55 protein-coding genes (2 of these 55 cut by a window edge) are annotated in these 55,045 nt (G+C 71.0%); 27 read left to right on the forward strand and 28 right to left on the reverse strand.

Annotation, left to right across the window (positions count from 1 at the left end):
- A protein-coding gene (locus CJZ98_RS00590; protein WP_094587669.1) for a L,D-transpeptidase crosses the window boundary here: on the reverse strand, positions 1 to 6 show its beginning. Its footprint begins 522 nt before the window's first position; the window shows 6 of its 528 coding nt (coding positions 1-6); its start codon is at positions 4 to 6; its stop codon lies beyond the left edge, outside the window.
- A gap of 410 nt (positions 7 to 416) precedes the next feature.
- Here CJZ98_RS00590 and CJZ98_RS00595 point away from each other — a divergent pair, with 410 nt between their 5' ends.
- Positions 417 to 743, forward strand: coding sequence for a hypothetical protein (locus CJZ98_RS00595; RefSeq protein ID WP_094587567.1), 327 nt, complete (start codon positions 417 to 419; stop codon positions 741 to 743).
- 176 nt (positions 744 to 919) lie between these two features.
- Here CJZ98_RS00595 and CJZ98_RS00600 read toward each other — a convergent pair whose 3' ends face one another.
- The 6 genes from CJZ98_RS00600 to menD form a co-directional block, all read right to left on the reverse strand.
- Positions 920 to 2,317: a UDP-N-acetylmuramoyl-tripeptide--D-alanyl-D-alanine ligase gene (locus CJZ98_RS00600; RefSeq protein WP_094587568.1), complete on the reverse strand. Its 1,398-nt coding sequence runs from the start codon at positions 2,315 to 2,317 to the stop codon at positions 920 to 922.
- A 4-nt stretch (positions 2,318 to 2,321) separates the two neighbouring features.
- Complete coding sequence (locus CJZ98_RS00605; RefSeq protein WP_094587569.1) at positions 2,322 to 3,095, reverse strand: hypothetical protein; 774 nt, start codon at positions 3,093 to 3,095, stop codon at positions 2,322 to 2,324.
- Between the two features lie 43 nt (positions 3,096 to 3,138).
- Positions 3,139 to 4,791, reverse strand: a complete 1,653-nt coding sequence (gene glgA, locus CJZ98_RS00610; RefSeq protein WP_094587670.1) for a glycogen synthase GlgA — start codon at positions 4,789 to 4,791, stop codon at positions 3,139 to 3,141.
- A 141-nt stretch (positions 4,792 to 4,932) separates the two neighbouring features.
- Positions 4,933 to 5,571, reverse strand: coding sequence for a L,D-transpeptidase (locus CJZ98_RS00615; protein WP_390625473.1), 639 nt, complete (start codon positions 5,569 to 5,571; stop codon positions 4,933 to 4,935).
- Between the two features lie 51 nt (positions 5,572 to 5,622).
- Positions 5,623 to 6,477 carry a 1,4-dihydroxy-2-naphthoyl-CoA synthase gene (gene menB, locus CJZ98_RS00620; RefSeq protein ID WP_094587571.1) on the reverse strand — a complete coding sequence of 285 codons (855 nt, stop codon included), beginning with the start codon at positions 6,475 to 6,477 and terminating at the stop codon, positions 5,623 to 5,625.
- 84 nt (positions 6,478 to 6,561) lie between these two features.
- Positions 6,562 to 8,496 carry a 2-succinyl-5-enolpyruvyl-6-hydroxy-3-cyclohexene-1-carboxylic-acid synthase gene (gene menD, locus CJZ98_RS00625; RefSeq protein WP_232756070.1) on the reverse strand — a complete coding sequence of 645 codons (1,935 nt, stop codon included), beginning with the start codon at positions 8,494 to 8,496 and terminating at the stop codon, positions 6,562 to 6,564.
- A 53-nt stretch (positions 8,497 to 8,549) separates the two neighbouring features.
- On the opposite strand from menD, the gene lepB reads away from it, so the two are divergent.
- The gene (lepB, locus tag CJZ98_RS00630; RefSeq protein WP_094587572.1) at positions 8,550 to 9,188 is read left to right on the forward strand and encodes a signal peptidase I; all 639 of its coding nucleotides are present in this window, start codon (positions 8,550 to 8,552) and stop codon (positions 9,186 to 9,188) included.
- Between the two features lie 30 nt (positions 9,189 to 9,218).
- Positions 9,219 to 9,566, forward strand: coding sequence for a DUF760 domain-containing protein (locus CJZ98_RS00635; protein ID WP_094587573.1), 348 nt, complete (start codon positions 9,219 to 9,221; stop codon positions 9,564 to 9,566).
- A 22-nt stretch (positions 9,567 to 9,588) separates the two neighbouring features.
- On the opposite strand, the gene CJZ98_RS00640 is transcribed toward CJZ98_RS00635, so the two are convergent.
- The 6 genes from CJZ98_RS00640 to CJZ98_RS00665 form a co-directional block, all read right to left on the reverse strand.
- Complete coding sequence (locus CJZ98_RS00640) at positions 9,589 to 10,755, reverse strand: DUF4336 domain-containing protein (protein WP_094587574.1); 1,167 nt, start codon at positions 10,753 to 10,755, stop codon at positions 9,589 to 9,591.
- Positions 10,756 to 10,799: 44 nt separating this feature from the next.
- Positions 10,800 to 11,639, reverse strand: a complete 840-nt coding sequence (locus tag CJZ98_RS00645) for a metal ABC transporter permease (RefSeq protein ID WP_094587575.1) — start codon at positions 11,637 to 11,639, stop codon at positions 10,800 to 10,802.
- Positions 11,639 to 12,478: a metal ABC transporter ATP-binding protein gene (locus CJZ98_RS00650; RefSeq protein ID WP_094587672.1), complete on the reverse strand. Its 840-nt coding sequence runs from the start codon at positions 12,476 to 12,478 to the stop codon at positions 11,639 to 11,641. The genes CJZ98_RS00645 and CJZ98_RS00650 overlap by 1 nt, the downstream gene beginning before the upstream one ends.
- A gap of 4 nt (positions 12,479 to 12,482) precedes the next feature.
- Positions 12,483 to 13,466: a metal ABC transporter substrate-binding protein gene (locus CJZ98_RS00655; protein WP_094587576.1), complete on the reverse strand. Its 984-nt coding sequence runs from the start codon at positions 13,464 to 13,466 to the stop codon at positions 12,483 to 12,485.
- Positions 13,467 to 13,557: 91 nt separating this feature from the next.
- The gene (psbA, locus tag CJZ98_RS00660; protein WP_094587577.1) at positions 13,558 to 14,634 is read right to left on the reverse strand and encodes a photosystem II q(b) protein; all 1,077 of its coding nucleotides are present in this window, start codon (positions 14,632 to 14,634) and stop codon (positions 13,558 to 13,560) included.
- A gap of 173 nt (positions 14,635 to 14,807) precedes the next feature.
- Positions 14,808 to 16,244, reverse strand: a complete 1,437-nt coding sequence (locus tag CJZ98_RS00665; protein WP_232756071.1) for a YcjF family protein — start codon at positions 16,242 to 16,244, stop codon at positions 14,808 to 14,810.
- Positions 16,245 to 16,495: 251 nt separating this feature from the next.
- Here CJZ98_RS00665 and CJZ98_RS00670 point away from each other — a divergent pair, with 251 nt between their 5' ends.
- From CJZ98_RS00670 to CJZ98_RS00690, 5 genes are all read left to right on the forward strand, one after another.
- Positions 16,496 to 17,401, forward strand: coding sequence for a cation diffusion facilitator family transporter (locus tag CJZ98_RS00670; RefSeq protein WP_094587674.1), 906 nt, complete (start codon positions 16,496 to 16,498; stop codon positions 17,399 to 17,401).
- A 5-nt stretch (positions 17,402 to 17,406) separates the two neighbouring features.
- Positions 17,407 to 17,931 (forward strand): hypothetical protein, encoded by a 525-nt coding sequence (locus CJZ98_RS00675; protein ID WP_094587578.1) that lies wholly within the window; start codon positions 17,407 to 17,409, stop codon positions 17,929 to 17,931.
- Positions 17,932 to 17,948: 17 nt separating this feature from the next.
- Positions 17,949 to 18,560 (forward strand): hypothetical protein, encoded by a 612-nt coding sequence (locus CJZ98_RS00680; RefSeq protein ID WP_232756072.1) that lies wholly within the window; start codon positions 17,949 to 17,951, stop codon positions 18,558 to 18,560.
- Positions 18,561 to 18,640: 80 nt separating this feature from the next.
- The gene (trpS, locus tag CJZ98_RS00685; protein WP_094587579.1) at positions 18,641 to 19,669 is read left to right on the forward strand and encodes a tryptophan--tRNA ligase; all 1,029 of its coding nucleotides are present in this window, start codon (positions 18,641 to 18,643) and stop codon (positions 19,667 to 19,669) included.
- Between the two features lie 272 nt (positions 19,670 to 19,941).
- A complete protein-coding gene (locus CJZ98_RS00690; RefSeq protein WP_232756073.1) occupies positions 19,942 to 20,625 on the forward strand; it encodes a glycoside hydrolase family 24 protein in 684 nt (227 codons plus the stop codon).
- Between the two features lie 3 nt (positions 20,626 to 20,628).
- On the opposite strand, the gene CJZ98_RS00695 is transcribed toward CJZ98_RS00690, so the two are convergent.
- Both CJZ98_RS00695 and CJZ98_RS00700 read right to left on the reverse strand, forming a co-directional pair.
- Complete coding sequence (locus tag CJZ98_RS00695; RefSeq protein WP_094587580.1) at positions 20,629 to 21,081, reverse strand: NINE protein; 453 nt, start codon at positions 21,079 to 21,081, stop codon at positions 20,629 to 20,631.
- On the reverse strand, positions 21,078 to 21,422 hold the full coding sequence (locus CJZ98_RS00700) for a DUF2605 family protein (RefSeq protein WP_094587581.1): 345 nt from the start codon (positions 21,420 to 21,422) through the stop codon (positions 21,078 to 21,080). The genes CJZ98_RS00695 and CJZ98_RS00700 overlap by 4 nt, the downstream gene beginning before the upstream one ends.
- A 211-nt stretch (positions 21,423 to 21,633) precedes the next feature.
- Here CJZ98_RS00700 and thrS point away from each other — a divergent pair, with 211 nt between their 5' ends.
- From thrS to CJZ98_RS00725, 5 genes are all read left to right on the forward strand, one after another.
- On the forward strand, positions 21,634 to 23,367 hold the full coding sequence (gene thrS, locus CJZ98_RS00705) for a threonine--tRNA ligase (protein WP_232756091.1): 1,734 nt from the start codon (positions 21,634 to 21,636) through the stop codon (positions 23,365 to 23,367).
- A gap of 10 nt (positions 23,368 to 23,377) precedes the next feature.
- Entirely contained in the window at positions 23,378 to 24,460 is a 1,083-nt protein-coding gene (locus tag CJZ98_RS00710) for a glucokinase (protein ID WP_094587582.1), read from the forward strand.
- 50 nt (positions 24,461 to 24,510) lie between these two features.
- A complete protein-coding gene (gene thrB, locus CJZ98_RS00715) occupies positions 24,511 to 25,449 on the forward strand; it encodes a homoserine kinase (RefSeq protein ID WP_094587583.1) in 939 nt (312 codons plus the stop codon).
- A 211-nt stretch (positions 25,450 to 25,660) separates the two neighbouring features.
- Positions 25,661 to 27,289 carry an NAD(P)H-quinone oxidoreductase subunit 4 gene (locus CJZ98_RS00720; RefSeq protein ID WP_094587584.1) on the forward strand — a complete coding sequence of 543 codons (1,629 nt, stop codon included), beginning with the start codon at positions 25,661 to 25,663 and terminating at the stop codon, positions 27,287 to 27,289.
- A gap of 61 nt (positions 27,290 to 27,350) precedes the next feature.
- The gene (locus CJZ98_RS00725) at positions 27,351 to 29,570 is read left to right on the forward strand and encodes a M3 family metallopeptidase (RefSeq protein WP_094587585.1); all 2,220 of its coding nucleotides are present in this window, start codon (positions 27,351 to 27,353) and stop codon (positions 29,568 to 29,570) included.
- Positions 29,571 to 29,613: 43 nt separating this feature from the next.
- On the opposite strand, the gene CJZ98_RS00730 is transcribed toward CJZ98_RS00725, so the two are convergent.
- The 5 genes from CJZ98_RS00730 to CJZ98_RS19290 form a co-directional block, all read right to left on the reverse strand.
- Positions 29,614 to 30,219, reverse strand: a complete 606-nt coding sequence (locus CJZ98_RS00730; protein WP_094587586.1) for an esterase/lipase family protein — start codon at positions 30,217 to 30,219, stop codon at positions 29,614 to 29,616.
- 19 nt (positions 30,220 to 30,238) lie between these two features.
- Positions 30,239 to 30,652, reverse strand: a complete 414-nt coding sequence (gene folB, locus CJZ98_RS00735) for a dihydroneopterin aldolase (RefSeq protein WP_094587587.1) — start codon at positions 30,650 to 30,652, stop codon at positions 30,239 to 30,241.
- The gene (locus CJZ98_RS00740; RefSeq protein ID WP_269798970.1) at positions 30,649 to 31,971 is read right to left on the reverse strand and encodes a glutamate-5-semialdehyde dehydrogenase; all 1,323 of its coding nucleotides are present in this window, start codon (positions 31,969 to 31,971) and stop codon (positions 30,649 to 30,651) included. Before CJZ98_RS00740 ends, folB begins: the two co-directional genes overlap by 4 nt.
- 76 nt (positions 31,972 to 32,047) lie before the next feature.
- On the reverse strand, positions 32,048 to 32,950 hold the full coding sequence (locus CJZ98_RS00745) for an ROK family protein (protein WP_094587588.1): 903 nt from the start codon (positions 32,948 to 32,950) through the stop codon (positions 32,048 to 32,050).
- 70 nt (positions 32,951 to 33,020) lie between these two features.
- Positions 33,021 to 37,592: a translocation/assembly module TamB domain-containing protein gene (locus tag CJZ98_RS19290; protein WP_094587589.1), complete on the reverse strand. Its 4,572-nt coding sequence runs from the start codon at positions 37,590 to 37,592 to the stop codon at positions 33,021 to 33,023.
- A 67-nt stretch (positions 37,593 to 37,659) separates the two neighbouring features.
- Between CJZ98_RS19290 and CJZ98_RS00755 the strand changes: the two genes are divergently transcribed.
- From CJZ98_RS00755 to CJZ98_RS18670, 10 genes are all read left to right on the forward strand, one after another.
- Positions 37,660 to 38,127, forward strand: a complete 468-nt coding sequence (locus CJZ98_RS00755) for a Ycf51 family protein (RefSeq protein WP_094587590.1) — start codon at positions 37,660 to 37,662, stop codon at positions 38,125 to 38,127.
- A gap of 29 nt (positions 38,128 to 38,156) precedes the next feature.
- Positions 38,157 to 38,567, forward strand: coding sequence for a DUF4332 domain-containing protein (locus CJZ98_RS00760; RefSeq protein WP_232756074.1), 411 nt, complete (start codon positions 38,157 to 38,159; stop codon positions 38,565 to 38,567).
- A gap of 284 nt (positions 38,568 to 38,851) precedes the next feature.
- Complete coding sequence (locus CJZ98_RS00765; protein WP_232756075.1) at positions 38,852 to 39,178, forward strand: hypothetical protein; 327 nt, start codon at positions 38,852 to 38,854, stop codon at positions 39,176 to 39,178.
- A gap of 3 nt (positions 39,179 to 39,181) precedes the next feature.
- A complete protein-coding gene (locus tag CJZ98_RS00770; protein WP_232756076.1) occupies positions 39,182 to 40,819 on the forward strand; it encodes a CocE/NonD family hydrolase in 1,638 nt (545 codons plus the stop codon).
- Between the two features lie 25 nt (positions 40,820 to 40,844).
- Positions 40,845 to 41,603, forward strand: a complete 759-nt coding sequence (locus CJZ98_RS00775; protein WP_094587591.1) for a DUF3887 domain-containing protein — start codon at positions 40,845 to 40,847, stop codon at positions 41,601 to 41,603.
- 128 nt (positions 41,604 to 41,731) lie between these two features.
- Positions 41,732 to 44,026: a 1,4-alpha-glucan branching protein GlgB gene (glgB, locus tag CJZ98_RS00780; RefSeq protein ID WP_094587592.1), complete on the forward strand. Its 2,295-nt coding sequence runs from the start codon at positions 41,732 to 41,734 to the stop codon at positions 44,024 to 44,026.
- A gap of 118 nt (positions 44,027 to 44,144) precedes the next feature.
- Complete coding sequence (hemE, locus tag CJZ98_RS00785) at positions 44,145 to 45,203, forward strand: uroporphyrinogen decarboxylase (RefSeq protein ID WP_094587593.1); 1,059 nt, start codon at positions 44,145 to 44,147, stop codon at positions 45,201 to 45,203.
- Positions 45,200 to 46,240 (forward strand): NAD-dependent epimerase/dehydratase family protein, encoded by a 1,041-nt coding sequence (locus CJZ98_RS00790; protein WP_232756077.1) that lies wholly within the window; start codon positions 45,200 to 45,202, stop codon positions 46,238 to 46,240. Before hemE ends, CJZ98_RS00790 begins: the two co-directional genes overlap by 4 nt.
- Positions 46,241 to 46,387: 147 nt before the next feature.
- On the forward strand, positions 46,388 to 46,729 hold the full coding sequence (gene petJ / locus CJZ98_RS00795; protein ID WP_094587595.1) for a cytochrome c6 PetJ: 342 nt from the start codon (positions 46,388 to 46,390) through the stop codon (positions 46,727 to 46,729).
- 138 nt (positions 46,730 to 46,867) lie between these two features.
- On the forward strand, positions 46,868 to 47,143 hold the full coding sequence (locus CJZ98_RS18670) for a Nif11 family protein (RefSeq protein WP_094587596.1): 276 nt from the start codon (positions 46,868 to 46,870) through the stop codon (positions 47,141 to 47,143).
- Here CJZ98_RS18670 and CJZ98_RS00805 read toward each other — a convergent pair.
- Entirely contained in the window at positions 47,104 to 47,310 is a 207-nt protein-coding gene (locus tag CJZ98_RS00805) for a hypothetical protein (protein WP_094587597.1), read from the reverse strand. The genes CJZ98_RS18670 and CJZ98_RS00805 overlap by 40 nt on opposite strands.
- 59 nt (positions 47,311 to 47,369) lie before the next feature.
- On the opposite strand from CJZ98_RS00805, the gene CJZ98_RS00810 reads away from it, so the two are divergent.
- Positions 47,370 to 47,798, forward strand: a complete 429-nt coding sequence (locus tag CJZ98_RS00810; RefSeq protein WP_094587598.1) for a hypothetical protein — start codon at positions 47,370 to 47,372, stop codon at positions 47,796 to 47,798.
- On the opposite strand, the gene CJZ98_RS00815 is transcribed toward CJZ98_RS00810, so the two are convergent.
- Positions 47,780 to 48,544 (reverse strand): hypothetical protein, encoded by a 765-nt coding sequence (locus CJZ98_RS00815; protein ID WP_094587599.1) that lies wholly within the window; start codon positions 48,542 to 48,544, stop codon positions 47,780 to 47,782. The genes CJZ98_RS00810 and CJZ98_RS00815 overlap by 19 nt on opposite strands.
- 297 nt (positions 48,545 to 48,841) lie before the next feature.
- Here CJZ98_RS00815 and clpB point away from each other — a divergent pair, with 297 nt between their 5' ends.
- Complete coding sequence (clpB, locus tag CJZ98_RS00820) at positions 48,842 to 51,499, forward strand: ATP-dependent chaperone ClpB (RefSeq protein WP_094587600.1); 2,658 nt, start codon at positions 48,842 to 48,844, stop codon at positions 51,497 to 51,499.
- Between the two features lie 23 nt (positions 51,500 to 51,522).
- Here clpB and galE read toward each other — a convergent pair whose 3' ends face one another.
- From galE to CJZ98_RS00845, 5 genes are all read right to left on the reverse strand, one after another.
- The gene (gene galE / locus CJZ98_RS00825) at positions 51,523 to 52,572 is read right to left on the reverse strand and encodes a UDP-glucose 4-epimerase GalE (RefSeq protein ID WP_094587601.1); all 1,050 of its coding nucleotides are present in this window, start codon (positions 52,570 to 52,572) and stop codon (positions 51,523 to 51,525) included.
- A gap of 37 nt (positions 52,573 to 52,609) precedes the next feature.
- On the reverse strand, positions 52,610 to 52,903 hold the full coding sequence (locus CJZ98_RS00830) for a 4a-hydroxytetrahydrobiopterin dehydratase (protein WP_094587602.1): 294 nt from the start codon (positions 52,901 to 52,903) through the stop codon (positions 52,610 to 52,612).
- A 49-nt stretch (positions 52,904 to 52,952) separates the two neighbouring features.
- Positions 52,953 to 53,243 (reverse strand): hypothetical protein, encoded by a 291-nt coding sequence (locus tag CJZ98_RS00835; RefSeq protein WP_198537402.1) that lies wholly within the window; start codon positions 53,241 to 53,243, stop codon positions 52,953 to 52,955.
- 112 nt (positions 53,244 to 53,355) lie between these two features.
- Complete coding sequence (locus CJZ98_RS00840; RefSeq protein ID WP_094587604.1) at positions 53,356 to 53,805, reverse strand: secondary thiamine-phosphate synthase enzyme YjbQ; 450 nt, start codon at positions 53,803 to 53,805, stop codon at positions 53,356 to 53,358.
- An 8-nt stretch (positions 53,806 to 53,813) separates the two neighbouring features.
- Positions 53,814 to 54,005, reverse strand: coding sequence for a hypothetical protein (locus tag CJZ98_RS00845; RefSeq protein WP_094587605.1), 192 nt, complete (start codon positions 54,003 to 54,005; stop codon positions 53,814 to 53,816).
- A 105-nt stretch (positions 54,006 to 54,110) separates the two neighbouring features.
- On the opposite strand from CJZ98_RS00845, the gene CJZ98_RS00850 reads away from it, so the two are divergent.
- Entirely contained in the window at positions 54,111 to 54,386 is a 276-nt protein-coding gene (locus CJZ98_RS00850; RefSeq protein WP_232756078.1) for a hypothetical protein, read from the forward strand.
- A 34-nt stretch (positions 54,387 to 54,420) separates the two neighbouring features.
- Positions 54,421 to 54,861 (forward strand): thiol-disulfide oxidoreductase DCC family protein, encoded by a 441-nt coding sequence (locus tag CJZ98_RS00855; protein WP_094587606.1) that lies wholly within the window; start codon positions 54,421 to 54,423, stop codon positions 54,859 to 54,861.
- Here the strand turns inward: CJZ98_RS00855 and CJZ98_RS00860 are convergent.
- Positions 54,845 to 55,045 carry the end of a DUF2721 domain-containing protein gene (locus CJZ98_RS00860; protein ID WP_094587607.1) on the reverse strand. Its footprint extends 300 nt past the window's final position, so 201 of the gene's 501 nt are visible here — the last part of the coding sequence; its start codon lies beyond the right edge, outside the window; its stop codon occupies positions 54,845 to 54,847. The two genes, CJZ98_RS00855 and CJZ98_RS00860, sit on opposite strands and share 17 nt — an antisense overlap.

Genomic DNA, 55,045 nt, shown 5'->3' on the forward strand with positions numbered 1-55,045 from the left:
GGGCATGGGCGGCAATGGCGGTGGCGATACCTGGCTCGGTTGGGCTGGCGTCACTTGGCCCGGCGCTGGGACCGGCGGCAGCTCCTCGGCGCCGATGGGCTGCGGCAGTGCTAGCGGCAGGCCCTGGCCCACCAGGAGCCAGGCCAGCACCGGAAGTCCGGTGATTCGCCTCATGTCCATGACCTCCCGTCCATGCCCTTGCGCCCATCCCGTCACGTCCATCCCGTCACGTCCACTGCGCCGCGTTCGCGCCGCTATCTACCCCCACCCCTTAGCCACCGGATATGACCTCCGCCATCGGCCAAGCGCAACAGCCAGCTCCCTTCGTGATGCGGGAAACACAGGTCGCCGCATCAGGGGGTGCGGCGCCTGCGGCTCCGCTGGTCCATGGTGGGGGCGAAGCAGCCCTCGAGCCCATGAGCAGCGCCCCCGAGTCCACCCCGGCCGCCGAGTCGTCGAATCCCCGCATCCAGCAGGTGTTGGATGCCGTGGAGGCCGCTGCGGTCACCCCCGAGGACGCGCTGCGGATCAGCCTGGAGCTGCTGGGCTTCGTGGAGGAGTACCACCTGGAAACCCTGGAGGAGCTGCTGGGGGACGGTGAGGCCGACGCCGTCAGCGTGGCCGTCTGGGCCGCCGACAGCGCCCGCCTCAAGACTGCCCGCGAAGTGCTGGAGGAAGTGCTCGGGGATGACGAGGAGGACGACGACGACCTCGCCCTCGACGACGGGGAGGGGGACGCCTGATCCGTTGAGCCACTCATCTGGGCGAGCGCGGCCCTGTTCTGCGGGGAACCGGCTAGCTGGACAAGATCTGGAAGGGTCTCAGGTGAACCACCACCCTCAACCCCAGCCCGAGGGCTACGCCATCGTGAAATGCCGCTCCGAGGCCAGCATGGCGGAGCGGCCTGGGGCCGGTGAGTTCAGGCGGCCAGCTCCAGCAGTGGAATCAACTGCTCCAGTGCCACGCCCCGGCTGGCCTTGAGCAGCAGCTGGTCGCCGGGAGCCAGCCACTCCCTCAGCACCGGCGCCGCCTCAGCCGGGTTCGACACCCGCCGAAGCCGGGGCAGGCCCGCCGCCGCCGTCAGCATGGCTTCGCCCTCAGGGCCGCCATCGACGATCACCAGCCCGTCGAGCTCCAGCTCCCTGGCCCACTCGGCGACCTGACGGTGCAGCGCCAGGCTCTGCTCCCCCAGTTCGAGCATGGTGCCCAGCACCGCGAAGTGGCGGCCGGGCTGGCGCTGCAGCAGGGCAAGGGCCGCAAGTACCGCCTCTGGGGAGGCGTTGTAGGTCTCATCCAGCACGGTGATGCCGCCGATGCTCTGGCGACGGCTACGCCCCCCCGGCAAGGCCACCTCCAGGCAATCCAGCCGGCCGGCATCAAGCCCGAGCTCCTGAGCAACGGCGATAGCCAGCAACAGGTTGCGGGCGTTGTGCTCCCCCTCCAGGGGCAGTGGGATCCGCGCCTCTCCCAGGCGAAGAACCGAGCCTTCAGCCTCTAGCTGGCCGATCGCGTCGGGGGCAGGCAACGCTTGCCCAGCAGTGGTGGTGCTCGCCGCCTCGGAGTTGGCGCCCCCACTGCCCGCCAAGGCCACCCGCACCACCCGACCCGACCACACCCGTGCCAGGGCCTGCTCCAGCAGGGGGTCGCCGGCGGGGATCACCACGAGCCCATCGGGGCGTAGGCCCGCCGTGATCTCGCACTTGGCGGTGGCGATGGCGGCGCGGCTGCCCAATCGGCCGATGTGGGCCGTGCCGATGTTGGTGATCACGGCGATGTCGGGCTCGGCGCAGCGGGAGAGCCGATCGATCTCCCCGAGGCCCCGCATGCCCATCTCCACCACCACGGCCCGGTTCATGGCCCCGGCCCTGAGCAAGGTGAGCGGCACGCCAACGTCGTTGTTCTCGTTGCCGCTGCTGGCGAGCACCGGCCCCAGGGGGGCCAGTACGGCGCGGATCAGCTCGCGGGTGGTGGTCTTGCCGGCAGAGCCGGTGACCGCCACCACCGGCGCCCGCAGGTCCTGGCGCCACAGCCGGCCCAACTCCTGGTAGGCCACCAGGGTGTCGTCCACCAGCCAGGCCGCCAGGCCGGGTGGAAGAGCACCCTCCCGCCCCCGCTGCACCAGGGCGGCCTGGGCCCCCAGGCGTGCCGCTTCTGACAGGAAGGCGTGGCCGTCGAACCGCTCCCCCACCAGCGGCACGAACAGAGCTCCTGCAGCGAGCTGGCGGCTGTCGGTGCAGACGGGGCCCAGGGGCTGATCGGGGTCAACGGTGGCGCCGATCGGGGCTCCCCAGCGTTCGATCAACCGGCTCAGCAGCATGGCCTCAATTCCGCTCGGCGGGACTGAGCAGAATCATGCCGCCGCCCACCACCGCCTCCCGGCCCATCAGCGCTCCATGGGCATCGCGCAGCTGCAGGTGCTCGTAGCCCAGACCCAGGGCCAGCTGCAGCCAGGCGTCGGCGCGGCGCTGCTGCTCCGCGCCGGGTAGGTCAAGGAAGTCTTCGGCCAGCACCAGCTGCAGGCCGGCGCTGGCAGGCTCGGCGCTGGCGGTTCGCAGCAGACCTGCCGCTGCGGGGCTGGCGAGGAGTTCGGCCAGGGGATCGGGAGGGACCATGGGCCCTGGGGCGGCTGCGGCGGCTTCGGAGGACGTCTCTGCCGTGGCGGCAGCGGGGGCGTTGGGCTCTGGCTCTGGGGTCTCCGGCGCGGGGGCCTCGGAGCGGGGTTCCTGGGGAGCGTCTGCGGGGTCTGCGGTTGCCCTGGTGGCTGGGATCTCCTGCGGTATCTCCAGGGGGATCTCGGCCGGCGGCGCCAGTGATTCGGGCTTCGCCAGGCCGCTGGCACTGTCGTCCAGTCGCTGGCCCAGCCCCACCAGGAGCAGCGCAGCCAGCGCCACAACCAGCAGCAGCGGCCAGAACAGGGGCGCCAGGTCCCGGGGCCAGAGGGCGGGGCGGGGCAGATCCCCCTGGCCATTGCGGCGCCATAGCTCCTGCAGGCCCAGGCGCAGAGTTGCGGCCACGGCCCGCAGGTCCTCCCCCAGGGCCCGCCAGGGGCTGCGGTAGGGCACTGGCAGGTTGGTGCTTGGCTCCGACCGGCTCATGGGGGAGAACGCAGGGAGGCTGCCGCCCGGCTAGGGCCGGGGCTCAGCCGCCCGGCCGGCGCCGCAGCAGGGCCAGGGGGTTGAACCGGGCGGCCAGCGAGGCGTCGGATGGCAGATCGCTGGCGTTGGCGCCGTCAGGGGCGGTTGTGCCATCTGGGTCGGCGTTGCCAGCCGCTCCGGGTACCCCAGCCTGGCTTTGGCTCCAGCCCTGGCCAGCTTCCACGCTCAGCGACTCGGCCTGCAGATCGCCGCCCCGGAGGCTGGGATCCGCGTCCTGGCCAAGGGAGAACTGCTCCACCGCCTGGGCATCGGGCGAGGGCTCCTTGAGGCCGCGCACCTCTTTGTACATCCGGTCGTACTCCAGGGCCGAGCGCTCCCAGCTGTGATCCGCCGTCATGGCGCGCCGCTGCAGCTCGCGCCAGCTGTCGACGTGGCGGTAGGCCTCCCAGGAGCGCACGATCGAGGTATAGAAATCCAGTGGGTCGTACCGGTCGAAGCAGAAGCCCGTGCCGCTGTGGTGGGCCGGGTCGTGGGGCGGCACCGTGTCCACCAATCCGCCGACGCGGCGCACCACCGGGATCGAGCCATAGCGCATGGCCAGCAGCTGGCTGATGCCGCAGGGCTCGAAGCGGCTGGGCATCAGGAAGGCGTCACTGCCGGCGTAGATCAGGCGAGATAGGGCGTCGTCGTAGGTGAGAAACACCGAGAAACGCCCGGGATGGCGCGCCGCCATCTGCCACAGCCCCGATTCCAGGCTGCGATCGCCGGTGCCCAGCACCACGATCTGACTGTCGGAGTAAGCGAGCACCCGATCGGCCACCTGCAGCAGCAGGTCGATGCCCTTCTGATCCACCAGCCGGCTCACCACCCCCATCAGATAGCTGTCGGGGTTCACGCTCAGGCCCATGCGCTCCTGCAGGGCTGCCTTGCAGAGGGCCTTGCCGCCCAGGTCGTCGGGGCTGAAGCTGGCCGGCAGGCTGGGGTCGGTTGCGGGGTTCCAGTCGTCCTGATCGATGCCGTTGAGGATGCCGCGCAGCTTGCCGCTGACGTAATTCAGCAGACCATCGAGCTTCTCGCCATATTCAGCCGTGCGGATCTCCTGGGCATAGGTGGGCGACACAGCATTCACCCGATCGGCATAGAGCAGGGCGGCCGCCATGGTGTGGTCCCCCTGCATATACCAGGGACACCAAGTGATGCGGTCCAGTTTCCAGCGCCAGGGCCCCTGGTATTTGAGGTTGTGGATGGTGAAGACCGTGCTGATCTCCGGGTCCTGATGCATCCACACCGGGATCATGCCGGTGTGCCAGTCGTGGCAGTGCAGCACCTGGGGCTTCCAGTGGTTCCAGGCGAATTCGGCCGTGGCGCTGGCGAAGAAGGTGAAGCGCCAGTCCTCGTCTTCACCGCCATAGATGCGCTCGGGGTCGAACACCGGATGGCCCACCAGATAGAGCGGCAGGCCCGTGCTGGGGTGGCGGCTCTCGTAGATCGCGAAGTCGGTGCCCATCGTGTGGCCGCGCCACACCGGTTCGCTGGAGATGGTGAGCTTGCTCCACAGCCGGCCGTAGCCGGGCATGATCACGCGCACGTCGTGGCCGAGGGCCGCCAGGGCCGGCGGCAGCGAGCCCACCACGTCCCCCATGCCACCCACCTTCACCATCGGGGCGCATTCGGCTGCCGCAAACAGCACGCGCATGGGCTCGATCACCACAGGTGGGCGCAACTCTACGGGCGGTCTCAGGGCTTCCCGTTCGTGGCGAACCGCGCTGACGTGGCCTGAAGGCAGCCCGGATGAGGGCAGCACGGTTCAAGGCAGCACAATTCAGGGCAGCACAGTTCAGGGCAGCACGGTCACCGGGGTGCCGACCTGCACCAGGTCGAACAGGTCGCGCACGTGCTCGTCGTACAGGCGCACGCAGCCGTGGGAGATGGCGCGGCCCACGGTCCAGCGGTGGGGGGTGCCGTGGAAGCCCGCCACCACGCAGCCCTGGACGTCGAGGTAGCGCTCGCCGTCCCAGCCCTTGCGGCCCGTGCAGTCGCGGTGGAAGCCGATCCAGCGGCTGCCCAGGGGATTGGCGGGGCCGGAGCCCACGCGCTTGCCGCTCTCGGGGTGCTCCCAGATCGGATCGACCTGCTTCTCCATCACCTGGAAGCGGCCCGCCGGCGTCTCCCAGCCCACCATGCCCACGGCGGCGGGGAAGCGGCGACGCAGCTCGCCATCCTCCAGCACCATCAACTGGCGCCTGCTGCGATCCAGCACCAGGTGCAGGCCGGTCTGCAGGCGCAGCTCCTCCGGCACTGCGGCCAGGGCCACCCCATCGCTGATCGGCGGGGCCGCCGGGGGGATCGGGTCGCTCTGGCGGGCGTGGCCGGCGGCTGGCGCCAGGGCTCCCAGGCCGGCTGCGGCGGCGAGAAGCAGCGGGGCAAGCCGAACGGGGGCCAGTGGCAGGACCAGAGAGACGGGAAACCGCGGCAGCACGGCGGCGCAGAGTTCAGGTCGCTGCCTGGACCCTAGCGAGGCCAGGCCCTACGGCAGCCAGGGCGAGCCGGAGAAGTCCGGCGCCCGTTTCTCCAGGAAGGCATTGCGGCCTTCGCGGCCCTCCTCGGTCCGGTAGAAGAGGTGGGTGGCCTGCCCGGCCAGCTCCTGCAGTCCCGCCATGCCGTCGGTTTCGGCGTTGAAGGCGGCCTTGAGGCAGCGGATTGCGGTGGGACTGTGGCCCAGCACCTCCCGGGCCCAGGCCACCCCCTCGGCCTCCAGCTCCTGCAGGGGCACCACCTGGTTCACCAGGCCCATGGCCAGGGCCTGCTCGGCGCTGTACTGGCGGCAGAGGAACCAGATCTCGCGCGCCTTGCGCTGGCCCACCAGCCTGGCCAGGTAGCTGGCGCCGAAGCCGCCATCGAAGCTGCCCACCCGCGGACCCGTCTGCCCGAAGACGGCGTTCTCGGCCGCGATCGAGAGGTCGCAGAGAAGGTGCAGCACCTGGCCGCCGCCGATCGCGTAGCCGGCCACCAGGGCAATCACCACCTTGGGCAGGCTGCGGATCAGGCGCTGCAGATCCAGCACGTTCAGCCGCGGCAGGCCCTCGTCGTCCACGTAGCCGCCATCGCCGCGCACGCTCTGGTCGCCGCCGGCGCAGAAGGCCCAGCCGCCGTCGGCCGCTGGACCGGCCCCCGTGAACAGCACCACGCCGATGGCCGGGTTGTCGCGCACCCGTGAGAAGGCGTCGAACAGCTCGCTCACCGTGCGCGGCCGGAAGGCGTTGCGCTTGTGGGGGCGATTGATCGTGATGCGGGCGATCCCCTCCTCGCACAGGTCGAAGAGGATGTCGGAGTAGCTCCCCTGGGGGATCCAGCGCGCGGAAGATGGCTGCGGGGTGAGCATCGGCCAGGCTGGTGGTGGGGCCATTCTGCGGCGCGGCCTGGGGTGTCCCCAGGGTCTTCCTGCCCGGAGGGATCGCAGCCTGGTTCAGCGCAGCTCCCTTGTCATGGGCCGGCTGGCCAGCTGCCGGGCCACCGTCGCCCGCAGGTGCTGGCGCAGCAGGGCATCGGCACGGCGGCCGGTGCGCAGCTCGATCAGGGCCATCGGGTGCTCCGCCGCCCAGCTCAGGGCCGCTCCGAGCTCCGCCAGGCTCGCCAGAGCCCGCACCGGAACCCCATGGGCGGCCGCCAGGGCGCCGTGGTCCACCGTCTGGGGCATGGCGAACAGGCGCTCGAAATCCATCGCCTGTTCGGCCTGGGGGCGGATTGGCAGTTGCTCGAAGATGCCGCCGCCACCGTTGTCCACCAGCACCACCGTCAGCCGGCAGCCCGCAGTGTCGAGCTGCCGGCGCCAGAGCCAGCCATTGGCGTCGTGCAGCAGGGCCAGATCCCCCGTGAGCAGCACCAGCTCTCCCTCGGCCAGGGCCAGACCGGCGGCGATCGAGAGGGTGCCGTCGATGCCGGAGGCGCCGCGAAAGCCATGCACCCGTCGCTGGGGGGCGGCCGGATCGGCGAAGCTCTCCCAGTCCCGCACCGGACTGCTGCTGGCGAGCATCAGCGGCAGTCCGGCGGGCAGCAGGCGGCTGAGGGCCCGCGCCAGGGCGGGCTCGGCGGCGGGGGGCTTGGATTCCCCTCCAGCGCCAGCGGTGCCCTCGGTGTGATCCAGGTGCAGGTTGAGGTCCCGATCCAGTGCCGCCTGGGCCAGGCCCTCGGCCCGCCGCCAGTGCCCGGCCAGGGCCTCGGCCCCTGGGGCTGGGGCAGCGGATGCCTCGTCGCCTGCAAGCCATGGCCAGATCCGCTCCAGCCAGGCGGCCAGGCCCTCGCCGCGGCGGACAGTGGCGCTGCCGGTGGCATCCAGGTTGCGCGGTTCGGCTTCACTGATCAGGAGTTGGGGGCCGCTGGCCGCGGCGATCCACTGCTGCAGGCGGCGGCTGGCGGGCATGGGGCCCAGGCGCAGCAGCTGGGGGGGTGCCAGCTGTCCGGGGGGCTCGGCCAGCAGCAGGTCGTAGGCGGCCACCAGCTCCAGGCCGGGCCAGCCCCGCAGGCCCGAAAGGCCATCGGCCAGCACCGGCCAGCCCGTGCGCCGCTGCCAGCGCAGCAGGGCGGCGGCAAAGCGCCCCAGCTCGGCGGCGGTGCCTCGCCAGGGGCCTGCCACCACCACTCCCGCTCGATCGGGATCCAGGCCGCCGAGGAGATCGGCCTGGGCCTGGCTCTGGCCGCCAGGCCCAGGGCCTTCGGCTTTGGCCAAAGGCTCGCGCGCCCGCTCCCGCACCGGTTTGGGGGCCTCCTCCGCCCGTGCGGCGCCAGCGCCGGCGACCATGGCAAGCTCGGCGGCCAGCTCCACCAGTTCCGCCGCTCCGGCGTGCAGCGGCTCTTCAAAGGGCAGGTTGAGGTGCACCGGTCCCACCGGGGTCTCCAGGGCGGCGGCCCAGGCGCGGTCGGCCAGGACTCCGATCGCCTGCTGATCCATGGCCGCCAGGCCCCGCCCGTCGCCGTGCAGGCAGGCCCGGCAGCTGGCCGCCAGGAACTGCTCCTGGTTCACGGTCTGGTTGGCACCGCAGCCCTTCAGCCGCACGGGGCGATCCGCCGTGAGCAGCAGCAGCGGCACACTGCCGCTGTCGGCCTCCACCGCCGCCGGTAGGAGGTTGGCCACCGCGGTGCCGGATGTCGTCACCACCGCGGCCGGCATCCCGTCCACCCGCCCCAGCCCCAGGGCCAGGAAGGCGGCGGAGCGTTCATCCACGCCCGTGAGCAGCTGCAGGCCGTGGCGCTCCAGCATGCCCGCGGCCACCGCCAGGGGGGCCGAGCGACTGCCGGGGCAGAGCACCAGGCGCCGCAGGCCCTGGCGCCGCAGTGCCAGCAGCAGGCTGAGGGCGGCCCGCAGGTTCGCCGCGGTACTGGTGGGGAAGGCAGAAGCGGGCACCGGCGCCGGCGGCTGGTGAGGATGGACCGATCATGCTGACCGGACCGTCCCCCATGGCCGATACCCCATCCCCTCCGGCCGGCGCCGGGCCCGACGGCGGCGGCGGCGCCGAGTCCAAGGGCCTGCGGGGGTGGCTGCGGCATTGGCTGCCCCTGCTGGCCTGGGTCGCCCTGGCCCTGCTGCTGCGCTGGGTGGTGGTGGAACCCCGTTGGATCCCCTCCGGTTCGATGCTGCCCACCCTGCAGCTGCAGGACCGGGTGCTGGTGGAGAAGCTGCGGCCGCGGCTGCACCGTCCTCTCCCCCCCGGCACGATCGTGGTGTTTCATGCCCCGCCGGCCCTGGTGGCGGCCGGTTACGACCCGCAGGCCGCCCTGATCAAGCGGGTGGTGGCCGAGCCGGGCGATGTGGTGGAGGTGCGGGACGGCCAGCTGATCCGCAACGGCACGCCGGTGGCGGAGCCCTGGCTGAGCGAGGCGATGGACTACAGCCTGCCCCCGCTCACGGTGCCCGAGGACGGGCTGATGGTGCTGGGCGACAACCGCAACGCCAGTCTGGATTCCCATCTCTGGGGACCGCTGCCTAGCCGGGAGGTGATCGGCACCGCCGTGTTCCGCTACTGGCCCCTGGACCGGCTCGGTCCGATTCGGTTCTCCCCCCAGGGCCTCAGGGATGGCCTCAACCAGTTGGGGTAGGGTTGCCGCGTGACGCGGAGCACACCGGAGATGTTCAACCCGGAGTTCCTGACGAGCGAGAACGAGGCGATCGGCTCCAATTCGCTGATCCAGTACCTCCAGGAGCAGTCTCCCGACGTGCTGCAGCGGGTGGCTCGCTCGGCCAGCAGCGACATCCAGGACATCATTCGCCACAACGTCCAGGGACTGTTGGGCATGCTGCCCGGCGAACAGTTCGAGGTGAAGATCCAGGCCAGCCGCGACAACCTGGCCGGTCTGCTGGCCTCGGCGATGATGACTGGCTACTTCCTGCGCCAGATGGAACAGCGCATGGAGCTGGAAGCCTCCCTGTTTGTCGACGCGGACCAGGACGTCGATCCGGGCGAGCTGAAGCTCTGAGGCTCCCGGGCCTCACCTGGCCTCAGCTCAGCGGCTGCTCGGGGACCACCCCCAGCTGCAGCAGGCGATCGTCAATGCCGGCCAGATAGGCCCAGTTCCCCTCCCGGGGGGCCCAGGGCCGGGCTTCGATCTGATCGGCGAGGGTCGCCAACTGCTCGGGGGAGCAGGGGATCGGTGCTTCGTAGTGGGCGGGCACCAGCCAGCGCACGCCCTCCAGGCTCGCCAGGCGCCGCAGCCAGGTCAGCAGGGGCTGGCGGGCCCGTGGAAACACCAGCCGCTCCAGCACCGGCGCGATCTGCAGCCGGGGCCGCCCGGCCTCCAGCAGCGCCTCGAAGGCCGCCTGCCAGCCGGGCCGCCAGCGGAACGGGTAGAGGCCGAAGTAGCTGCGCGGGCTGCGCAGCCCTGGCCGCAGGGCCTGGCCCAGCACCTCAGCCAGGGGCGGCACCGCCAGGGGCTCGGGCCGCAGATAGGAGGCGAACAGCACCAGCCGCCGCCAGCCGCGCCGCCGCTGCTCCGGGCCATCCAGCAGGGGCTCGTCGCCCCGCTCGCGGGCATGGAACAGCAGCGGTGTGGGGTCCGCCGCGAAGAGCTCAGGGGGCTCGGCGCCGATCGCCACCAGGGCATCGGTCACCAGCAGGGCGCCGCTGGCCCGGTGAAGGCAGGCCAGTTCCTGGAAGCGCCCCACCCCCAGATCCAGGGGCCCGAGCGATTCCCACAGCAGTTCGCCAGGGTGGGGCCAGCCGTCCTCACCCAGTACCCGCGTGCGCTCGGTGGGGAAACCCAGCCAGCTCAGGGGTAGCCGCAGCGGGAAGCTCCACTGGCCGGGCGTCACCCACACCTGGGCCGAGGGGAAGGCCCGGGCCATGGGGGGCACCGGTAGCTTGTGCTCCAGCCCTGAGGCCGTGGGCAGCACGATCGTGGTCACCGGGCCGAAGCGCTCCTCCAGCTCCCGCAGGGCTGAACGCACCTCCCCGGTTGGCGCCACCGGCGCGTAAAGCAGCAGACCGGCCCGCAGCCGCACCACCGTCATCCGGATCGGCACCGCCACGTAGAACACCCCCTGCAACTGCTCGAAGCCCCAGAGCTGATCGGGGATCAACTCCCGCACCAGGGTGCGGCGCCGGCCGTAGGGATAGAGGGGCAGCAGTGGCCACCAGGGCCAGGACTGCTCGCGACGTGCGGCGGTCATCGTCTTCAGCTCAACCCCCGTCTCACGCCCCGTCACGACCAACCTCAGCGGGACCGCTGGGCCAGCAGGCCGTGGCGGGGAGCCAGCAGGAAGGCCAGCAGAAAGAGTCCGGTCTGCACCAGCACGATGCAGCCGGCGGTGGAGGCATCGAGCCAGTAGCTCGCGTAGATGCCCACCACGCTGGAGAGCATGGCCGAGGCGATCGCGATCCAGCTCATCCGATCGAAGCGGTCGCTCAGCAGGTAGGCGGTGGCGCCGGGGGTCACCAGCATCGCTACCACCAGGATGATGCCCACCGTCTGCAGGCCCGCCACGGCCGCCAGGGAGAGCACCGCCAGCAGCAGGTAGTGCAGCGCTCCGGTGTTGAGGCCGATCGAGCGGGCGTGGGTGGGATCGAAGCAGAACAGGATCAGGTCGCGCCGGAACACCAGCAGCACCGCCAGCACCAGGGCGCTGATCAGCAGGGTCTGCTGGATGTCAGCGGTGCTGATGCCGAGCACGTTGCCGAACAGGATGTGGGTGAGGTCGATCGAACTGCGCAGCTTCGAGATCAGGGTGAGGCCCAGGGCGAAGAAGCCGGTGAACACCAGGCCGATCACCGTGTCCTCCTTGATCCGCGTCATCTGCTTGATGTAGCCGATCAGCGCCACCGAACCCACGCCGAACACGAAGGCCCCCACCGCGAAGGGCAGCCCCAGGGCGTAGGCGATCACCACCCCGGGCATCACGGCGTGGGACACCGCATCCCCCATCAGGGCCCAGCCCTTGAGGGTGAGGAAGCAGGAGAGCAGGCCGCAGACCGTGGCGACCAGCAGGCTTACCAGCAGGGCCCGCACCATGAAGGCGTGGCTGAGGGGCTCCGTGAGCCAGAGCAGGGCCTCCATCAGCGGATTCCCCCGGGGCTGGCTTCCAGGCCGGCCATCACGGCACTGAAGGTGCGTGCCAGGTTCTCCTCGGTGAACACCTCGTCGATCGCCCCGTAGGCCAGCACGGTTCGGTTGATCAGCACCACCTGGTCGCAGAAGCCTCTCACGTGGGCCAGGTCGTGGGTGGAGATCAGTACGCTGCGCCCCTCGCGCCGGAACTGCTCGAACAGCTCCACCATCAGGCCCTCGGTGCGGATGTCCACGCCGTTGAAGGGCTCATCGAGCAGCAGCACCGTGGCCCCCTGGGCCAGGGCTCGGGCCAGGAAGGCCCGCTTGCGCTGGCCGCCGGAGAGCTCGCCGATCTGACGGTCCCGCAGGTCCCACAGGGCCACCCGCTCCAGGCTCTCGCGCACGGCCTGGCGGTCCTGGGGCCGGGGGCGGCGCAGCAGGTTCATGCGGCCGTAGCGGCCCATCATCACCACGTCGGCCACGCTCACCGGGAAGTTCCAGTCGACGCTTTCGGTCTGGGGCACGTAGGCCACGGCCTGCTCGCGGCGGGCCTGGGCCAGGGGGGCGCCGTTGATGCGGATCGTGCCGCGCGACGGCCGCACGAAGCCCATCAGCGCCTTGAACAGGGTCGACTTCCCGGCCCCGTTCATGCCCACCAGGCCGCAGATACTGCCGGCGGCCACCCGCAGCGAGGCCTCGTGCAGGGCCACCACCCCGTGGTAGTCGACGCACAGACCCTCCACGGTGATCCGCTCGGGTGGCAGGGGCGTGGGCGGCTGGGCCGCCGTGTGGGCTGCTGGGGTTGGAGAGGAGCCGTAGGGGAAGGTCCCGCGGGGTGGATCAACCATCGCCTCAGCCTCCCGCACCGCGCAGCCCCTGCACCAGCGTGCGCAGGTTGTGGCGCTGCAGCCCCAGCAGGCTCGGGGCAGGCCCATCAGGCAGCGAGAGGGAGTCGACGTAGAACACCCCGCCAAAGCGGCTGCCGGCCTCGCGGGCCACCTCGCGCTGGGCCTCGTCGCTCACGGTGCTCTCGCAGAACACCGCCGGCACGCGGCGGCGGCGCACCAGATCGATCAGGCGGGCCATCCGCTGGGGGGTCACCTGGCTCTCGCCGTTGACGGGCCAGAGGTAGGCCTCCTGCAGGCCGTAGTCGCGGGCGAGGTAGGAGAAGGCCCCCTCGCAGCTGGCCAGCACCCGCTGCTCGGCAGGCAGGGTGGCAAGGGCCTGGCGGAACTCGCGATCGAGTTGGCGCAACTGGCGGCGGTAGGCATCGGCGTTGCGCCGGTAGGTGGCGGCGCCGGCCGGATCGATGGTCGTGAAGGCGGCGCGCAGGTTCTCCACATAGATCTCGGCCAGCTGTGGCGACATCCAGGCGTGGGGATTGGGCTGGCCGCGGCCGGCGTCTTCGGCGATCGGCAGGGGGGTGATGCCGGCGCTCAGGGTCACCCGCGGCACGCCCGGCAGGCCGGCATGGAAGCGCTCGGCCCAGCGCTCAAGGTTGAGGCCGTTCTCCAGGATCAGCCGGGCGCCGCTGGCGCGCTGCAGGTCGCTGGGGGTGGGCTCGTAGCCGTGGATCTCGGCCCCCAGCTTGGTGATCGACTCCACCTGCAGCCGATCCCCCGCCACCTGGCGGGCCATGTCGGCGATCACGGTGAAGGTGGTGAGCACCCGGGGCTTGCCGCTCGCAGCCGTCCCCTGCTGCTGCCCCTCCGGTTGGCGTCCGGGTTTGCAGCCGGCGAGCGAGAGGGCCACCAGGCCCACGGCCACCAGGGCCCAGGCCAGGCGCCGGTGCACCCGCTGGGGGCTTGAGCCGCGGCCGATCGATGAGAGGACCATGGGCGATCGCCCGACGGGTGGAGCCTACGAAAAAACCCCCGCCGCAGCGGGGGCTCTGGGGTTGCCGCAGGGCGGCAGGGGCCAATGGCCCTCAACCGATCGCGGGGGCGGTCAGGGCGACGGGTGTCACCTGGGCCGCGGCCAGATCGAGGGGGAAGTTGTGGGCATTGCGCTCGTGCATCACTTCGATGCCCAGGTTGGCGCGGTTGAGCACGTCAGCCCAGGTGTTGAGCACGCGGCCCTGGCCGTCCAGGATCGACTGGTTGAAGTTGAAGCCGTTCAGGTTGAACGCCATGGTGCTGATGCCCATGGAGGTGAACCAGATGCCCACAACAGGCCAGGCACCAAGGAAGAAGTGGAGGCTGCGGCTATTGTTGAAGCTGGCGTATTGGAAGATCAGGCGACCGAAGTAACCGTGGGCAGCCACGATGTTGTAGGTCTCTTCTTCCTGGCCGAACTTGTAGCCGTAGTTCTGGGACTCGGTCTCCGTGGTTTCACGCACCAGGGAGGAGGTCACCAGTGAGCCATGCATGGCAGAGAACAGGCTGCCGCCGAACACACCAGCCACACCCAGCATGTGGAAGGGGTGCATCAGGATGTTGTGCTCGGCCTGGAACACCAGCATGAAGTTGAAGGTGCCCGAGATGCCGAGGGGCATGCCGTCGGAGAAGGAGCCCTGACCGAAGGGGTAGATCAGGAACACGGCATAGGCGGCGGACAGCGGGGCGCTGTAGGCCACGCAGATCCAGGGGCGCATGCCCAGGCGGTAGGAGAGTTCCCACTGGCGGCCCATGTAGGCCGAGATGCCGATCAGGAAGTGGAACACCACCAGCTGATAGGGACCGCCGTTATAGAGCCACTCATCCAGGCTGGCTGCTTCCCAGATGGGATAGAAGTGCAGGCCGATGGCGTTGCTGCTGGGGATGACAGCGCCGGAGATGATGTTGTTGCCGTACAGGAAGGAGCCGGCCACGGGCTCGCGGATGCCATCGATATCGACGGGGGGAGCCGCGATGAAGGCAATGATGAAGCAGATGGTGGCCGACAGCAGGCAAGGGATCATCAGCACACCGAACCAACCCACATAGATGCGGTTGTCGGTGGAGGTGACCCACTTGCAGAAGCTTTCCCAGCTTCCAGCGCGGCCGCTGCGAAGGGCAGTGGTCATGGACCGAATGAGTACGGGAATGCCACGGGATGTGGCACAGCCACGCTAGGTAGCCCGTTCGAAGCCCTCGGCGAACGACAACGAACGTGAGAGACCTTCGTCTTTCTTCGTGAAGTACTTCGCGAAAGCTTCATGAAGAGTTGTTAAGTCTCGACTTGTCGGGTCCCTGCGTGTCAGGTGGCGCCGGCGGCCAGGGCCTGCTGGCGCCACCAGCGGCGCCCCTGCTCCAGGAAGCCGGCCCAGTCATGCCGCTCCTCCTCGGCCGCCCGCGCCACCAGCAGCGGGGCCTGCCGCTGCAGCAGGACCGCCAGCTGGTCCTCGGGCACGCCGGAGGCCAGGGCCAGGTAGTCGGCCATGGCCCGGCCCACGACCCGGGTCAGGTAGGCCGCGCTCAGGGCCTGCAGGGCTCCGCCCACCAGCCAGGTGGCGCCGTGCAGCTTGATCAGCGAGACCAGGGCCTGGGAACTCCACTCCACGACCCCGAGGGTGAGGGCAGCCTTGGCCAGTTCCCGGGCCGCCGCCTGCAGCTGCTCCGCCGACCAGTCGCAGTTCCACAGCTTCGCCATCTCCTGCAGCATCAGCCCATTGGCTGCCGCCAGCACCAGCAGATCCAGGCTGGGCAGGGGCGCCACCACCACGCCCGCCGCCACCGTCCACTGGGTGCGCGTCACCAGGGCCTGCCAGCGAGCGCGACGCAGGGCCTCCAGCTCCAGCTGCCAGCGGCCGTGCAGCTGCTCGAGGCAGCGGCAGTGGGTGCGCTCCAGTTGCAGCTGGCCGCCCCGACCCAGCTCAGCCGCCAGGGGTGCCAGGGCCTCGGCCAGGGCCGTGCCGTCGCGGCTGGCGGGATTCCAGGCCAGCCAGCGCTGCCGCAGCCGCTCCGGCAGCTGCCCCTCCAGCTCCTGCTGGCGCTGGAGCCAGCCCGCCTCCTCGCCGCGCTCCACCAGCAGCCACACCGACTGTCCCCCCGGCAGGGCTTCCAGCCAGCGCAGGTCCGAGGCCCGCAGCGGTAGCGGCAGGCAGTAGAGCAGGTGGTCGCAGCGCTCGAACAGCTCCGGCCACTGCCAGCTGGGGCTGGTGGCCGGCAGTGGCAGGCCCCAGTGCAGTCGCACAGGCAGGGGGGCGCGGCAGGCCTGGGCCAGGAGGGCCTGCAGCTGGGGATCGGGCAGGTCGCAGCCCACGAGGGCCAGATCCAGGTGGGAGCGCTCCTGGCGTGCCTGCAGGGCCGCCAGGGCCGCGCGGCGGCCCGGTAAGGCTGGCGATTCGGTGCCCTCCAGGAGCTCGAACTGCGTCAGCACGGCCTCACAGCGGCTCAGCCAGCCCTGGGAAGAGGCCGGCAGGCGTGGCGCCACGGGTCGGCTGCGGCCGTTCAGCAGCCACAGTCCCCCGGCGGCGGCCGAGAGGGCCACGACGGACGAGAGGGAGAGGTGCAGGCTGTCACCCAGCAGCCAGCCACCGCCGAGCACCGCGGCCCCCACGGGCCACCAGCGCCGCAGTGCCGGCAGGGCGGGCCTGAGGACGGCCTCCACAGGGCCGGTGCCCAGGGGGCCGGACCCCGAGGGGACTGAGCCGGAGGCGCTCGGAGGGGAGGGGCTGGAGTTGGGTGTGGTCAAGGCCGGAGGAGCACGGGCCCGGCCGCCGGGGCGACGGGGGCTGGCGGTCTGGTCCGAGCCTCTCTAGCTCAGGCCCCGCGGCCTGCCCAGGCCGATGGCGTCGAGCGACACCAGCCGCAGCGGCCGGGAGCCCATACCTTGGGGCTCGGATGGCCGTCGGGCGAGGAAGCTGCATGGGATCCGTCTTCAGCCAGGCCAGCGCGGGCGCCAGTGGCGAGTCCTGGGCCAGGGAGGCCGTGGTCAGGACCCCCCTGGCCCGTGACACCCGTCAGGAGGTGAAGCGGGTCCTGCTGGTGGCTCTGGCGGTGAATGTGGCCATGAGCCTGGTGAAGCTGGTGGTAGGCCTGGCCAGTGGCTCGCTGGCGGTCTTGGCCGATGCCATGCACAGCGCCACCGACGGACTCTCCAGCCTGCTGGGGCTGGTTACCAACGGTCTCTCCGATCCGGAGCCCGACCGTGACCACCCCTACGGCCACGACAAGTACGAGGCGGTGGGGGCCCTGGCGATCGCCGGTTTCATCCTGCTGACCGCCTTCGAGATTCTGCGCACCGCCGTAATGCGCCTGTCCACGGGCCTCAAGCCCCTGCGGCTTGACAGCCAGGAGCTGGTGCTGCTGCTGCTGGTTCTGGGCTGCAATCTGCTGCTGGCGGGCTACGAGCTCCGCGCCGGCCGCCGCCTCAACAGCCAGCTGCTGCTGGCTGACGCCCGCCACACCACCAGCGACATCTGGACCACCGTGATGGTGCTGCTGGGCCTGGCGGGGGTGGTGTGGCTGGGCCAGACCTGGTTCGACGTGGCGGTGGCCATCCCCCTCTGCCTGCTGCTGCTGAGGGCCTGCTGGCAGGTGGTGCGGGCTAACCTTCCGTGGCTGGTGGACCAGATTGCGATCGCGCCGGAGGCCATCCACGCGGTAGCGATGGGGGTGCCTGGCGTTCTCAACGTGCACGACATCGCCAGCCGCGGTGTGCTGGGCCAGCGTGTGTTCATCGAGCTGCACATGGTGGTGGACGCCGACGACCTGACCAGCGCCCACGCCATCACCGAGGCGGTGGAGGAACACCTGGCCGAGCGCTTCGGGCCGGTGCGCTGCACGATCCACCTCGAGCCGCGCGACTACGCCATGGCCGCGATCACCTTCCAGGGAGCCCACGGTTGAGGTCCATGGCCGACAACGCCCTGCAGAGCAGTGCCCTGCAGACGCCGCGGCTGCGCCAACGGCTGGATCGGCTGCTGGCGCAGCAGCAGCGGGAGAAGCTGTGGCATGGAGAGCTGCCTGTGCTGCTGCTGGAGCGCTGCTGGCTGAGGCTGGAGGTGGTGCCGGTGCGGCGGCTGGCCCAGGTGCTGCCGCCGGATGCCAGCCCCGAGGCCCCGGAGCTGGTGCGCTTCCGCGAGCTGCGCCGCCAGGGGCTGACGGCGGAGCTGGCCCAGGAGCGCTGCTGGGAGGAGTTCGGCCGCGAGGCCTGCAGCCGCGCCCTGCGCCGCTTCTGGCGGGCCCAGGACCAGCCGGGCCCCGGTTGGACCCTGGAGCGCTATCTGCTGCTGCTCGATCTCTACCGCCGCCACCTGCAGACGCCGGGCCCCCGGCCGCTGCCCCTGCTGGTGCTGGCCCGCGCCGGCAGCGCCGAGCCGCACCGGCTGGAGTGGTGCTGGCCTGCGGCCACCGCCATGCGTCACACTTGCCCCTGATTTAAAGGGTTGCGGCCATGGCCGACGGGTTGAACGACGCGGGCCGGTCCCAGGAGCGCCAGGACGGCGGACGGGGTGGAGAGGGCCGTTTCCCCGGCGGCCGCGGCCCCCGCGAGGGCGGCCAGCGTGACGGTGGCAGCCGGGACCAGGGTGGCTTCCGCATCCGCCTGAGTGACAACGAGCTGCGGGCCGCCCGGGCCGTGCAGGAGGCCTTCGGGCTGCGCTCCACCGTGGCCGCCCTGGGCCTCTCGATCCGCACCGTGGCCCAGCTGCTGGAGGAGGGCAAGCTCGACGAGGTGCTGGCCCAGCACCGTGCCCAGGCCGGCAGCCGCCCCCAGGGCGAGGGCCGGGGCCGTCGCGGCGAGGGCCGGGGTGAAGGCCGGGGGGACTTTCGAGGTGAGGGCCGCGGTGAGCGGGGCGTCCAGCGGGCCAACCCCTTCGCCAGGCCCAGCAAGCCGCAGGCTGCCGCCGTCCCTGAGAGCGAGCCTGCCGCCGCCGACACGGCCGAGGTCGCTTTGGCAAGCGAGTCCGCCGAGATCGGTGGTGACGGTACCGCAGATGTCAGCGCCGTCGAAGGGCCGGCAGTCGGCACTGAGGCCACCCCCGAGACCAGCGCCGCCGAGGCCTGATCGCTCCAGCCCCCGCCGGCCCCTGACGCCGGCGGGGGTCCGCCCCCAGGGCAGAATCCGCCCAACCGTCTGGGTTAGGGATGCAGCGCGCAAGGGTTCTCTCCGGGGTTCAGCCCACCGGGGCGCTGCATCTGGGCAACTGGCTCGGCGCCATCCGCAACTGGGTGCACCTGCAGGACAGCCACGACACCTTCTTCTGCGTGGTGGACCTGCACGCCATCACCGTGCCCCACGAGCCGGGCCAGCTGGCGGCGGACACCCGCAAGACGGCGGCGCTCTATCTGGCCTGCGGCATCGACCCGGCCCGCTCCACCGTGTTCGTGCAGAGCCATGTGCCGGCCCATAGCGAACTGGCCTGGCTGCTGAACTGCGTCACGCCGCTCAACTGGCTGGAGCGGATGATCCAGTTCAAGGAGAAGGCGATCAAGCAGGGCGACCAGGTGTCGGTGGGGCTGCTGGATTACCCGGTGCTGATGGCGGCCGACATCCTGCTCTACGACGCCGATCTGGTGCCGGTGGGCGAGGACCAGAAGCAGCACCTGGAGCTGGCCCGCGACATCGCCCAGCAGCGCATCAACGCCCGCTTCGGCCGCAAGGGCGCCGATGGCGAGCCGATTCCGGTGCTGAAGGTGCCCGAACCCCTGATCCTGAAGGAGGGCGCCCGGGTGATGAGCCTCACCGATGGCCGCAGCAAGATGAGCAAGAGCGACCCCAACGAGGGCTCGCGCATCACGCTGCTGGATCCGCCGGAGCTGATCACCAAGAAGATCAAGCGCGCCAAGACCGATCCCGTGATGGGCCTGGAGTTCGGCAATCCCGAGCGGCCCGAAACCGACAACCTGCTTGGCCTCTACGCGATTCTCAGCGGCAAGGGCCGCGAGGTCGCCGCTGCCGAGTGTGCCGCCATGGGCTGGGGCTCCTTCAAGCCATTGCTGGCGGAGGCCGCCGTGGAGGCGCTGCGGCCGGTGCAGCAGCGCTATGCCGAGCTCAGCGCCGATCCGGCGGAACTGGATCGGGTGCTGGCGGCCGGCCGTGAACGGGCCCAGGCGGTGGCCCAGGCCACCCTGGAGCGCACCCGCGAGGCCCTGGGATTCCTGGCCCGGGGCTGATCTATTGGACTCCAACCATCAGCTTGGCTGATTGAAGCGGGGCTTCGTTTCGCTGTGGGGCCAGGCGCTGGGATCGGGGAAGGGCCTGGGCCCATGGCGGGCGCACATCGCCGTGTCTCACGGCTCCCAGACGCGTCGCGGCTGAGTTCCGCCTGGGGTGGCATGGGTCGAAGGCATGGTGGGTCGCATTTGTCCAGGGCGGTTCGAGGGGGCCTCCCCCTGGGAATGCTCGGGCCAGCAGGCTCAACCGACCGCTCCCTGCCCGCTTGCCCATGGTTCGTCGCCCGCTGCCCGGTTCCACGCCCCACCTGCTCCTGCGCTGCACCCTGGCCTCTGTCCTTGCGTTGCCGTTGCTGGTGGGGTCCAGGCCGGAGTCGGCGGCGGCCCAGGCCCAGGAGCGGCCCGCTGCAGCCAGCGGACCAGTGGCAACGGGGGCCCCGGCCGCTCGCCCCGCCGCCCTGCCCCGCCCCGCCGGCCACTACGCCATCACCCCCGAGCGCCGCGCCCTGCTCAACACGATCCGCTATGCCGAGGGCACCTGGCTCGGCGGCTGCCAGGAGGGCTACCGGACCCTCTACGGCGGCGGCCGCTTCGCCAGCCTGGAGCGCCACCCCGAAATCGTGGTGGTGAAGCGCTACGCCAGCGCCGCAGCCGGGGCCTATCAGTTCCTGCCAGGTACCTGGAGCGAGGCGTCGCGCAAGCTGCGGCTGGCCCGCTTCGATCCCGCCAGCCAGGACCAGGCCGCCCTGTATCTCGTGGAGCGCCGTGGTGCCCTGGGGGCGATCGACCGCGGCGGCCTGGATCGCCAGGCCATGGCCCGCCTGGCCGGCGAGTGGGCCTCCTTCCCGACCCTGGCCGGCGCCAGCGCCTACGGCCAGCCCGTCAAGCGCGCCGAGGAGCTGGAGCGCTTCTACGTCGCCAGCCTGCGCCGCGCTCGCAGCGCTGAGCAGGCCTGAAGTTCAGGGTTCCCGGTAGACCACCCGGCCCCGCTCATCGTTGCCGACATCGAGCAGGTGGTCGAACAGCAGCCGCTCCACCTCCTCCCGCACCCGCTCCCGCGGCAGATCGGCGGGCAGCTGCAGCTCCAGCAGGGCGTCATTGAGGGTGAAGCCGGCGGCACCGCTGCGGCGGGCCAGGGCCAGCAGCTGGCGATCGACCGGCTGCCCAAGGGCCAGGCCGTCGCCCTGCCGGTTGGCCTGCTCGATCAGGGCGGGGATCAGGAACAGATCCAGCAGCTGGCCCACGCCGCAGAGCCCCAGGGTGCAGAGCCAGAGGGTGCCGCTCACGGGTTTGCGGGCGTAGAAGCGCTGCAGACCGCAGAGCCCCACCAGCGCCAGGGCCCACAGCAGATAGCCCGCGGCCAGGCTGCGGCGCTGCCGCGGGCGGGCAGCCAGCGGGCGGGCCTGGGTCATGGGGCGCCGTGGTCCGGCAGGGGCACCCCCGCCCCCCGCAGCAGAGACGACAGGTTCCAGACCCGCATCATCAGCCGGTGCCATGGGGTCATGGCATCCATGTCGACGGCCATGGGGGTGGGAGAGGCGCGGCGCAGGGCCCGGGTGGCGGCCAGGCCCGCCAGGCCCTCGCTCAGATCGGCCCGCAGCTGCTCCCGCTCCGCTGCGGGCAGCAGGCTTTCCGGGGCGCAGTCGAGCAGCACCAGGCCGCGGCGGAACCAGGTCTCGAAGTCCTCGAACAGGGAGGCCAGCAACTGGTCGAGCAACTCGACCGAATCCGGTGGGGGAGGGGGAACGCTCACATCCCCAGCCTAAGGAGGCCGATTTGGGCTGCGTAGGATCGGGTTTGCCTGCCTGCCTGCCGTGACTGCGACCCGCTCTGCCGACCAATCCCTCAGCAGCAGCGCGGCCACCCTGACCACCGCTCCCGCCGGGGCCCCTGGCGCTGCCGCCAGCCCGATTCCCCTGCCCAAAACCAGCGAGAGCCCCCAACTGCTGCGTATCCGCCACTCGATGAGCCACGTGCTGGCCATGGCGGTGCAGCGGCTGTTCCCCAAGGCCCAGGTGACGATCGGCCCCTGGACCGAGAACGGCTTCTACTACGACTTCGACAGCCCCGATCCCTTCACCGAGGCCGACCTCAAGGCCATCAAGAAGGAGATGATCAAGATCATCAACAGGAAGCTCCCTCTCGAGCGCATCGAGGTGAGCCGTGCTGAAGCGGAGAGCCGGATCCAGGCCCAGAACGAGCCCTACAAGCTGGAAATCCTGGCCGGTATCAGCGAGCCGATCAGCCTTTACACCCTGGGCGAGGAGTGGTGGGACCTCTGCGCCGGCCCCCACGTCGCCAACACCGGTGAGCTGAACGCCAAGGCCTTTGAGCTGGAGAGCGTGGCCGGCGCCTACTGGCGCGGCGATGAGACCAAGGCCCAGCTGCAGCGCATCTACGGCACCGCCTGGGAAACCGCCGAGCAGCTGGCCGAATACAAGCGCCGTAAAGAAGAAGCCCTGCGCCGGGACCACCGCCGCCTCGGCACCGACCTGGATCTGTTTTCGATCGAGGATGAAGCCGGCGCGGGCCTGGTGTTCTGGCATCCCCGCGGCGCTCGCATGCGCCTGCTGATCGAGACCCTCTGGCGTGATCTGCACTTTGCGGCTGGCTACGAGCTGCTGTACACGCCCCACGTGGCCGACATCAGCCTGTGGAAGACCTCCGGCCACCTCGACTTCTACCGGGAGTCGATGTTCGGGCCGATGCAGGTGGATGAGCGGGAATACCAGCTCAAGCCGATGAACTGCCCGTTCCACGTGCTCACCTACGCCAGCACCCTGCGCAGCTACCGGGAGCTGCCGATCCGCTGGGCCGAGCTGGGCACCGTGTATCGCTACGAGCGCCCCGGTGTGATGCACGGGCTGATGCGGGTGCGCGGCTTCACCCAGGACGACGCCCATGTGTTCTGCCTGCCCGAGCAGATCAGCGATGAGATCCTGCGTATCCTCAATCTCACCGAGCAGATTCTCAGCACCTTCGATTTCCGCAACTACGAGATCAACCTCTCCACCCGCCCGGAGAAGTCGATCGGCGAAGACGCCGTGTGGGACCTGGCCACCCAGGGCCTGATTGAGGCCCTCGACCGCAAGGGTTGGGCTTACAAGATCGATGAGGGCGGCGGCGCCTTCTACGGCCCCAAGATCGATCTCAAGATCGAAGATGCCATCGGCCGGATGTGGCAGTGCTCCACCATCCAGCTCGACTTCAACCTGCCCGATCGCTTCAAGCTGGAGTATGTGGCCGCCGATGGCACGCGTCAGCGGCCGATCATGATCCACCGGGCCATCTTCGGCTCCCTGGAACGGTTCTTCGGGATCATGACCGAGAACTACGCCGGTGATTTCCCCTTCTGGCTGGCGCCAGAGCAGATCCGTCTGCTGCCGGTCACCGATGAGGTGCGTGCCTATGCCGAGGAGCTGCAGAGCCAGCTGACTGCTGCGGGCGTGCGCGCCACGATCGACCACTCCGGCGATCGCCTCGGCAAGTTGATCCGCAACGGCGAGCAGATGAAGATCCCGGTGCTGGCGGTGATCGGCGCCAAGGAGGCCGAGACCGGCCAGGTGAGCTTGCGCAGTCGCCGCGACGGGGATCTGGGCAGCGTGGCCGTGGCCGATCTGGTGGCGGCCGCCGCCGGCGCCAATGCCCTCCGGGCCGCGGGCCTGGGCCTGCCGGCCACCTTCAGCGCCAGCGCCTGAGGAGAGTCCGATGACCACCCTGCTGGCGGGCGATATCGGTGGCACCAAGACCCTGCTGGCCACCTACCGGCTGGAGGACTCCGCCCTGATCCAGCAGCGGGCCGAGCGCTTTCCCTCCGCCGAGTGGGCTGACTTCGCCGCCCTGGTGAACCACTTCCTGGCTGGCGGCGCTGCGGGGGAGCCGCCGCGCCAGGGACCTCCCCTCCAGGAGCCCCCAGCTGTGGCCTGCTTCGCCGTGGCTGGCCCCGTGCGCCACGGCCGCGTGAAGCTCACCAACCTGCCCTGGGAGCTGGAGGAGGGAACCCTGGCGGGCGCCTGCGGCCTGGAGCGGCTGGAGCTGGTGAACGATTTCGCCGTGCTGATCTACGGCCTGCCCCACCTCTCCCCCCTGCAGCAGGTCCCGCTCGATCCCGCGAATCCGGCGTCCGATCCCGGGGCGCCCCTGGCGATCCTCGGTGCCGGCACCGGCCTGGGGGTGGCGATCGGTGTACCGACAGCTGCCGGCCTGGTGGCTGTGGCCAGCGAGGGCGCCCACGCGGCCTTTGCCCCCCGTACCCCCGAGGAGTGGGCCCTCCAGCAGTGGTTGCAGGCCGACCGGGGGCTGGAGCGGGTCTCGATCGAGCGGATCGTGAGCGGTACCGGCCTGGGTGAGGTGATGCGCTGGGTGCTCGCCGGTGACGATCCCGATGGCCAGCACGCTCTGGCTGCCGCGGCCCGGGCCTGGCGACATCCCGAGACCGCTGCCGCAGGCCCAGCCCCAGCCGCGCCGCCGGACCTGCCAGCCCTCACGGCCCAGGCCGCCGCGGCCGGCGACCCCCTGGCGGGCCGCGCCCTGGGACTGTGGCTGGGGGCCTATGGCTCGGTGGCCGGTGATCTGGCCCTGCAAAGCCTCTGTCTGGGCGGGCTCTGGGTGGGCGGCGGCACGGCGGCCAAGTTGCTGGATGGGCTGCGCTCGCCGGCCTTCCTGGCGCCCCTGCGGGCCAAGGGGCGCCTCAGTCCGGTGCTGGCCCAGGTGCCGGTCACGGCCCTCACCGACCCAGAAGCCGGGCTGTTCAGCGCCGCCTGCCGTGCCCGCATGCTGCTGGCCGCCTGACGGAGCCCGTCACCGGCGGGTGGGACACTGGCCCGAGCAGAAGGACAGGCATGGTGCGCCCGCGCATCGGACAGGGCGTCGTGGTGGATGTGCCGGCGACAACGGCGAACCTGGGCCCCGGGTTTGATTGCCTCGGCGCTGCCCTCGATCTCAACAACCGCTTTGAACTGCGCCGCATCGACGGCGACGACGAACGCTTCGATCTGATCATCGAGGGCAGTGAGGGCTCCCACCTGCGCGGTGGGCCCGACAACCTCGTCTACCGGGCGGCCCAGCGGGTATGGAAGGAGGCGGGCGAGCAGCCGATGGCGATCGAGGCCCGGGTGCGCCTGGCGGTGCCGCCGGCCCGGGGCCTGGGCAGCAGCGCCACCGCCATCGTGGCCGGACTGATGGGGGCCAACGCCCTGATCGGCGAACCGCTCAGCCGTGAGAAGCTGCTGGAGCTGGCGATCGACATCGAGGGCCACCCCGACAACGTGGTGCCCTCGCTGCTGGGGGGGCTGTGCATGACCGCCAAGGCCGCCTCGCACCGCTGGCGCGTGATCCGCTGCGAATGGTCGCCGGAGGTGCTGGCAGTGGTGGCGATCCCGGCGATCCGCCTCTCCACCAGCGAGGCGCGGCGGGTGATGCCCAAGGTGATCGCGATCCCCGATGCCGTCACCAACCTGGGCTCCCTCACCCTGTTGCTGCAGGGGCTGCGCACCGGCAACGGCGATCTGATCGCCGATGGCATGCACGACCGCATCCACGAGCCCTACCGCTGGGGCCTGATCCAGGGCGGCCGGCGGGTGCGGGAGGCCGCCCTGGAGGCGGGGGCCTGGGGCTGTGTGATCAGCGGGGCGGGCCCCAGCCTGCTGGCCCTCTGCAGCCGCGCCACTGCTGCGGCCGTGAGTCGGGCGATGGTGCGCACCTGGGAGGGCGAAGGCGTAGCGTCGAGGTCCGAGGTGCTGCCTCTGCAGCAGGCCGGCAGCCGCTGGCACCCCCTCTGAACCGGCCCTCCCGCACGCCACCATGGCGGGAGACCATGGCTGAGTAAAAATACCTAAACTGATACATTGACAGCGTTGGGTTGCATCCCACGGGGCGCGTTGCGGCAGCACTCTTGCCGTCTCAGCGTCGTCACTGCAGGGCCGCCAGCGCGGCCAGCGGCTGGCTTCTCCTGGGCTGTCGTCCGACCGATCTCCCCCCGATCAAGCTGAGATGGACGCCAATCTGCCCCTCACGGCCGCGTCCAACCTCGGCAGTTTCCCCTGGCTGAGCCTGATCACGCTGCTGCCGGTGGCCGTGGCGCCGCTGCTAATGCTGCTGCCCGGGGACGGCACCGATCCCAAGCTGCCCCGCGCCGTCGCCCTGGCGACCCTCGCCGCGGACCTCGGCCTGATGCTCTGGGTGTTCAGCCAGCGCTTCGACGGCTCCCTGGCCGATCTCCAGCTGGTGGAACGCTTCGCCTGGGTGCCATCCCTGGGGCTGGAGTGGTCCCTGGCGGCCGATGGCCTCTCGGCCCCCCTGGTGGTGCTCTCCGGCCTGGTGACCCTGCTTTCGGTGGCCGCCAGCTGGAACATCCAGAAGAAGACGCGCCTCTACTTCGCCCTGTTGCTGGTGCAGGCCTCGGCCCAGGCCCTGGTGTTCCTGTCCCAGGACTTCCTGCTGTTCTTCCTGGCCTGGGAGCTGGAGCTGGTGCCGGTGTACCTGCTGATCGCCATCTGGGGCGGTCAGCAGCGCCAGTACGCCGCCACCAAGTTCATCCTGTACACGGCCACCGCCTCACTGCTGATCCTGCTGAGCGGCCTGGCCCTGGCCCTGAACGGCCCCTTTACCCTCAATCTCAGTGAGCTCGCCGCCCGCAGTCCCGGCGGCAGCTTCGGCCTGCTCTGCTACCTCGGCTTCCTGATCGGCTTCGGGGTGAAGCTGCCGATGTTCCCGCTGCACACCTGGCTGCCCGATGCCCACGGCGAGGCCAACGCGCCGGTGTCGATGCTGCTGGCGGGCGTGCTGCTGAAGATGGGCGGCTACGCCCTGCTGCGCTTCAACGTGCAGATGCTGCCCGAGGCCCATCTGCAGCTGGCGCCGGCCCTGATCGTGCTGGGCATCGTCAACATCGTCTACGGGGCGCTGAACGCCTTCGCCCAGGACAACGTGAAACGGCGCATCGCCTGCAGTTCGGTGAGCCACATGGGCTTCGTGCTCCTGGGCATCGGCGCCGTCAACAGCCTGGGGATGAGCGGCGCGATGCTGCAGATGATCAGCCACGGCCTGATCGCCGCCGCCATGTTCTTCGTGACCGGCGTGTTCTACGAGCGCACCAAGACTCTCTCGATCCCCAACATGGGTGGGCTGGCCAAGGTGCTTCCCATCACCTTCGCCTTCTTCCTGGCCAGCTCCCTCGCCTCCCTGGCTCTGCCGGGCATGAGCGGCTTCGTGAGCGAGATCACGGTGTTCCTCGGGGTCACCAGCAACGCAGACTTCACCACCGGCTTCCGGGTGATCACCGTGATCCTGGCGGCCATCGGCCTGGTGCTCACGCCGGTGTATCTGCTCAGCCTCTGCCGCCGCGTGTTCTTCGGCCCGCGCATCCCGGCCCTGGCCGTGGTGGGCGACATGAACCCCCGCGAGCTGGTGATCGGGCTGTGCCTGCTGGTGCCCACCCTGGTGATCGGTTTCTGGCCGCGGGTGGCGATCGACCTCTATGAGGCCAGCACCACAGCTCTGGCGACCGATCTGGCCGCCCATAGCGCTGTCCAGATCGCCGCCCACCCCGCCGGCCAGCAGCTTGCCGCTGCGGCCAGCGAGGCCCTGCTGGCCCTGGGCCGGCTTCCCTCCCTCGGCTGAGCCGCGCCTGGCTGTCCGGTTGGGCTGGAATGGTCGCTGCGACCACCAGCCCCCTGCGCCGATGACAACCGCTCCCACCAGTACCAGCGCCACGGGATCAGCCGCCCCGGCCGCTGGGATCGTGCCATTGCTGATCGGCGCAGGCCTGCCCCCGTTTGAGGCGATCACGCCGGAGCAGGTCAGGGCCCACATCCCCGGCCTGCTGGCCGAGCTGGAGCAGGATCTCACCGCCCTGGAGCGGCGACTGGAGGCGGACCTCGCCGGTGGAGGCCTGCTCAGCTGGCAGGCCGTGCTGGATCCCCTGCAGCGCCTGGAGGAGCGGCTGCGCTGGAGCTGGGGCGTGGTGAGCCACCTCACCGGGGTGTGCAACAGCCCCGAGCTGCGGGAGGCCCACGCCGGCCAGCAGGCCGCGGTGGTGGCCTTCGGCAATCGGGTGGGCCAGAGCCGGGTGCTCTATCGCGCCCTGGAGACCCTCGATCACCAACACCACAGTGCCGCCCCCGGCGACGCCGGCCTGCTCGATGGCGCCCAGCAGCGGATCCTGGCCGCCGAGCTGCGGGCGATGCAGCTGCGGGGCGTGGGCCTGGAGGGCGAGGCCCAGGCCGCCTTCAACGCCGCCAGCCAGGAGCTGGCCGAGCTCTCCACCCGCTTCGGCAACCAGGTGCTCGATGCCACCAACGGCTGGACCCTCAGCCTCACCAGCGTCGCGGAGATCGAGGGTCTGCCGGCGAGCCTGCTGGAGCAGCTGGCCCAGGCGGCCCGCGGCGCCGGTCTCACGGCCGCCGATGGCGGCGAGGCCACGGCGGAGGCGGGCCCCTGGCTCCTGGGGCTGGACATGCCCCGCTACATCCCCTTCCTCAAGTACAGCCGCCGCCGCGACCTGCGCGAGCGGCTCTACAAGGCCCACGTGGGCCGCGCCTCCGGCCAGGGGGAGGGGGCCAGCGCTGAACTCAACAACTGGCCGCTGATCGAGCGGATCCTCAGCCTGCGCGGTGACCAGGCCCGGCGCCTCGGCTACGCCAACTGGGCCGAGGTGAGTTTGGCCGCCAAGATGGCGGACTCCGAAGCTGCCGTGGAGGCGCTGCTGGAGGAGTTGCGGGCCGCTGCCCTGCCGGTGGCTGAGCGGGAACTGGAGCAGCTGCGGGCCTGCGCCGCCCGCCATGGCGCCCCCGAGGCCGCGGATCTGCAGCCCTGGGACGTGAGCTTCTGGGCGGAGGTGCTGCGCCAGGAGAGCTTCGAACTCGACAGCGAGGCCCTGCGCCCCTACTTCCCCCTGCCGCAGGTGCTGGAGGGGCTCTTCGCCCTCTGCGGCCGCCTGTTCGACATCCAGATCAGGGCCGCCGATGGGGAGGCGCCGGTGTGGCATCCCGACGTGCGCTTCTTCCGGGTGCTGGAGGGCCCCGGTGCCGGCGAGCGGGCCGGCCAGCCGATCGCCGCCTTCTACCTCGACCCCTACAGCCGCCCCGGCAGCAAGCGCGGCGGTGCCTGGATGGACGAGTGTCTCGGGCGTTCCCGGGCGGCCGACGGCACGCCGGTGCTGCCGGTGGCCTACCTGATCTGCAACCAGAGCCCGCCGGTGGGCGACACCCCCAGTCTGATGACCTTCGAGGAGGTGGAGACCCTCTTCCACGAGTTCGGCCACGGCCTGCAGCACATGCTCACCACCGTGGAGCGGCCCCAGGCCGCGGGCATCAACAACGTGGAGTGGGATGCGGTGGAGCTGCCCAGCCAGTTCCTGGAGAACTGGTGCTACGACCGCGCCACCCTGCTGGGCATGGCCCGCCACTGGCAGAGCGGTGAGCCCCTGCCCGAGGCGGAGTTCGCCAAGTTGCTGGCCGCCCGCACCTTCCTGGGGGGCGCCGCCACCCTGCGCCAGGTGCATTTCGCCCTGGTGGACCTGCGCCTCCACAGCCAGTGGCATCCCGGCTGCGGCCAGAGTCCCGAGCAGCTGCGCCGCGAGATCGCTGCCACCACCACCGTGCTGGCCCCGATCGACGAGGACGCCTTCCTCTGCTCGTTCGGTCACATCTTCGCCGGCGGCTATGCGGCCGGCTACTACTCCTACAAGTGGGCCGAGGTGCTCAGCGCCGATGCCTTCAGCGCCTTTGAGGAGGTGGGTCTGGAGAACGAGCCGCGCATCCGCGAAACCGGCCGACGCTTCCGCGACACGGTGCTCAGCCTGGGCGGCAGCCTGGATCCCAAGGCAGTGTTCGAGGCCTTCCGGGGCCGTCAGCCCACCAGCGAGGCGCTGATCCGCCACTCCGGCCTGGTGGCGGTGTGAGCTGACGGATTCAGGGGGGCGCTGCAGGGCGCTCCCCTCGGGCTCAGGGCTCCAGCAGAGCGGCGCCGATCGGCCCCAGGGCCTCGGGGCGGGTGATCAGCTGCTTGTGGTTAGCTACCGGCAGCACCTGCACCGTGCCCACCGGCAGCACTCCCTTCCAGGGAGGCAAGATGATGGTGTCGATTGGGCACCAGAAGCTGCGGCAGTCCAGGCCCTTCAAGGGCGTGAGATCGGCGTTGAGGCGCCGGATCAGCGGGCTGCCCACCTTCATGTCGGCGATGCCGGGCAGCAGCCAGCGCGGCCAGGGCTGGGCCGCGAAGGTCCCGTTCTGGGGGCTGCCGACGCTGATGAAGCGGCGGGTACGGCGATGGCCGCCCAGCAGCTGGATCCAGATGCGGCCGATCACGCCGCCCATGGAGAAGCCCAGCAGATCCAGCTCCTGCTCAGGGCCGAAGGCCGCCTCGATCTCTGCTCCCAGCCGCGCCGCCAGATCCTCCAGGGGGGTGCTTCCCAGGCCGTGGGGCAGGTCCGGGATCAGCAGCGGATCCCGGCGCCCCCCCAGCCATTCCTCCAGCCGCCGGAACAGCCGCGGCGAGTCCCAGAGGCCGTGCACCAGCACCAGCGGGGGGTGGGGGGCTGGGCTGCTCATGGGGTTTCGCGATCCGGTCTCACCAGGCCAGGCCCTGGCCATGCCGGCTGCGCCGCACCGCCACGGTGCCCGTGAATCCAGGCACCGGCGCCCGGCACTTGCGCAGCTCCAGCCGCATCGGCACTGGGCCGTAGAGCTCCTCCAGCAGGCTGAGGATCCGCTCGGCGAAGTGCTCCAGGGTCAGGCAGCGCAGGCTGCGGGCCTGCTGCTGCAGGGCGGTGATGGCCAGGCTGTAGTCGAGGCTGTGGGCCAGCTCATCGCGGGCGCCGGCGGCGGCCAGATCCACGGCCAGCTCCAGGTCGAGCTCGAACCACTGGCCCAGCTGCCGCTCTTGCTCCAGTACGCCCACGTGGGCCCAGAGCCCCAGGTCGCGCACCAGGATGCGATCGCCTGGGGGCTCGGCGGTGGAACCGGTCGCGGCGGCAGGGGTCACAGGGGCAGGGCGCGGTGGCTGAACTGGCGCTGGCCGCTGGCGTAGTCGGCGGCGATGTGGCCCTCGCCCCGCAGCCGGTAGCGGTAGGTGACCAGGCCCTCCAGGCCCACGGGGCCGCGGGGGGGCAGGGTCTGGGTGCTGATGCCCACCTCGGCCCCGAAGCCGTAGCGGAAGCCGTCGGCGAAGCGGGTGGAGCAGTTGCGATACACCCCGGCGCTGTCCACGGCCCGCAGGAAGCGCTCGGCTATGGCGTCGTCGCGGGTGGCGATGGCATCGGTGTGGCGGGAGCCGTAGCGGGCGATGTGGGCCAGGGCCTCCTCCAGATCGTCCACCACCTTCACCGCCAGGATCAGGTCGGAATACTCCGTGCGCCAGTCATCCTCCGTCGCTCCACCGGCGATGCCCAGCGCCTGGGCGGCTGCATCGCCGCGCAGTTCCACGCCGGCAGCGGTCAGCGCTGGGATCGCCGCGGCCAGGAAGGCCGGCGCCACGGCGCGGTGCACCAGCAGGGTCTCGATTGCGTTGCAGGCGGCCGGGTACTGGGTTTTGGCGTCCACGGCGATGCGCACCGCCTGGGGAATGTCCACGTCCTGGTCCACATACAGATGGCAGATGCCATCGGCGTGGCCCAGCACCGGGATCCGGGTGTGGTCCTGGATGAAGCGCACCAGGGCGTTGGAGCCGCGGGGGATGATCAGATCCACCAGGCCGTCGAGCTTGAGCAGGGCCAGGCTCTCCTCGCGGGAGGTGAGCAGGGCCAGGGCCTCGGGGCTCACCGCCGTGCCGCTCAGGCCCTGCTGCAGCGCCGCCAGGATCGCCGCACAGCTGCGGGCGGCCTCCCGGCCTCCCTTGAGGATGGCGCCGTTGCCGGAGCGGATCGCCAGGGAGGCGATCTGCACCACCGCATCGGGCCGCGCCTCGAAGATCACCCCCACCACGCCCAGGGGCACGCTGACCCGCTCCAGCACCAAGCCGGCGTCCAGTTCGGTGTGCAGCTGGCGCTGGCCCAGGGGATCGGCCAGGGCCGCCAGCTGGCGCACGCCCTCAATGGCGCCAGCCAGCTTGACGTGGTCGAGCTTGAGCCGTGCCACGAGTGCCTGGGCCAGGCCGTCGGCCGCCGCAGCCTCCAGGTCGGCCCGGTTGGCCGCCACGATCGCCTCGGCATGGGCCTCCAGGGCCGCGGCCATCGCCAGCAGGGCCTCGCGCCGCTGCTGGTCGCTGCACTGGCCGAGGGCCATGGCGGCCCGGCGCACGCCCGCAGCCCGCTGCAGCAGTTCGGGGGAGGGATCGGGAACGCTCGCTTGGTCGAACACGCTCACGGCTGGGTGCGGGCTCTGGGGTGGGTCTGCAGAGCATCATCCCAACCGGCCCCCCCAGCTGGACTGCAGAGCTGCCTCAACTCCCCGCCGGCTCCAGCACCAGCCGGTCCAGGGCGAGCTTGGCGGCGCCGAGTCGGCCGGCGCCGTTGCCCAGGGCGCAGCGGCGCAGCTCCAGTCCCTCGCGGCTCACCGCCAGCACCCGTTGCTCCAGCTCGGCCCGCACCGCCGGCAGGAAGTGCGCGCTGGCGGCGCCGAGCCCCCCGCCGATCAGAACCACCTCCGGGGTAAGCACATAGAGCAGTGAGCTCAGACCGATCCCCAGCCAGCGCCCGTAGGTTGCCCACACCGCCAGGGCCGCGGGGTCACCCGCTTCCGCCAGCCGGCAGAGCTCGGCCGGCTCCAGTGGGCTGAGCCGGGCCAGGCCGCGGATCGAGCAGCGGGTCTCCAATGAGCCGCTGTTGCCGCTGTTGCAGGGGGCGCCATCGGGCTCCACGCCGATCAGGCCCAGCTCACCGGCGGCGCCGCCATGGCCCACGAACAGCTCGCCCCCCAGCAGGATGCCGCCGCCAACGCCGGTGCCGAGGGTCAGCAGGATGGCGTCACGGCAGTCCTGGGCGGCGCCGCGCCAGGCCTCGCCCACCAGGGCGGCGTTGGCGTCATTGGCCAGGGTCACCCGGCGGTCGAGCCGGGGCTCCAGCCAGTCGGCCAGGGGCACGTCCTGCCAGCCCTCCAGGTTGATGGCCAGCCGGGCGATGCGGTTGTGGCGATCGGTGGGGCCGGGCAGACCGATGCCCACCACCGGTGCCAGGCCGTCGGGGTCGAGCTGGCAGATCGCCTCGGCGATGGCCAGGGTCACGGCGCCGGGCATGGCCGGCCGGGGGGTGGCCAGCTGCAGTTCCGCCAGCAGCTCGCCCTGGGGATCGAAGCGCCCGAGCTTGATGGCGGTGCCGCCGAGGTCGACACCGATCAGCTGGGTCATCGCGAGGGCTGGGGCTGGCGGGCAGGGTAGGGCGGCCCGGTTGGTCGCCTTGGGCTGTGCTGGCGGCCGTTCAGAAGCGGAAGAACAGCTGCAGCTGGGTCTGCCAGCGGCCCTCGCTATCGACCGAGCCCTGTAGCCCAAGCCGATCACTGGCCTGGTAGCGCAGGGTCATCTGCGGTGGGATGTCGCTGCGGTTGGGGGCGGCCAGAACCGAGAAGTTGAAGCGCTCCGTGAGGTCCAGGCCGATCTCGCTGCCCAGCACCAGCTGCGAGGGGATGCGGCGCACACGGGTCTGCCCCGGCCCGCCGCCGCTGGCCGTGTCGGCGGGGGCGAAGTAGGTGGGATAGAGGGCGAAGCTGAGGCGCTGGCCGAAGGCCTCACTGAGGCTGCCCACCACCGGCGAGAGCAGCGACTGGCCGAGCACCGTGGCCAGGGCGGCTGTGGCATTGCCGCCGATCAGCCCCACCAGGGAGTTGCCGCCGATCAGTGCCACGAGTCGCTCCTCCGGCAGGGGCGGGGAGCTGCGCAGGCGGATGTTCTCCATCAGCCGGTCGGCTGGCCCGCTCACGGTCAGCACCACCCGGATCAGGTTCAGCTGGTCCAGGGCCGTGGTGGGGGCCGCCACGTTCCAGTCGTAGATGCTGGAGCGGTCGGTGCGGCCCGTGGCGATGTTGTCCGACACCCGGGTGCGCAGGGCGATGTCCAGGTAGGGGATCAGCCCCAGGGATGGGGTGAAGACCGCCACGTTCGGCGCGTCGGGATCGAGGCTGAAGCTGGTGGTGAACAGCCCCAGGCGGCCGTTGAGCAGCCGCACCACGCCCCGGGCCTGCAGGGAGGGATCGAGTGGCCCGTTGAGGGTGAGCAGGCCGGCGGCGCCGAAGTTCACCACGTTGGGCACCACCACCCGCAGGTCCGGCCCCAGGCGCAGCCGCAGCCCGTCCAGGCCGATGAAGGGCAGATTCGGCACCGCCTCCCGCAGGGAGCGGCTGGTGCCGCTCTCGATGTCGGGCCCCATCACGACGATCGGCTGGCTGAAGTCCCAGCGCTCCTCCACCAGCTGGCGCACGCTCACCGGCTGCTCCGGGGCCTCCACCTTGGCCAGCTGGCCTGGCTGCACGTTCAGCACGCCCTTGGAGAGGCGCAGTTCCCCGCCGAGCTGAGGGCGCAGCAGGCTGCCGCCCACCCGCACCTCGCCATCGGCCACCGCCCGTAGGCGCGGCACGCTGAAGGGCGCCTGGCGCAGCTGCAGGGTCAGGGGTCGGGCCAGATCTTCGTTGGGATGGACCAGGGCCAGCTGACCGCTGCCGGAGAGCAGGCCGCGCTCGCCCACCCTGGCGCTGAGCTGCTGCAGCTCCAGGTCGGCGAAGTCGAACAGCACCGTGGCCTCCAGATCGCGCATGGTCTGGCCGGCCACCGCCAGCACGCCGCCACGGAAGCGCAGGAAGCCGTTGGCGATCGGCTGGCGCAGGCTGCCGCGCACCAGCAGCTGCAGGTCGGCGCTGCCCTGCTCCCAGCGCACCGACGGCCCCGCCAGGCTGGCCAGGAAGCGCAGGCCGTCGGCGCGGCTGGCCAGGCGCAGCTCCAGCCCCTCGGCCTCCGGCTGCAGCGGCACCCGGCCCTTGAACTCCACGTCATTGCTGGCACCCGCGCTGCGCAGCGACCAGTCCACCTGCAAGGCCTCGCCGTCGAGGGCCAGTGCGCCCCGCTCCAGGCTGAGGCCCTGGCCGTTGAGGCTGGCCTGCTGCAGGGCCAGGGTCGCCTCCAGGGTGGGGCTGCCGCCCCCCAGCCGGTAGCGCCCCTGGGCCGAGAGGCCGCCGCGCAGCCCCTCCGGCACTGGCGTCAGCAGGGCCAGCAGCGCCAGGGGCAGGTGGTCGAAGCTGAAGCGACCACCGCCCTGGCCCAGCGGACCTTCGAGGCGCACCCGCAGCGGTTCGCTGGCCAAGACCTGGTCCCGGTCCTCCTGCTCCAGCCAGAGGTGGCCGCGGGCGCGTAGATCGAGGTACAGGCGATCGGGCGAGGGACCCGTGAAGGTGAGGTTGGCATCCACCAGGGCCTGCAGGTCCTGCAGCTGGGGCCGTGGCGAGCGCTCCCGGGCCAGGGCGGCCTGGCTGGCCAGCCGCTGCTGGGCGGCAGCCAGGGCCTGGAGCTGGTCCTGCAGGGTGCCGCCCAGCGTGTCGATGGCCAGGGTCCCCAGATCCCGGGCCTGGCCGCGGGGCGGTGGCGGCCCGCCCCGCCACTGGGGCCAGGCCTCCAGCAGTTCCCGGATCAGGTCGGCGTTGAGGCGGCGGCCCTCCAGCCGGCTCCAGAGGGCGCCGCCGCGCTCGCCGCGCAGGCGCAGGCCGATCTCCCCGCCCGGGTGGCGGCCATCGCCGCGGGGCTGCAACCGGCCTGTGAGCTCGAAGCGATTGCCGCGGTACTCGCCATGGGCATCGAACTGGCGACCGCGGATGCCGAGCAGCTGGGGCGCTTCGACGCGGGCGCTGCCGTGCATCCACAGGGGCTGCAGGTCAAGGGAGCCCTGGCCGCTCAGCAGGCCGGAGAGGGGCTGGAACCGCTGCCTTGGGCCGAGGGCCACGCTGAGACCATCGAGCGGGAATGAGCGGGCCCGCCAGAGGTAACGGCGCGGCGAGCCGCTGAAGGCCAGCTGCCCCTCCTGCCGCTCCAGCTGCACCCGGGTGGGCAGCCAGTTCCGGCCCATGCTGGCCGTCAGCCGGCCCGGCAGTGCCGGCGCCAGGGACTCCAGCGCCAGGGCGCCGCCGCCGCCCGGGGCCGGGCTGAGCCGGCCACGCCAGGTCTCGGCCAGGGCCAGGGGGCCCGCCCCGGGGGACTCCACCTGTAGCTCCAGATCGGGCCGCAGGGCTGACAGCGGTCCCCGCAGCGAGCCCCAGGCATCGAAGAAGCCGCGTACCCGTGAGCCCAGCAGCGGCGTCAGCCGTGCCAGGGGGTAGCGGCGCAGGGCCAGTTGCACGTCCAGCTCGCCGGCCCGCAGGCCCTGGCGGCCCCAGGCCAGGGGCAGCCGGCCGCTGGCTTTCAGTTCGGGGCCCGTCAGCCGCTCCAACACCAGCAGCTGGCGGGCCCAGGCCAGCTCGGCGCTCCAATGGCCCAGCAGGGGGTTGCGCCGCTGGCGCAGGGCCAGCGCCAGCCGCGGCTCGGCCAGGCTGCCATCGGCCCGCACCTCTCCCTCCAGCACTGGGGCGGATCCCAGGGGGCCGGTGAGGGCGGGCAGGTCCCGCCAAAGGTCGCGGCCCAGCCGCAGCTCGCGCGAGCGCAGGGCCAGCCGCGGCCAGACGCTGCCGCCGGCCGTGAGCCGGGCATCACCGCGTCGCAGCACCAGCTCGGGCAATCGCAGCTGCAGGGGCGGTACACCGCGGCGAACGGGGCGCCCATCGATGTCCAGGCGGGCACTGAGATCCAGGGGCCGCGCCGGACCCTGCCCAATCGCTGGCAACCGCAGCCGCCCCTGCAGGCGGCCGGTCAGGTGGCGCCAGGGGCCAGCCAGGCTGGCGCTGAGCCTGTGACCGACGCGGCGCTCCTGGGCCTGCAGCTGCAACTCAAGCCGGCCTGCCCGGCGCCCCCCCAGTTGGAAGCCGCCCTGGAACCGCCCGCTCCAGGGCCCCATGGCCAGCTCACCGGGCAGCAGCACCAGGGCCTGCCCGCGGCAGCGCAGGGTCAGCCGCTCGGCCGCCAGGGGCCCGGGCAGCACGGGCCAGCGCCAGCGGGCGCCGCGGACCTGCAGCTGGCCCTGGCAGCGGCGGCCCCGACCCCCTGCCGTGACGGGGAGTCCGCGGTCCCGATCGGATCGTCGCAGGCCGGGATCCTCCAGCTCCAGCCGGCCGCTGGCCAGGCCCTCCAGCCGGCCCGCCAGTTGCCGCTGCACGCCTGCGGGCAGAAGGGGCACCAGGGGCGCCACGGGCAGCTGGCGCGGAGCCATGGCCACGGACCAGCGCCGATCCCGCCAGTTCAGGGCAGCCTGGAAGGGCACGACGCCACCGGCCGCCGGCCGCAGGCTGCCGTTGAGCCGCAGCTGGCGCCTCCACAGCTCCAGCCGTGTCGTGCCCTGCAGGGAGGCCCGCAGGGGCCTGTTGGGGAGTCCCGCCACCGCCGGGGGCTGCAGCCGCGCCCGCGCCGCATCCAGCAGCCGGATCTCCAGACCGATGCGGGGCGGCTCGGCTCCGGGGGGGAAGGGGCCCAGTTCCCAGTAGGCGCCGCGACGGTTGGGGCGCAGCTCGGCGCGGGCTCCCTTGAGCTCCAGGCGCAGCATCCAGGCCTGGCGAGCCAGGCTGGCCAGGGGATCGAGGCTCACCGTCACGGCCTCCACCTCGGCCGAGGAGGGGTTGTCTGGCCCTGGCCGGAAGCGGCTGGCCCCGGCGGCGACCCCCCAGGGGCGAAGACCGCTGTAGGGGCCAAGTTCCAGCGGGTGGCCCATCACCCGCCCGAGCTGGCGCTCCAGTTGGGGTTTCAGCTGGCGATAGACGGCGGCAGCGGCGCCATCGGCACCCCACCAGGCCACCGCCGCAACACCGGCAGCCAGGGCCAGGGGCGCCAGGCGTCTCGGCAGGCTGGCCGTGGCCGTGGCCGTGGCCGTGGCCGTGGCCGGGGGCGGACTGGACGGGTCGCGGGAGTCCTGCGGCTGCACCCCCATGGGCCCGTAGCTGTCAGCGGCTGGGGAGGCCCGAATATAAGGGGATTGCTCCACTTGCCCAGTCCCCATGCCCGCCGATCCCCTGCTGTTCACGGCTGGCACCTGGCTCGGGGCCGCGAGCGGCGTGTTGGCGGTCCTGACCGTGGCCGGCTTCCTGGCCCGCTGGGGGATCCGCTTCCGCCTGGTGGGGGTGACCAGCTTCACCGCCCTGCTGGCGCTCTCCTGCCTGGCCTTCGCGATCAGCTACTCGCCCCGCACCGCTGTGGAGGGCGCCGTGACCGTGCCGGTGGTGTTCGACAACGGCACCGACCTGGTGATCGCTGCCGCCCCTGAGGGTCTGGCTCCCGAGGCCTATGGCCCAACCGTGGAGCAGGTGGCCCGTAACCTGCGTGGTGGCGGCCGCAGCAGCGACGACGGCCTGGTCCATGTCCGCCTGCGTCGCATCGAGAGCGCCGGCGACGGCCTGGCGCGGCCGGTGATCCTGGCGGAGGCCACCCGCAGCCTGCGTGGCGATGCCGTGACGGTGCTGCCCTGAGGGGCGCTGCCCCGTTCGGGGAGCCCGCAGTGACGCTGCGCCTGCCAAGCCACTTCCGCAGCGAGGCCGCCGTGCTCGCCCGAGCCGGCCTGGACAGCTGGGCGGCCCTGGCGCGCCAGAGCGATGCCCAGCTGCGTCGGTTGGCCAGCGGCGGCGATGCCTCCGAGCAGCGGTTGATCAAGTTGCGGGGCCAGGCCCAGCTGGTGGTGGAGGTGGGGCTCCAGCCCGAGGAGGCCGCCCTGCTCCTCTACGCCGGCATCGCCAGCCGCCGCGGCCTGGCCGAAGCCTCGCCCCAGCAGCTGCTCACCCAGTTGGGCCGTCTGCAGCGCTCGCTGCTGGGCATGGCCCCGCCCCGGGTCGATCCGGCCACGCTGCGGCGCTGGATCCGCCAGGCCCAGGCCGGCCCCGGCCAGGCCGGCCCCAGTCGCTCGCCGAACTGACCCCCGTGCCCCGGAGGCCACTGGTTTTGGACTCTGGAATGGGGGCACCAAGGCTGAGCCGGAGGCCCGGACCTCTCCCCACCCCACCCATCCGCTCCCTCTCAGGCCCACCGCTGAGCAAGTCCATTGCTGAGCAAAGCCACTGCTGAGCAGGTCCACCTGGACCCAGTGTCGGCCTTGTCCCGGTCCGCTCAACGGCAGTTCCGCCCACCAGCTCACGCCTCCGGATCCGTCTCCCCGTTCCTCCGTCCATCCTCCCCTCCAGGGCCTGTCCCTGTCCCGTCGTGCGTTCCACCCGCTCCCAGCCTCGAGCCCAACGCCCAGCATCCCGGCAGCTCCGCACCCTGCTGGCCGTCGCCCTGGCCATCCCCGCCGCCGGCATGGTCGCCCTGCCCGCCCGTGCCAATTCGCCCTTGCTGGATTCGGTCAAGCAGAACCCGCAGCTGGCCCGCAGCCTCTGCAACGACCTGAAGGCCCTCAACGCCCAGGGCCTCTCCGCCACCTCCCCCCAGGCCGTGGCGATGGTGGCCTCCCGCCAGGGCCTGAACAAGACCGACGCCGAGATCCTCACCACCTACGTGGTGGGCCTGCACTGCCCCGAGGTGCGCTGAGCCGTGGCCGCCATTGCCGGGGCGCCCGGGGCTGACCAGCCGGTTCAGGTCAGTGACGCCAGCCTCACGACCCCGGATGGCGTGATCCTGGTGGCCCGTCTCTGGCGGCCGGCAGGTCGCGGCCCCTGGCCGGCCCTGGTGATGCGCCAGCCCTACGGCCGGGCGATCGCCTCCACTGTCACCTATGCCCATCCCCACTGGTATGCCAGCCAGGGCTATGCGGTGCTGGTGCAGGACGTCCGCGGCCGCGGCGACTCCGGCGGCGTCTTCGGCGGCTTCGCCCAGGAGGCGGCGGATGGCAGCTGGACCCTGGCCTGGCTGCGGGATCAGCCCTGGTGCAACGGCCGCGTGGGCTGTTATGGCTTCTCGTATCAGGGCCTGAGCCAGTTGCTCTGGCGCGATGGCGCCCAGCTCCCCGACGCCCTCGCCCCCGCCATGGCGGGTCTGGATGAGCGGCTGCACTGGGCCAGCGATGGCGGCGCCCACTGGTGGGGTCTGGGCCTGGCCTGGGCCCTGCAGCTCGCTGCCGAGGGCTGCCGGCGCCAGGGCGATGACGCGGGCTGGCTGGCGATCCGTCAGGCCCTGGGGGACGCCAGTTTCCTGGAGGCTGGCCCGGAGCTGCTGGCCCGCCATGACCCCGGCGGCATGGGGCTGGCCTGGCTGCGGCGGGATCCCCTCGACGCCCAGGGCTGGCGCTGCCACCAGCCGCCTGCCGAGCTCTGGAGCCGGCCGATGCTGCAGATCGGCGGCTGGCACGACCCCTATCTCCATGGGGTGCTGGACCTGTGGCAGCGGGCCGAGGCCGGCGGCAGCGATCAGCTGCTGCGCATCGGCCCCTGGACCCATCTCAACTGGCAGGGGGGGATCGACCGGCTGCAGCTGGCCTTCTTCGATCGTCACCTGCGTGACCGGGAGCCGGCGCCGGCCGCTGGCCAGCCCCCCGCTCTGATGGCAGACCTGACCACGGGGCGCTGGCTGGCCCGCTCCCCTCGCCTGGCCAGTGGCCAGCACTGGCGGCTGGCCAGCGGCGGCCTGGCGGGGATCGACGCCGGCGAGGGCCAGCTGCTGGAGGCCCCTAGCTCTGGATCCGGCCGGGCTGCCGGCCCAGGAGCCGGCACGGTGCTGCTGGTGCACGATCCCTGGCGGCCGCTGCCGGGCCGCGGCGGCCACCTGGGCCTCGATGCCGGCCTGGTGGAGCGGGGCGACCTGGACCAGCGCAGCGATGTGGTCTGCTTCACCGGCGTGCCGCTGGCGGCACCCCTGGAGCTCCTGGGCCGGCCGGTGCTGGAGCTGGTGGTAGCGGCGGATCAGCCGGGCTTCGATCTGACTGTGGCCCTTTCGGTGCTGAAGCCCTCGGGTGCGGTGCTGCAACTCAGCACTGGCGTGGCCCGCTGGCTCGGGCCCGACGCCCAGCGGCCGCTGCGGCGCCGGGTGGCGCTCCAGCCCCTGCTGGCCACCCTCCAGGCCGGCGAGCGGCTTCGGCTCTCGATCGGCGCCGCCGCCTGGCCCCAGATCGCCGTCAACCCGGGCACCGGCGCCCTGCCCGCCGGCCCCAGCGGCCCCCGCCACCGGGTGATCACCCTGGAGCTGCAGCTGGCCGAGGCGGAGCTCGGCATCACCCCGATGCTTGGGGCAAACTGAGCCGACTTCGACCCTCCCCCCGCCCGTGACCCTGCGCGCCGTCCTGCTTGGTCTTGCTGTCGCCACCACAGGGCTCAGCGGGGTAGCCCTGGCCCAGGTCCCCGCCAAGGCCCCGACCGCCGCCCGGGCGAGTGTCGTCCAGCCGGCCCTGAGCGTGGAGCAGGCCCGGGCCGCCGCGCGCCGCGTGCTGGAGGCGGTGAAGAGCCGCGATGCCAATGCCCGCTACGCCCAGTTCTCCGATGAACTGAAGGCGATGAGCAGCCCCTCGATGGTGGCCGCCACGATCCGCAGCCAGCCCAGGATCCTCAGCTATGAGCTACTGAGCGTGCGCAGCGGCGTCAGCAGCAGCACCGTGGAGGCCGAGCTCACCACCACGAGCGGCAAGATCGTGATCTTCATCGTGCTCAACCACGAGGGCAAGATCAGCCGCTACTACGTGGATCGCACCGACGATGCCACCAGCGAAGTGGCGCTGAACTTCGTGCGGGCCCTGAGCACCGGCAATTTCATCACCGCCGAGAGCTTCCTCAGTCCGGACTTCCAGAAGGAGATCCCCCCGGCGGCCCTGCAGGCCAAGTGGCTGGAGCTGCAGCGGGAAACCGGCTCCTTCGTGCGGGTGGGCCGGGCCGTGGAAGCGGAGCGGACCCCGGACGCGCGGCTGGTGCTGGTGAACGTGGAATTCAACCGTCTCACCGACAACCTCTACGTGATCCTCAACGCCAACAACCAGATCGTGGGCGTCGACTTCCCCGAGGCACCGGCCAAGCCCCTGCCGGCGCGCTGACCTTCAACTCCGCTGTCCCCCGCGGCAGCCGCTGCGTACTTGGTGTCATCACGCCTGGGGCGGCCCGTCAAATCCGCAACGGCCGGCCCCGAAAAGCCGCCTAGGCTCGCAGTCACGCCCTGCTTTCAATGCCTGTGCTGGCTCAGCTCGACTGGTTGGTGGACGACGCCCAGCTCCTGGCGGAATGCCGGCACAACCATCCCTTCGCGCTGTTGGGTCACCAGCCCCTGGAGTCAGGGGGCTGGGTGGTGCGGGTGTGGATGCCGGAGGCCGAGCGGGTGGACCTGCTCCACGCCGGCCAGACGATCGCCCTGGAGACCCCGCATCACCCCTGGCTGTTCGAGGCCGAGACCGCTCAGGACCCCGGCAGCACCTACCAGGTGCGGGTGCTGCGCGGCGGCATCGAGCACGTGGCCCACGACCCCTGGGCCTTCCGCGACGAGTGGATGGGCGAGCTGGATCGCCACCTGTTCGCCGAGGGCAACCACCACCACATCTGGCGCCGCATGGGCGCTCACCCGGTGACGCACCACGGCGTGGCCGGCGTGCAGTTCTGCCTCTGGGCCCCCAACGCCCGCAGCGTTTCTCTGCTCGGCAACTTCAACGGCTGGGATGGCCGCCATCACCCGATGCAGAGCCGGGTGGGGGGCCTCTGGGAGCTGTTCATCCCCGGTCTCGCCGCCGGGGAGATCTACAAGTACGAGGTGCGCACCCAGGCTGGCCACTGCTACCAGAAGGCCGACCCCTACGGCTTCCGCCACGAGGTGCGCCCCGCCAACGGCTCGATTGTCGAAGCCCTGGGTGCCTTCCCCTGGAGCGACGCCGACTGGCTGGCGGCCCGCGACAGCCGCAACCCCCTGGATCAGCCGATTGCGGTCTATGAACTGCACCTGGGCAGCTGGCTGCACGGCAGCGCCGACCAGCCCTACATCGAGTCCGACGGCACGCCGCGGCCGCCCGTGCCAGCGGCGGATCTGAAGCCCGGCGCCCGCCTGCTCACCTATCCGGAGCTGGCCGACAAGCTGATTCCCTACGTGAAGGCCCGGGGCTTCACCCACATCGAACTGATGCCGATCTCGGAGCATCCCTTCGATGGCTCCTGGGGCTATCAGGTGACGGGCTGGTACGCCCCTACCAGCCGCTTCGGCACGCCCGATGAATTCCGGGCGTTCGTGGACCGCTGCCATGCCGAGGGCATCGGCGTGATCCTCGACTGGGTGCCGGGCCACTTCCCCAAGGACGCCCACGGCCTGGCCTTCTTCGATGGCGCCCACCTCTACGAGCACGCCGATCCGCGCATCGGCGAGCACAAGGAGTGGGGCACGCTGATCTTCAACTACAGCCGCAATGAGGTTCGCAACTTCCTGGTGGCGAACCTGGTGTACTGGTTCGAGCAGTTCCACATCGACGGCATCCGCGTGGACGCGGTGGCCTCGATGCTCTACCGCGACTACCTGCGCCCCGACGGCGAGTGGCTGGCCAATGAGCAGGGTGGCCGCGAGAACACCGAGGCGGTGCGCTTCCTGCAGCAGGCCAACCACGTGCTGTTCGAGCACTTCCCCGGCGCCCTCTCGATCGCGGAGGAATCCACCACCTGGCCGATGGTGACCCAACCCACCAGCATTGGCGGCCTGGGCTTCAACCTGAAGTGGAACATGGGCTGGATGCACGACATGCTCGATTACTTCGAGCTGGATCCCTGGTTCCGCCAGTTCCATCAGAACAACGTCACCTTCTCGATCTGGTACGCCTACACCGAAAACTTCATGCTGGCCCTCAGCCACGATGAAGTGGTGCACGGCAAGAGCCACCTGCTGCACAAGATGCCGGGCGACGATTGGCAGAAGTTCGCCAATGTGCGCGCTCTGCTGGCCTACATGTGGACCCACCCCGGCAAGAAGACCATCTTCATGGGGATGGAATTCGGCCAGCGGGCCGAGTGGAATGTCTGGGGCGACCTGCAGTGGGACCTGCTCCAGTACGAACCCCACCGTGGCCTGCAGCGCCTGGTGGATGATCTGAATGTGTTTTACAAGTCGGAGCGGGCCCTCTGGGGTGACGACCACGACCAGTTCGGCTTCCAGTGGATCGACTGCAACGACAATCGCCACTCGGTGATCAGCTTCATGCGACGCGAGAGCACCACCGGCCGCTGGGTGGTGGTGGTTGCCAACTTCACCCCCCAGAGTCACTCCCACTACCGGGTGGGTGTGCCGCTGCCTGGCTTCTACAGCGAGGTGTTCAACACCGATGCGGAGCGCTATGGCGGCAGCAACCTGGGCAACCTCGGCGGCAAGTTCACCGAGGACTGGGGCATCCACGGCTACGAGCAGTCCCTGGATCTGTGCCTGCCGCCCCTCTCGCTGCTGGTGTTCAGCCGCGACGAGAAGCGCAGCCAGGAGCTGGCCGCCGCCGGCCTCTAGTGCCGGACTCCCGGCTGGCTCGGCACGGGCTCTGTGACGAAGGGTCCGTCTGGGCTCGGGACCAACCGGCCCGGCGGGGCCTGCTCGGGTAAGTTCGCCCCTGGCCTCGCTTTCCCCCATGACCGGAACCGCCCCCCTGCTGCTGCGCGCCGCCCGAGGTGAGCAGGTGGAGCGGCCGCCCGTGTGGATGATGCGCCAGGCCGGCCGTTACATGAAGGTCTACCGCGACCTGCGCGACCGTCACCCCGGCTTCCGCGAGCGCTCGGAGAACCCGGATCTCTCCTACGAGATCTCGATGCAGCCCTTCCACGCCTTCAAGCCCGATGGCGTGATCCTGTTCTCCGACATCCTCACGCCGCTGCCGGGCATGGGGATCGACTTCGACATCATCGAGAGCCGCGGCCCGATCATCGAGCCCGCCATCCGCTCCCAGGCCCAGGTGGATGCCCTGCGCCCCCTGGACCCTGCCGAGGCCCTGCCGTTCGTGGGTGAGGTGCTGGGCCGCCTGCGTCAGGACGTGGGCAACGAGGCCGCGGTGCTGGGCTTCGTGGGCGCCCCCTGGACCCTGGCTGCCTATGCCGTGGAGGGCAAGAGCTCCAAGACCTACTCGGTGATCAAGCAGATGGCGTTCCGGGAGCCGGCGCTGCTGCACCAGCTGCTGGGTCACCTGGCCGATTCGATCGCCACCTACGTGCGCTATCAGATCGATTCCGGCGCCCAGGTGGTGCAGCTGTTTGATTCCTGGGCCGGCCAGCTCAGCCCGATCGACTACGACGTGTTCGCCGCGCCCTACCAGAAGCGGGTGATCGACCAGGTCAAGGCCACCCACCCCGATACCCCCCTGATCCTCTACATCTCCGGCAGCGCTGGTGTGCTGGAGCGCATGGGCCGCACCGGTGTCGACATTGTGTCGCTGGACTGGACCGTGGACATGGCTGACGGCATCGCCCGCCTGCCCGAGCACGTGGGCGTGCAGGGCAACGTGGATCCCGGCCTGCTGTTTGGCACTCCGGAAGCCATCCGCGAACGGATCGTGGACACCGTGCGCAAGGCCCGCGGCCGCAAGCACATCCTCAACCTGGGCCACGGGATCCTGCCCGGTACCCCCGAGGAGAACGCCCGCGTGTTCTTCGAGGCCGGTAAGGCCGTGAACGAGCTGCTGGGGGCCGCCGTTTGACAGCCGCGCCCGGTGGAGCCAGCAGCCTGGGAGGGGTGCGCCAGCCCCAGCGGATCCTGATCACCGGCGCCAGCGGCTGCGTGGGCCAGCACATCGCCGCCCAGCTGTTCCGCGAAACCGACGCCGAGCTGCTGCTGTGGCTGCGGGATCCCGCCAAGCTCACCGCGGTGCCGGCCACGGATCCCCGTATCACCCTGTTGGTGGGGGATCTGCGCGACGTGGCGCCCCACCGGGAGCTGATCGCCACCGCCAGCCGCCTGATCCACACCGCCACCGCCTGGGGCGACCCCGAGCGGGCCCGCCAGGTGAACGTGGTAGCCGTCAAGGAGCTGCTGGCCGCTACCGATCCGGAGGTGCTGGAGCAGGTGATCTACTTCTCCACTGCCAGCATCCTGGACCGGGATCTGAAGCTGTTGCCGGAGGCCACGGCCTACGGCACCGAATACATTCAGACCAAGGCCCAGTGCCTGCGCCAGCTGGAGCAGCACCCCCTGGCCGAGCGGATCGTGGCTGTCTTCCCCACCCTGGTGTTCGGGGGGCGGGTCGATGGCGGCGGCCCCTACCCCACCAGCTACCTCACCGCCGGGCTGCGGGACGCCACCCGCTGGCTGTGGCTGGCCAAGTGGCTGCGAGCCGATGCCTCCTTCCATTACATCCACGCCGCCGATATTGCCCGGGTGTGCGTGCACCTGGCCACCCAGCCGCACCGGGCCAACCCCGAGCCGGGCCAGGGGGCCGTGCGTCGGCTGGTACTGGGCCAGCCGCAGGTGACAGTGAATGACACCGTGGCGCGCCTGTGCCGCTGGCGCCAAAGCTGGATCCCTCCCTTCGGCATCGATCTCCAGGGCTGGCTGATCGAGGGTCTGATTAAGGTGCTGCGCATTGAGGTGAACGCCTGGGATCGCTTCTCGATCCGCCAGCGCCACTTCGTGCATGAGCCGGTGAGTCCGCCGGAGCGCTTCGGTCTGGTCAGCCATGCCCCCACGCTGGAGGCGGTTTTCGAGGATGCGGGCCTGCCCGAGCGCGGCCGGGTCTGAGTCGCGCTCCGCTGCTTGGAGGGCCCGCCGTGCTGGCGTCCGCCACTCCACATCAGAGCCGATTCCCTGCAATTGTTTCGATCCGATGCGGGGGATGGGGCTGCGGTGGGGGGCAACTTCTAGCCTGGTCCGGTTGCACGAGCCCCGATGCGCCGTCTTCTGTCCCTCATCGCTCTTTGCCTGGCGCTGGTGCTGGGTGCCGCCCCCAGCTTCGCCGCTGACGCCGCCCACGGTGCCCAGGTCTTCTCCGCCAATTGCGCCGCTTGCCACATCGGTGGCGGCAACGTCGTCAATGCCGAGCGCACCCTCAAGCAGGATGCCCTCGAGGCCTACCTGGCCAACTACAGCGCCGGCCATGAGGCCGCCATCACCACCCAGGTGACCAACGGCAAGAACGCCATGCCGGCCTTCGGCGGCAAGCTCAGCGCCGACGACATCGCCGACGTGGCCGCCTACGTCGAATCCCAGGCTGCCAAGGGCTGGGCCTGATCCCGACCTCGCCCATCCCATCAACCGCCCCTCTGGGGCGGTTTTTTTGTGCCCAGTCTGGGTTCTCCCCAAGCCTGGTCGCGCGGCTCTGGCGCCGCCATGGTGCCAGTAGTCCTGAGCCCCGCACGGAGGTCTGCCATGACCCGCACGGAACTGGAACGGTTGGTGGCGGATGCCGAGGGGCAGCCCCGGCTACGACACCACCTCAGCCACTGCCGCAGCTGGCAGGACCTGTTGCAGGCAGCCCAGCGCCTGGGCTATGCCGTGCAGCCCGGCGACCTGGGGCAGGCCATCCGCGAGGCCCACGCCAGTGCCTTTCTGGAGCGGTCCCGGCTGTGGCCGATCCCCGACCTGTGGCTGGGTATGCCGGCCGTTCAGCCGAGGCTGCGGCGCTCGGCCAGCACCGCCAGGTAAAGCTCCTCGGGCACCTCGCGGATGTCGTATTCGCTGGGCAGCACCCCGTGCACGTGGCGGTGCACCGCCAGCCAGCAGTTGCGCTCGGCGTCCCGGCTGGTGGCATCGAACTCCAGGGAGGCCTGCGCCAACTGTTCGATCAGCGCCTGCTCGGAGGTCTGGGCCATGGTTGCTGGTGGGGGGCGGGAGCGGCGGGCACACTGGGGCCAGCCGATCGCCGCCCATCATGGCCACCGGAGCCCACGACCTGGGACCCAGCCTGCCCTTCGCCCTGCTGGCGGCGCTGTTCGGCCTGGCCGGCGTCGCGCCGGCTGCCGAGGTGGCCCCAGCTCCAGCACCAGCGTCCGGCCTGGCCCCGGCCCTGCCCGATATCCGTCGCATCATCCCCGGCTCCACTCCCGCCGCCATCGACGCCAGCAGTTGGCGGCCCGGGGCGAGTCGCTGTCCGCTGATCGTCAAGCCGGCGAACGCCGTGTTCCAGCCCCTGCCGATCCCGCCCCGCCAGGTGGCGGCCAAGAACCGGGCCGGCTGCCTTTCGCCGGGCGATGCCATCTACGGACCGGATGGCTGTCCGATCCGCCTCTGCCGTGATGGCGGGGGGGTGATCCCCCTGCCATCCAACCAGGGCCCGGCCGCTCAGCCTCCAGCCCCGTAGGCCACCTGGCAGACGGCGTTGAGCAGCTGGGCCTGGTCTGGATCGCCGGGCACCTGCCCATTGAGTAGGCCATCCCGGCAGTTGGCGGCTCCCAGGAGCTGGGTGCCGTTCACGTAGTAGCTGAAGCTCACCCCGGCGCTTCCCACCGATTCCACGGAGCCGAAGTTGAGCTGATAGCTGGTCTGGGGCACCACGATCACCGGCGACTGCTGCAGGGCCGCCGCGTTCACCAGGCTGGTGATGGCCTCACCGGTCGCCAGGCCCGCCACACCCCAGGCTGCTGCGCTGGCCCCCCACCAGCCCCACGAGGCGGGAGCCCAGTTGTACCAGCCGGTGCTCCAGGGCCGGCTGCCCCAGTAGCCGCCGTTGGTCCAGCCCCTGTTCCAGCCGTTGAAATCGCGGTTGTAGAAGTTGGTGTTGACGTTCACGTTGCGGTTGAACGTGTCGACGTTGATGGCCGGCCGGGTATCTGGGCCATAGAGCGGGTGGGCGCCGTTGTAGCCGCCGCGCCAGGTGTCATCCCCGGCGCCATTGAAGCGGTAGCCCCCACCGTTGCCCCAGTGGGCCGCCCCGCTGCCCCAGCTCGCCCCCCCGAAGCCCCGGCCCCCGCCGCTGAAGCCGCCGCCCCGGGCCAGGGCCGGTGCCGCGGCGAACAGCAGGCTGCTGCCAGCCAGAGGGGCTGCCAGCACCACAGCGACCACGGTGCGGCGGATCCGTAGTGAAGAGGGACGCGGAAGGGGTGTCATGGGAGGGGGTGCCAAGGCTCACCCTCGCTCTTAGCCACGCTGCAGCGGTGGAGCTCATCTCAGGCCCCCACCCCAGCTCGGAGCATCCCCTGGGTGGCCCGCTGCCTTCGCCTGCGTGCCTGCCCGCATGCCCACCCCGCCACCTTGAAGGAAAGGATCGGTTTGCTGCCCCCACGGGTTCGGTCTGCCCAACCTGGGGGGTGAGGCCCGAACCGATGGGTACGGCCCTCCTCTGGGGCGAAGGCGTTCGCCCTCCATACGGTTCCTTCAGCGCAGTCCGCCTAGGAGGTACAGCCCATGCATCCCACCGCCGACCTGTTCACCGAGAAGGCCTGGGGCGCCGTCGTGGCCGCCCAGCAGCTGGCCCAGCAGAAGCGCCAGCAGCAGATGGAGAGCGAGCACCTGTTCGCCGCCCTGCTGGCCCAGCAGGGCCTGGCCGGCCGCATCCTCGAGAAGGCCGGCGTGGAGGTGGGCACGCTCAGCCAGCGGGTCGATGCCTACATCGCCGGCCAGCCGAGCCTGGCCACGGCGCCCGAGAGCGTGTATCTGGGCAAGGGCCTCAACGCCGTGCTCGACGCCGCCGGGAAGGCCAAGGCCGATTTCGGCGACAGCTACATCTCGATCGAGCACCTGCTGCTGGCCCTGGCCGGCGACGATCGCTGCGGCCGCCAGCTGCTCTCCCAGGCCGGCGTGGACGCCCAGAAACTCAAGACCGCCATCGAAGCCGTGCGCGGCAGCCAGACCGTGACCGACCAGAACCCCGAAGGCACCTACGAATCCCTGGAGAAGTACGGCCGCGATCTCACCAAGGCGGCCCGCGAGGGCAAGCTCGATCCGGTCATCGGCCGCGACGAGGAGATCCGCCGCACGATCCAGATCCTCAGCCGCCGCACCAAGAACAACCCGGTGCTGATCGGTGAACCCGGCGTGGGCAAGACCGCGATCGTGGAGGGCCTGGCCCAGCGCATCGTCAATGGCGATGTGCCCCAGGCGCTGCAGAATCGCCAGCTCGTGTCGCTCGACATGGGCGCCCTGATCGCCGGCGCCAAGTACCGCGGCGAATTCGAGGAGCGGCTCAAGGCCGTGCTCAAGGAGGTCACCGCCTCCGAAGGCCAGATCGTGCTGTTCATCGACGAGATCCACACCGTGGTGGGAGCCGGCGCCAGCGGCGGCGCCATGGATGCCAGCAACCTGCTCAAACCGATGCTGGCCAGGGGCGAACTGCGCTGCATCGGTGCCACCACCCTGGATGAACACCGCCAGCACATCGAGAAGGACCCGGCCCTGGAACGCCGCTTCCAGCAGGTGTTTGTGGATCAGCCCACCGTGGAGGACACCATCTCGATCCTGCGGGGCCTGAAGGAGCGCTACGAGGTGCACCACGGTGTGCGCATCGCCGACAACGCCCTTGTGGCGGCCGCCGTGCTCTCGAGCCGCTACATCGCCGACCGCTTCCTGCCGGATAAGGCGATCGACCTGGTGGATGAATCGGCCGCCCGGCTGAAGATGGAGATCACCTCCAAGCCAGAGCAGATCGACGAGCTGGATCGCCGCATCCTGCAGCTGGAGATGGAGAAGCTCTCCCTGGGCCGTGAATCCGACCCCGCCAGCAAGGATCGGCTGGAGCGCCTGGAGAAGGAGCTGGCGGATCTGAGCGAGCAGCAGAGCGCCCTCAACGCCCAGTGGCAGCAGGAGAAGGGCTCGATCGATGAGCTCGGCGCCATCAAGGAGGAGATCGAGCAGGTGCAGCTGCAGGTGGAGCAGGCCAAGCGCAACTACGACCTCAACAAGGCCGCCGAACTCGAATACGGCACCCTGGCCGGGCTGCACAAGAAGCTCGCCGCCAAGGAGGAGGAGCTCAATGCCAGCGGCAGCGATAAGACCCTGCTACGTGAGGAGGTCACCGAGGATGACATCGCCGAGGTGATCGCCAAGTGGACGGGCATCCCTGTGGCCAAGCTGGTGCAGAGCGAGATGGAGAAACTGCTCCAACTCGAGGAGGAGCTGCACACCCGCGTGATCGGCCAGGAGCAGGCTGTCACGGCCGTGGCCGATGCGATCCAGCGCTCCCGCGCCGGCCTCAGTGATCCCAACCGGCCCATCGCCAGCTTCCTGTTCCTCGGTCCCACCGGCGTGGGCAAGACCGAGCTCTCCAAGGCCCTGGCCAGCCAGCTGTTCGATTCTGAGGAGTCGATGGTGCGCATCGACATGAGCGAATACATGGAGAAGCACGCCGTGAGCCGGCTGATCGGTGCGCCTCCGGGCTATGTGGGCTACGAGGAGGGGGGCCAACTCACCGAAGCGGTGCGCCGGCGTCCCTATGCGGTGATTCTGTTCGACGAGGTGGAAAAGGCCCACCCCGATGTGTTCAACGTGATGCTGCAGATCCTCGACGACGGTCGCGTTACCGATGGCCAGGGCCGCACGGTGGACTTCACCAACACCGTGCTGATCCTCACCAGCAACATCGGCAGCCAGTCGATTCTCGATCTGGCCGGGGATCCTGCCCGCCACAGCGAGATGGAGCGGCGCGTGAATGAGGCCCTGCGCGGTCACTTCCGGCCTGAGTTCCTCAACCGCCTGGATGAAACGATCATCTTCCACAGCCTCAGGCAGGAGGAACTGCGCCAGATCGTGGAGCTGCAGGTGCGGCGGCTGGCCAAGCGGCTCGAGGAGAAGAAGCTGGGCCTCGCGCTCAACGCCGATGCCCTCGACTGGCTGGCGGGTGTGGGCTACGACCCGGTGTATGGAGCCCGCCCCCTCAAGCGGGCCATCCAGCGGGAACTGGAAACCCCGATCGCCAAGGGGATCCTGGCCGGGCAGTTCACGGGCGGCCACACCATTGCGGTGGACGTGCAGGCCGTGGAGGCCGAGGGCGTCGCCAGCGAGGCCGGCGGAGCGAAGACCTTGCGCTTCCAGCAGAGCGAGCCGGCCAAGCTGCCGGTGCTGGTCTGAGTGGCTGAGTCAGCGGGGCGGCATCAGGCAACCCCGTGGCGCCGCCGGTGCCAGGCCCAGGAGTGCTCCAGGATCACCTCCAGCTGGGGATAGCGCGGCAACCAGCCCAGCTCCCGCCGCGCCTTCTCCGCCCCGGCCACCAGCTGGGGCGGGTCGCCAGCCCTGCGGGGGGCCACGTGGGCCAGCAGACCATGGCCGGTGACGGCCTTGGCCGCCTCGATCACCTGCTGCACCGAGTAGCCAGTGCCGTTGCCCAGGTTGTAGACCAAGGGTTCGTGGCTGCCGGGCTGGTTGAGCAGTCGCCCCAGTCCCAGCACATGCGCTTCCGCCAGGTCGCTCACGTGGATGTAGTCGCGGATGCAGGTGCCATCCGGGGTGGGGTAGTCGTCGCCGAAGATCTGCAGGTAGGGCCTGCGGCCCGCCATCACATCCAGCACCAGTGGGATCAGGTGGGTCTCCGGGTTGTGATCTTCCCCGAGATCGCCATCGGGATCGGCGCCGGCGGCATTGAAATAGCGGAAGATCACGCTGGGCAGCCCATAGGCGGCGCCGAAATCCCTTAGCAGCTGTTCCACCATCGCCTTGCTGCTGCCGTAGGGATTGATCGGCCGCTGGGGGTGGTCTTCGGTGATCGGCACCTGCTCAGGCACCCCGTAGGTGGCACAGGTGCTGGAGAACACGATCGGCATCGGCCCGCTGCTGCCATCGGCCCGCAGCCGGTGCTGGGCCGGATCCACCAGGGCCTCGAGCAGCACCAGGGTGTCCGCGAGGTTGTTGCGGTAGTACTTGGCCGGATCGCTCACCGACTCTCCCACGTAGGCATAGGCGGCGAAGTGCAGCACGGCTCCCACCGGCTCCCCCATGGCGGCCGGATGGCGGCCGGAGAGCACCGCTTCCAGCAGGGCCCGATCGCCCACCTGGCCCTCCACCAGCGGCACGTCGAGGCTGGTCACGATGTCGCGGTGGCCGTAGACCAGGTTGTCGAGAACCACTGGACTGTGACCGGCCCTCTGCAGGGCGCGCACGGCGTGGCTGCCGATGTAGCCGGCGCCGCCGGTGACCAGGACCTTCATGGACTGCGGGTGGGGGCGAAGGGGAACGCGCCCGCCATCATCGGCCGGCCAGCACCGCGTCGATCCGCCGGGCCAGTTCCAGATCCAGGGCCGTGAGGCCGCCGGCGTCGTGGGTCGTCAGATCGATCACCACCCGGTTCCAGACGTTGCTCCACTCCGGGTGGTGGCCCAACCCCTCGGCGATCAGGGCCACCCTGGCCATGAAGCCGAAGGCGGCCGCAAAGTCGTCGAACTGGAGGGCGCGGTGCAACTTGCCGTCGCGCAGCTGCCAGGACGGCAGGGCGGAGGCCAGGGCGGCGAGTTCGTTCCGGGTGAGCAGGGGGGTGGCCATGGCCGGGGTGGCGAAGGGACTGGCGTGATCGGGATCGGAGCCGGGGCCCTCAGGGCTGGGCGTCCAGGGCTAGATCGTGGAGACGGTCGATCAGCAGGTCCAGTTCGGTGTCCTGCCCGGGGTCGGCGCCGAGGGCCTGGCGCCGTTGCACTTCGCCCGCCAGTCGTTCGGCCTGGCGCCGCGCCTGGGAGGTGGCCGGCTGGGTGGCGGTGGATCCGGGCGCTGCCTGCGGGGTGGCCGGGGCGCTGGCCAGCTGCAGCACCAGTACGCGCAGATCCCGGATCTCGTGCCGCAGGCCGCGGATCTCGGCCGCCAGGGCATCGAGCCGGTGGGTCTCCACGGCGGCTTCGCCAGGGCCGACACCTGCCTCTGCGGGCGATACCGCTGCTTCGGACTTGCCCATCTCCCCCATGCCGATCGCCGCCGCAACACCGTCAGGCTAGGAATCGGGACTAGGCGCCGATGAGGTGCAGGCTGATCCTGCGCCGCTGTGGCTGGGCCCGGTGCTCCCACAGGTAGACCGCCTGCCAGGTGCCGAGCAGCAGCCGGCCGTTGTCGAAGGAGAGGCTCAGGCTCGTGGCCGTCAGGGCGGTGCGGATGTGGGCCGGCATGTCGTCCGGGCCCTCGTCGTCGTGCAGCCAGGGCCGCAGCTCGCCCTGGCCGCTGATCGGCCGCACACCCCGCTGGGGCACAAGGGCCCGCAGGTAAGCCCCCAGATCGGCCAGCACCCGCGGGTCGGCGTTCTCGTTCACGGTGAGCGAGCAGCTGGTGTGCTGCACGGCAATCACAGCGATTCCCTGGGCCAGGCCGCTGCCACCGATCTCCGCATCGAGCCTGGCGGTGAGGTCGGTGAATCCCTCGCCGCTGGTCTGGAGGGAGAGGCTGGTGAGGGTCTGGCGCATGGCTGGGCTCAGGGCTTCCCGCGCAGTCCGCGGAACAGCAGGTCCGACTTGTCGGCGTCGGAGCCCTCCAGCGGCACACCGGTATCGGCGCTGAAACGGGCTCCATCCACGTGCAGGCCCCTGCTGGAGAGCTGCAGCCAGCCCCTGCTGAACGCCACGGCCACCAGCACCAGGGCCGCCAGGGTGAGGATCCTGCGCATGGACTAACGCTAGCGATGGCCCCTGCTCTGGCGCAGCCCCAGGCCAGAGCTGGCAGGGGGATCCAGCGCCGATAGCGTGTGGTCCCTCGCAGCCGGCCCATGCCCATGCCCGCCCTGCCTGCCCCTCGCGGGCTTGCCCGTGCCCTGGAGCTCTCTGCCCTGCTGAGCCTGGCTCTCACGCCGCTGGCGCTGGCCCCTGCCGCCCGTGCCCAGCGGGTGGTGCCCAAACTGCAGGCGATCTGCCCCCTCGGGTATGTGGACATGCTCAATGGCAAGTGCTCCACCCTGGGGCTGATGCGCTACACGGTGACGCCCACCAACGGCAAGGCCTGCCTGGAGGGGTGGATGAACGTGGGGGGCGGTTACTGCCGCAGGAAGTGAGCGGCTTGAGCGGCGGGCTGCCTAGCCTCGTCCGATGGCTGACCTCACCCTCCTCTACGACGGCGGCTGCCCCCTCTGCGTGCGGGAGGTGCTCTGGCTTGAGCGCCGCGACCGCAAGCTCCACGGCGATCGGCCCCAGCTCGCCTTTGTGGACATCGACCAGCCCGGCTACGACCCCGCTGCCCACGCCGGCGTGACTTACCGCCAGGCCATGGGCCGCATCCATGCCATCGCCGCTGACGGCAGCGTGCTGCGGGATCTGGCGGTGTTCCGCGCGTCCTACCGGCTGATTGGCCTGGGCTGGCTCTATGCCCCCACGGGCTGGCCGCTGCTCGGGCCCCTGGCCGAGGGCCTCTACCACCTCTGGGCCGAGCGGCGCCTGTGGCTTACCCGCCGGCCCGACCTGGATACCCTCTGCCGGTGCCGCAGCGGAGCCTGCACCACGGCGCCAGAGCCGGTCAGAAGCGGCGGCTGAGCTGGGCGGTGGAGAGCTGGGTCTCCCGCAGCAGCAGCAGAAGCGCCCCCATCAGGCTGGTCATCGCCACCACGAACAGCGGCACCACGATGGCCGCCAGGTCGAGCACCGCCACGGCGCTCACAAAGGTCACCGACACCACCGCCGCCACCAGCAGGCCCGTGAGGGTGGCGCACTGCATCGC

The organism is Vulcanococcus limneticus LL (assembly GCF_002252705.1).
Classification (GTDB): domain Bacteria; phylum Cyanobacteriota; class Cyanobacteriia; order PCC-6307; family Cyanobiaceae; genus Vulcanococcus; species Vulcanococcus limneticus.

Bases quoted from the DNA above. Each gene is read 5' to 3' on its own strand.
- CJZ98_RS00595 (WP_094587567.1), top strand. From the start codon at position 417: ATGAGCAGCGCCCCCGAGTCCACCCCGGCCGCCGAGTCGTCGAATCCC.
- CJZ98_RS00600 (WP_094587568.1), bottom strand. From the start codon at position 2,317: ATGCTGCTGAGCCGGTTGATCGAACGCTGGGGAGCCCCGATCGGCGCC.
- CJZ98_RS00605 (WP_094587569.1), bottom strand. From the start codon at position 3,095: ATGAGCCGGTCGGAGCCAAGCACCAACCTGCCAGTGCCCTACCGCAGC.
- glgA (WP_094587670.1), bottom strand. From the start codon at position 4,791: ATGCGCGTGCTGTTTGCGGCAGCCGAATGCGCCCCGATGGTGAAGGTG.
- menB (WP_094587571.1), bottom strand. From the start codon at position 6,477: ATGCTCACCCCGCAGCCATCTTCCGCGCGCTGGATCCCCCAGGGGAGC.
- lepB (WP_094587572.1), top strand. From the start codon at position 8,550: ATGGCCGATACCCCATCCCCTCCGGCCGGCGCCGGGCCCGACGGCGGC.
- CJZ98_RS00635 (WP_094587573.1), top strand. From the start codon at position 9,219: ATGTTCAACCCGGAGTTCCTGACGAGCGAGAACGAGGCGATCGGCTCC.
- CJZ98_RS00640 (WP_094587574.1), bottom strand. From the start codon at position 10,755: ATGACCGCCGCACGTCGCGAGCAGTCCTGGCCCTGGTGGCCACTGCTG.
- CJZ98_RS00645 (WP_094587575.1), bottom strand. From the start codon at position 11,639: ATGGAGGCCCTGCTCTGGCTCACGGAGCCCCTCAGCCACGCCTTCATG.
- CJZ98_RS00650 (WP_094587672.1), bottom strand. From the start codon at position 12,478: ATGGTTGATCCACCCCGCGGGACCTTCCCCTACGGCTCCTCTCCAACC.
- CJZ98_RS00655 (WP_094587576.1), bottom strand. From the start codon at position 13,466: ATGGTCCTCTCATCGATCGGCCGCGGCTCAAGCCCCCAGCGGGTGCAC.
- psbA (WP_094587577.1), bottom strand. From the start codon at position 14,634: ATGACCACTGCCCTTCGCAGCGGCCGCGCTGGAAGCTGGGAAAGCTTC.
- CJZ98_RS00675 (WP_094587578.1), top strand. From the start codon at position 17,407: ATGGCCGACAACGCCCTGCAGAGCAGTGCCCTGCAGACGCCGCGGCTG.
- CJZ98_RS00680 (WP_232756072.1), top strand. From the start codon at position 17,949: ATGGCCGACGGGTTGAACGACGCGGGCCGGTCCCAGGAGCGCCAGGAC.
- trpS (WP_094587579.1), top strand. From the start codon at position 18,641: ATGCAGCGCGCAAGGGTTCTCTCCGGGGTTCAGCCCACCGGGGCGCTG.
- CJZ98_RS00690 (WP_232756073.1), top strand. From the start codon at position 19,942: ATGGTTCGTCGCCCGCTGCCCGGTTCCACGCCCCACCTGCTCCTGCGC.
- CJZ98_RS00695 (WP_094587580.1), bottom strand. From the start codon at position 21,081: ATGACCCAGGCCCGCCCGCTGGCTGCCCGCCCGCGGCAGCGCCGCAGC.
- thrS (WP_232756091.1), top strand. From the start codon at position 21,634: ATGAGCCACGTGCTGGCCATGGCGGTGCAGCGGCTGTTCCCCAAGGCC.
- CJZ98_RS00710 (WP_094587582.1), top strand. From the start codon at position 23,378: ATGACCACCCTGCTGGCGGGCGATATCGGTGGCACCAAGACCCTGCTG.
- thrB (WP_094587583.1), top strand. From the start codon at position 24,511: ATGGTGCGCCCGCGCATCGGACAGGGCGTCGTGGTGGATGTGCCGGCG.
- CJZ98_RS00720 (WP_094587584.1), top strand. From the start codon at position 25,661: ATGGACGCCAATCTGCCCCTCACGGCCGCGTCCAACCTCGGCAGTTTC.
- CJZ98_RS00725 (WP_094587585.1), top strand. From the start codon at position 27,351: ATGACAACCGCTCCCACCAGTACCAGCGCCACGGGATCAGCCGCCCCG.
- CJZ98_RS00730 (WP_094587586.1), bottom strand. From the start codon at position 30,219: ATGAGCAGCCCAGCCCCCCACCCCCCGCTGGTGCTGGTGCACGGCCTC.
- CJZ98_RS00745 (WP_094587588.1), bottom strand. From the start codon at position 32,950: ATGACCCAGCTGATCGGTGTCGACCTCGGCGGCACCGCCATCAAGCTC.
- CJZ98_RS19290 (WP_094587589.1), bottom strand. From the start codon at position 37,592: ATGGGGGTGCAGCCGCAGGACTCCCGCGACCCGTCCAGTCCGCCCCCG.
- CJZ98_RS00755 (WP_094587590.1), top strand. From the start codon at position 37,660: ATGCCCGCCGATCCCCTGCTGTTCACGGCTGGCACCTGGCTCGGGGCC.
- glgB (WP_094587592.1), top strand. From the start codon at position 41,732: ATGCCTGTGCTGGCTCAGCTCGACTGGTTGGTGGACGACGCCCAGCTC.
- hemE (WP_094587593.1), top strand. From the start codon at position 44,145: ATGACCGGAACCGCCCCCCTGCTGCTGCGCGCCGCCCGAGGTGAGCAG.
- petJ (WP_094587595.1), top strand. From the start codon at position 46,388: ATGCGCCGTCTTCTGTCCCTCATCGCTCTTTGCCTGGCGCTGGTGCTG.
- CJZ98_RS18670 (WP_094587596.1), top strand. From the start codon at position 46,868: ATGACCCGCACGGAACTGGAACGGTTGGTGGCGGATGCCGAGGGGCAG.
- CJZ98_RS00805 (WP_094587597.1), bottom strand. From the start codon at position 47,310: ATGGCCCAGACCTCCGAGCAGGCGCTGATCGAACAGTTGGCGCAGGCC.
- CJZ98_RS00810 (WP_094587598.1), top strand. From the start codon at position 47,370: ATGGCCACCGGAGCCCACGACCTGGGACCCAGCCTGCCCTTCGCCCTG.
- CJZ98_RS00815 (WP_094587599.1), bottom strand. From the start codon at position 48,544: ATGACACCCCTTCCGCGTCCCTCTTCACTACGGATCCGCCGCACCGTG.
- clpB (WP_094587600.1), top strand. From the start codon at position 48,842: ATGCATCCCACCGCCGACCTGTTCACCGAGAAGGCCTGGGGCGCCGTC.
- galE (WP_094587601.1), bottom strand. From the start codon at position 52,572: ATGAAGGTCCTGGTCACCGGCGGCGCCGGCTACATCGGCAGCCACGCC.
- CJZ98_RS00830 (WP_094587602.1), bottom strand. From the start codon at position 52,903: ATGGCCACCCCCCTGCTCACCCGGAACGAACTCGCCGCCCTGGCCTCC.
- CJZ98_RS00840 (WP_094587604.1), bottom strand. From the start codon at position 53,805: ATGCGCCAGACCCTCACCAGCCTCTCCCTCCAGACCAGCGGCGAGGGA.
- CJZ98_RS00845 (WP_094587605.1), bottom strand. From the start codon at position 54,005: ATGCGCAGGATCCTCACCCTGGCGGCCCTGGTGCTGGTGGCCGTGGCG.
- CJZ98_RS00850 (WP_232756078.1), top strand. From the start codon at position 54,111: ATGCCCGCCCTGCCTGCCCCTCGCGGGCTTGCCCGTGCCCTGGAGCTC.
- CJZ98_RS00855 (WP_094587606.1), top strand. From the start codon at position 54,421: ATGGCTGACCTCACCCTCCTCTACGACGGCGGCTGCCCCCTCTGCGTG.